This window comes from Alkalimonas amylolytica (genome assembly GCF_900107845.1).
Lineage (GTDB): Bacteria > Pseudomonadota > Gammaproteobacteria > Enterobacterales > Alteromonadaceae > Alkalimonas > Alkalimonas amylolytica.
On record NZ_FNRM01000001.1, the window covers coordinates 676133 to 732120 of the forward strand.

Genomic DNA, 55988 nt, shown 5'->3' on the forward strand with positions numbered 1-55988 from the left:
TACAGGCATTCTGCCAACTAGCCAGCCCACAGCCTGTACGATAAAAAAATGCAGCCCAAGCTGCATTTTCCATTCTGACTTACTTGATCACCTTGAGATGGCTGGCCTTCGCCTTTTTCTGCGTGACGGGAGGTGAAGTCTCAGGCTCCGGTGCCATGTCTGTGTCCTGTTCATCCGGAAAGTCTTCGTCTTCGTCCAACGTAAAGACCGTGCCAGCACCATTTTCTTTGGCATAAATGGCCAACACAGCTTTTACCGGGATATAAAGTGCAAATGGTTGACCACCAAAGCGGGCATTGCAGCTGATCACCTCATTCCCCATATGCATTTGAGCTACCGCCGACGGGGCCAGATTTAGTACGATTTGGCCGTTCTGCACAAACTGCTGGGGTACCTTGGCCTGAGGATAACTTGCATCCACCACCAAATAAGGCGTGCAGTCGTTATCCACAATCCACTCATAAAATGCCCGCAGCAGGTAAGGACGATTCGGCGTCATCTCAGACTCCTTTTACGCGCCGGTATTCTCGCTCTGCATCCGTCAGCGAGGCCAGGAATGAATCCCGATCAAACAAGCGTCCCATATAATTCATCAAGGTCTTACTACCAGGGCCGGACAGCTCGATACCCAGTTTCGGTAAACGCCACAGCAAAGCTGCCATGTAGCAGTCGACCAGGCCAAACTCCTCACTCATAAAGAAGGGGGCTTCATCAAACAAAGGGGCCACCGCCAACAATCCTTCCGTCAGATCCTGTCGTGCCTGCTCCGCATCGTCATCGTGACGCAAAATACGCTCGGCCAGCGCATACCAGTCTTTTTCGATGCGATACATCATCAGGCGTGCCTGACCACGTGCTACCGGATAAACCGGCATCAGAGGTGGATGCGGAAAGCGCTCATCCAGATATTCAATGATGATCTGTGCCTGATACAACGACAACTCGCGATCCAACAGGGTCGGCAAACTGCCGTAAGGGTTTACTTCATACAGCTCCTCAGGCAAGTTATCCTGAGTGACCTGGAGAATATCAACACTGACGCCTTTTTCTGCCAGTACAATACGCACCTGATGACTGTACATATCATCGGCAGCAGAAAACAATGTCATCACAGGGCGTTTATTGGCTGAAATCGCCATGCATTCCTCCGGTTTACAATAAACAGCAAAGGGGCCATCAGGCCCCTGTAATCAAATACTTATTGGAATCAGATGCTTAGTCAACATCTTTCCAGTATTCTTTCTTCAGCAGGTAAGCTAACACGAAGAAGATAGCAAGGAAGATCAACACTTTGATCCCCAGGCGCTCCGACTCCAGCCGATAGGGCTCCCCAGTATACACCAGATAGTTCACCAGATCCGCAACAGCACGATCGTATTCTGCTTCGCTCATTTCACCCGAGCCATCGGTACGAATACCAACATAGACCTGAGTTTCCTGACCATCGACCAGACGGGTTTCATAGGCTTTGTACGGCACACCCTGCAGCTCTTGCAGCACATGTGGCATACCCACCATTGGAAACACATCGTTGTCGACCCCAAATGGGCGACTCTCGTCTTTGTAAAACGACTTCAGATAGGTATAAATCCAGTTCGGACCACGTACCCGCGCCACATTGGTCAAATCCGGGATCGCATCGCCAAACCACTCAGCTGCATCGGCCGGATCCATGGTATTGGTGATGTGATCGCCAACCCGTGTCCCGGTAAACATCAGATTTTCCATGCCCAGCTCTTCCGGGATATTCAGATCACGGAAGCTGCGGGCATAACGCTGATACTGCATTTGATGGCAGGCCAGGCAATAGTTCTGATACAGCATAAAGCCACGCTGTAACGACTCGGTATCACGGATATCCACTGGAGCTTTTTCCAATGGAATATTCGGACCGGCAGCCAGTGCGACGGAAGATACCAACAAGGCCGCTGCAGAAATAATATGCTTCAACATCAGGTCAACCTCTCTGGCAATGGCTTGGTGTTTTCATTCTTGCTGTAGAACCACAGCAAAATAAAGAAACCGAAATAGGTGAATGAGAACAGCTGCGACAAGAGGGTGTACAGTGGCGTTGCAGGCAACACACCCAGAATGCCCAGTGCCACAAAGCTGATGCAGAAGTTCACCAGGTTCAGTTTGTGCAAACCACAACGGTAGCGCACTGAACGCACTTTACCGCGATCAATCCATGGCAGCAGTGCCAAGGCCAAAATGGCAGCAAACATCGCCACAGCACCAAATAACGGGTTAGGAACAGCCCGTAAAATGGCGTAGAAAGGCGTGAAGTACCAGACCGGCGCAATGTGCTCAGGCGTCTTCATCGGGTTCGCCAGCTCAAAGTTTGGTGCTTCCAGGAAGTAACCACCACCTTCAGGCATAAAGAAAATCACGTAGGCAAACAGGAATAGGAAGCCAGCCAAACCAACCAGATCTTTCACCGTGTAGTAAGGATGGAATGGGATCGAGTCGATAATGACTTTCTTGCCACCCTTGGTGAAGTTGTCATGGAACTCAAACTTGCTAACGGCGTCTGCTGGTACGGTGCCATCGTTATCGCGTTTGGTCTCGATACCATCCGGGTTGTTGGAACCGACTTCATGCAGTGCCATGATGTGCAGGAATACCAAAATCACCAGCACCAACGGCAGCGCAATCACATGCAGTGCAAAGAAACGGTTTAGGGTGGCGCCTGAAATGACGTAGTCACCACGGATCCACAGCGTTAAATCATCACCAATAAAGGGAATAACGCCAAAAATCGAGATAATGACCTGAGCACCCCAGAAAGACATCTGGCCCCATGGCAGCATGTAGCCCATAAAGGCTTCAGCCATCAGCACCAGATAAATCAGCATACCGAAGATCCACAGCAATTCACGTGGTTTTTGATACGAGCCATACATCATGCCGCGTAGCATATGCAGGTAGACCACCACAAAGAAGGCCGAAGCGCCGGTGGAGTGCATGTAACGCAGCAACCAGCCGTATTCAACATCCCGCATGATGTATTCAATGGAGCGAAAAGCACCTTCAGCGGAAGGCTCGTAATTCATGGTCAGCCAAATACCGGTCAGGATTTGGTTCACCAGCACCACAATGGCCAATGAGCCAAAGAAGTACCAAAAGTTGAAGTTTTTGGGTGCCGGGTACTGCGTCATGTGGATTTTCATCTTTTCCATGACAGGCAAACGGTACTCAATCCAGTTCATCAGGTTTTTCATCAGGCCGTCTCCTCGTCTTCACCGACCATGATCACGAATTCATCGGTATACATGTACGGAGGAACTTCCAGGTTGGTTGGCGCAGGGACATTCTGAAATACCCGACCCGCGATATCGAAACGCGAACCATGGCAAGGACAGAAGAAACCAGAACGAACACCCTCGGCCTGAGCGGCAAACTCATTCGGCATGTAAGTCGGTGAACAACCAAAGTGAGTACAGATACCAACGGCAACAAAAAACTCAGGACGCACTGAGCGGTGACGGTTCTGAGCATAATGCGGCTGCTGTGGCTCCTTCGATTCTGGATCACGTAAGCGGTTTTCATGATCCGGCAGTGAATCAATCATTTCCTGGGTACGTTTGACGATCCAAACCGGTTTTCCACGCCACTCTACCCGAATTAGCTGTCCTTCTTCCATTTTGCTGACATCTACAGTTACTGCAGCACCAGCCTGGCGAGCCCGCTCACTTGGGCTCCAGGACGCAATAAAGGGAACAGCGGCTCCAATGGCCCCTACTCCGCCCACGACCGATGTTGCAATGGTCAGGAAGCGGCGTCGGCCATGATCTACAGGCGCGTTGCTCATCCACTCATCTCCACATTAACGCTTAATCACAACTTGGTTTAAGCGGCTGTTTACCAGCAAATTATTATAAATGAATAAATATCGACGATCATAATGAAAAGCCACGCTTTACACAAGGATTAACCGCCGCTGAATCGCAATAAAAAACCCGACACAAGGCCGGGTTCTTTGGTGTAAATACAGCTTAACGCTTGGAGTACTGTGGACGTTTACGTGCTTTACGCAGACCCACTTTCTTCCGTTCAACCTGACGAGCGTCACGGGTCACGAAGCCAGCTTTACGCAGCTCTGGACGCAGTGTTTCGTCAAATTCCATCAGGGCACGGGTAATGCCGTGACGGATAGCGCCGGCCTGACCGCTGATACCACCGCCTTTGACGGTGATGTGCATGTCAAACTTGCCAACCATATCAACCAGCTCCAGTGGTTGCATCACCACCATGCGGGCAGTTTCACGACCGAAGTACTCAGTGATAGAGCGCTTGTTGATCACGATGTTGCCTGAGCCAGCTTTTAAAAATACACGGGCCGTTGAGCTTTTACGACGACCAGTTCCATAGTATTGATTCTGTGCCATGTGATGCTCCGATTAGATGTCTAAAACTTGCGGTTGCTGAGCAGCATGCTGATGCTCGGCGCCGGCATACACTTTTAACTTACGGAACATAGCACGACCCAATGGGCCTTTTGGCAACATACCTTTGATGGCTTTCTCCAGCACCATTTCAGGTTTTTTCGCCAGCAGCTTTTCAAAGTTAATTTCTTTGATGCCACCTGGGAAACCACTGTGCGAGTAGTACATTTTGTCTTTGGCTTTGTTGCCAGTAACAACCACTTTGTCCGCATTGACCACGATGATGTAATCACCGGTATCTACGTGTGGAGTAAACTCAGGCTTGTGTTTACCACGCAAGCGCGCAGCGATTTCAGTTGAGATACGTCCCAGAGTCTTACCAGTCGCATCAACAACGTACCAGTCACGTTGAACGCTTTCTGGTTTAGCAGTAAAAGTTTTCATTTAAATAGTCCAAAACTTACATAGTTACACCTGATACCCGCAGGGCTATTGCGTGTATCGTGACCGTACCCCTTCGAGTACAATTACTGCCTGGCTAAAGGGCAGTAGAGGCTGTAACGTAGGCCGGGCGCGGATTATAATGTATCTGCAGCAAAAGATCAGCCCTTCTGGTTAAAAAATATCAATTTTTTTCTTCGCTACGGCAAATGAGGCCGCGCCAGGTATTCATGTGACTGCATTTCCTGCAATCGGCTGATGCAGCGTTTGAATTCAAAACTTAGTAAGCCGCCCTGATACAATGCCTCCAGTTCAGCTTCAGCCGATAAAATCAAGGTGACATTGCGTTCGTAAAACTCATCGACCAGCGCAATAAACCGGCGTGCCACATCATCGTTGTGCTGGCCCATCACCTTCACCTCGGATACCAGTACCGTATGGTAGCAACGGCTAAGCTCCATGTAGTCGTATTGACTGCGTGCACTCTCGCACAGCTCACGAAAACCAAACCATACGACACCATCAGCTTCATGCCTGGCCTGGATCTGTCGGTTCGCTACTTCAATCGCCACATCCCGCTGCCTTGGCTCATCCGATAACGCCTGGAAGTACTGCGCCAGATTCAATTCAGCCTGCTGATCCAGTGGGGCATGGTAAATTTCAGCTTGCTCTAAAGTGCGCAGCCGGTAGTCAATGCCGCTATCAACATTGACCACCACGGTATGCTGTTTGATTAATTCGATGGCCGGTAAGAAACGGGCTCGCTGCAAACCGTTACGATACAAACCATCGGGTTCAATGTTCGAGGTAGCAACAAGGGTAATGCCACGGCTAAACAAGGCCTGCATTAGGGTACCAAGCAACATGGCATCAGTAATATCCGACACGAAGAACTCATCAAAACAAATAATATCCGCTTGTTGTTTGAAGCGATCGGCCACGATTTCCAGTGGGTTGGCCTGATTGTTCAGACTTTTTAGCTCTTCATGCACCCGATGCATAAAACGGTGGAAGTGCACCCGCATTTTACGTTGCACTGGCAGGCATTCGTAAAAGGTATCCACCAGATAGGTCTTTCCACGACCAACACCGCCCCAGAAATACAAACCAATAACAGGTTGCTCCGGTTTTTTACCCAGCAAGCGCTGCCATAACCCCAGCGGACGGCGTTGTTGCTGCAGCAAATCATCGTACAAACGTTGTAAATGACGGACGGCCTCAGCCTGGGCGGCATCCGGCTGGAAATCAGCACGCTGTAAATCCTGCTGATACTTTTCCTGTGGTGAAGGCATAATGGCTCTACTTGAAAGAAGGCTGTTCAGCCACAATTAAACCAAGAGTGATATCTTAACATGCCTTACCACTCTAACTGAAAAAATCGGTTACACTTATAGAGGAATCGTTTGATGTTAATGCAGGAGCAAATATGACCCTAACAATGACTTTAGTATGGCTGGTAGTAGGCTTTGTTTGTGGAGGTCTGGTGGCATGGTTTCTTGCCCTGCGGCAACACAACCAGAGTCAGTTACAACAAGAGCTCACCGACACCCGGGAGCAACTGAAAAAATACCGGGTGGATGTCTCCAACCACCTGGAAACCACCAATCAGCTGATAACTCAGTTGCAGCAAAACTATGGTAAAATTGCCAGTCACCTGCAGCAAAGTAAGATGGAACTGGTGGAAAAACCGCTGCTGGAAAAGAAGTCGGAACCAATATCCTATTTGTCGTCCGATACCGCCAATCAGATCCGTGAGTCTATCCACCAGCTGGACGAGCGCAAACCCACCTTTTCTGAGTCTTTTGAGCAACCGAAAGATTATGCTGGCAGCGCCAGTGGCCTGTTAAAAGAGAGCGCGAAAAAGCCTGCGTCAGCTTAAAACCAGGCGGACAGCATCCAGAAACAAGGTTTCTGGATGCTGTCTCACCCATTACCGATGAACTTTTTTGAACGCTGAGCGTCTTTAGCAACATTCTGAATCATAAATTGTATGCTCAGCGTGTTCGATGGAGATCTGCGTGTATGAAAAAAAACATCCTTACTGTTTGTGGCCTGCTTGCCAGCCTGTTTTTAACTGTTGGGTTGGCACAGGCAAACCTTCCGTTAAGTCAGCTCAGTCAGAGCGACACCCCTACCTTGGCTCCGATGCTGGAGCAAGCCACCCCTGCCGTGGTCAATATTTCGGTGCAGGGTAGCCGTGAAGTACGCCAACGCATGCCGGACGCTTTTCGCCACTTTTTTGGTCCAAGAGCGCCCGGAGAATTCCGTGAAGAACGCCCTTTTCGTGGTTTAGGCTCGGGCGTGATTATTGATGCCAAGCAAGGTTATATCGTCACCAATGCCCATGTGATAAGGGATGCCTCAGATATCATCATTAACCTGCAGGATGGTCGCACCTTCGCTGCCAAGAAAATTGGTGAAGATCCTGAGAGCGATATCGCGTTGCTGCAAATCGAGGCCGACAATCTGGTCGCCTTGCCCATTGCCGATTCTGATCGCCTCAGAGTCGGTGATTTTGCCATTGCAATCGGCAACCCATTTGGGCTTGGCCAAACGGTTACCTCTGGCATTGTCAGTGCCCTTGGCCGCGGCAACCTGGGTATGGAAGGCTACGAAGACTTTATCCAGACCGATGCGGCCATCAACAGCGGCAACTCGGGTGGGGCTTTGGTCAATTTACGCGGCGAGCTGATAGGTATTAATACCGCCATTTTGGGGCCGCATGGCGGTAATGTCGGCATTGGATTTGCCATCCCATCCAATATGATGAAAAATTTGGTGGATCAAATGATTGAGTTTGGTGAAATCCGCCGGGGCAGTCTCGGGATCCGTGGTATTGATGTGACATCTGAGCTAACCGAAGCCATGAACTTGTCTGTTACCCAAGGCGCTTTTGTTAATGAAGTGCTACCCGACTCAGCAGCAGCCGAAGCCGGCCTGCGCTCCGGTGATGTCATTGTTGGCATGAATGGCAACCGCATCATTAACTTCCGTGAGCTCAGAGCCAAGATCGCTACTTTAGGTGCTGGCCGTGAGGTACGCTTATCCATCCTGCGTGATGGTCGCACCATGGATGTCGACGTCACACTTCGCCGGGCGGAGCAAGCCCAGGTCGCGGCCAATGTCATTCACCCTATGCTGGAAGGTGCCACCTTATTAAACGATCAAACCCAGGATGGTAAAGCCGGCGTATTGATCAGTGAGTTGGAACGAAGCGCCCCAGCAGCGCGGCTTGGTCTTGAAAAGGGCGATGTGATCATCGGAGTCAACCGCCAGCGCATCCATAACCTGGCCGAGCTACGTAAAGCTTTGCAAGAGCAGCGCGGCGTTGTTGCCTTGAATATCCAGCGTGGCAATCAGACCCTGTATGTGTTGATCCGCTAACCCCGCTTCCATTATCGGTAATATGCCAAGCAGTAGCGTTAGCCCGCTACTGCTTTTCTGTAAATAATGGTATCCTTAACACATTCTATCGTTGGCTAAACCGATGTCAGTGCTTAAGATTCTGTTATTTTTACTACGAAGTGTAGCTTACGGCCTTGCGCTGGCGCTGATTCTATTACTGCTGTTTCCAGAGCAGTTGCGCTTCCCCTGGCCCAGCCATACCTCAAATGATGCGGTGCAAAAAGCTGCGCCCGTCTCTTATGCCCGTGCCGTTCGGTTGGCAGCACCTTCGGTGGTGAATGTCTATACCCGCACCACCATCAGCCACCCACGTTCGCTACGAGCGCGCACCATAGAACGACAGGAGCTCGGCTCTGGCGTCATTATGAGCTCGCAAGGTTACATCTTAACCAATCACCATGTGGTTTATGGCGCTGATCATATCGAAGTGGCGCTACAGGATGGTCGATGGCTTGAAGCACTGCTGATAGGTCATGATGAAATAACTGACCTGGCACTCTTGTACGTCGAGGCTGATAACCTGCCAGCCATCCCGCAGGATCCTGAGTTACAGCCTCAGGTGGGGGATGTCGTGCTGGCCATAGGCAACCCGCTGAACCTTGGCCAAACCATTACCCAGGGCATTATCAGTGCTAATGGCAACGATGGACTGAGCTCACGCGGTTATATCGATTTTATGCGGATGGATGCGGCCATTAATGCCGGCAATTCCGGTGGCGCTTTGGTCAACAGCAACGGCACTTTGGTCGGGATCAATGCCGGTACCTTCCAACGTCAGAGTCAGGATGTACAAGGGATATTCTTCGCAGTGCCATACCAATTGGCTTACCGGGTAATGGAAAAGCTGATCCAGCATGGCCGGGTGATCCGCGGACATCTCGGCGTCAATGGCGAGCCTGTCATCAATGCGGCTGGCGATCGACTCATCTCCACCGGTCAAACCTTGTATGGCGTGCAGCTAACATCCATCAGCCCGCACAGCCCAGCGGCTGAAGCCGGGCTTCAGGTCAACGATATTTTACTGGAAATAGATGGTAAGCCGTTGCGCAGTACCCAGCATGCACTGAATGTGATTGCCGAGACCCCACCTGATACTGTGGTTCAGCTGACCATCAAGCGCAACAATGAGCGACTGGTGGTGCCTACCCTGATCCGCGAATTTCGTTAACTCCCTGCCAAAGCATCACGACAAACTGCGCGCCATTGGCGGGTTTAACCAACCCGCTCAATATGGGCGCCAAGACCAGCTAACTTATGTTCAATCTGCTCGTAGCCACGATCTATGTGGTAAATTCGATCCACCACGGTAGTGCCTTTCGCAACAAGGCCGGCAATCACCAAACTGGCAGAGGCGCGCAGATCGGTCGCCATCACCTGCGCCGCGGTTAAATGCTCGGTATGCTGGCAAACCGCAGTATTACCCTCTAACTGAATCCGAGCCCCCATCCGCTGCAACTCGGGCACATGCATAAAGCGGTTTTCAAAAATGGTTTCCGTGACCGTACCGACCCCTTGCGCCACCACATTCAACACCGTGAACTGAGCCTGCATGTCGGTTGGAAAGCCAGGGTGTGGCACTGTCTTCACCTGCACGGCTTTTAAAGTACGGCCAGCCATATTGAGCCGGATCCAGTCCGGGCCTGTGCTGATATCCGCGCCAGCTTCACGCAGCTTATCCAGCACCACTTCCAACTCGCCAGGCTGGGTATTGCGGCAGGTCACATCACCGCCAGTAACTGCTGCAGCCACCAGAAAGGTACCGGTTTCAATGCGATCCGGCAATACGCGGTACTGACCGCCACCTAAGCGCTCGATCCCCTCAATGCGGATGGTATCGGTGCCTGCCCCTTCAATACGAGCACCCAACGCGATTAGGAAATTGGCTAAGTCGGTGACCTCAGGCTCACGAGCGGCATTTTCAATGATGGTGGTACCACTGGCCAGAACGGCCGCAGCCATCAGGTTTTCAGTACCAGTCACACTGACCATATCCATCACAATATGAGCACCTTTCAACCGGCTGGAGCGGGCTTTGATGTAGCCATTCTCTACCGTGATCTCAGCCCCCATTTTACGTAAGCCGTCAATGTGCAGGTTGACCGGCCGTGCGCCAATGGCACAACCACCGGGTAAGGATACTTCGGCTTCGCCAAACCGACTGAGCAAAGGACCAAGCGCCAGAATAGAGGCCCGCATGGTTTTGACCAAATCGTAGGAGGCTTTATAGCTGTTTATGGCACCGGCGTGGATCTGCACCTGGTGTCCAGCACGCTCGACGGTTGCGCCAAACTGACGCAATAATTGAAAGGTAGTATCAATGTCTTTCAGTTCAGGTACGTTATCAATAATGACCTGATCCTGAGACAAAATACTGGCAAAAAGTATAGGAAGTGCTGCGTTCTTGGCACCGGAAATGGTTACCTCGCCACGCAGTTCAGCACCACCGGTCACAAGAAATTGCTGCATAAGTGATTACATCGATGAGTTAAGTAATTTTTCTCTACGCCATTGCGCTGGGGTAAAGGTTCGAATAGACACCGCATGAATACTGCCATCCTGGATGGCTGCCATCAAAGGGCCATAAATCATTTGCTGCTGCCGCACCCGGCTGACATCGGCAAAGCAGTCACCAATTGCCAGCACTGAGTAGTGTGAACCATCAGCGCTGACTTTGACTTCTGTGAGCTGCAATTGTTCCTGCAGCATTTGTTCTATTTGTTGAATATCCATGAATTCCCGACATTAATCACTGATAGGCAAGAGCTCAAGCACATCGCTGACTTTCGCCAGTGAGCGCATTTGCTCAGGAACATGCTGCAATTGAACCACCAAGCCGGCCTGCCTGGCAAGTGCTAATTGCTTTAACAGCCAGGCAAGTCCTGCAGTATCGATCGATTGCAACTGACTTAAATCGAATACCACATCACCCGACAAACTGTTCAGCAGGCGAAAAGGCCAAAAGGCCAGCAGCGTATTTCTGTCCAGCACGCCGCTGAATAACAGCCGCTGTTGCTGCTGCTCAATGTTCAGCACAGCTTACTCCTCAGGTTCGGCCAGTTCAATGGGTTGCTTGGCACGCTCTTGCAATAACTCGGTAACCCGCGCCAGACCTTGCTGACGAATCATACCGCCCAGTTCTGCCCGTTTGCTGTCCAGCAATGAGATACCCTCAGCCACCATGTCAAATACCTGCCAGTACTCGCTATCCCGATGGCGAATCAATTTGAACTCGATGGTTATATCGGGTTTACCGGGATCAATCACCCGGGTCCGTACCGTCGCCACCCGACGATTGCCCACATCCTGTCCAGGCTCTACAATCACCCGCTGATCCCGGTACAGCGTAAAAGTACCGGCATAGGTGGAAATCATGTATTCCTGGAAAGCGGCAACAAAGGCATCACGCTCTTCTTCCGTGGTACTGCGAATATGATTACCGATGACCCGAAAAGCGGCATAACGCACATCGATGTAAGGCAACAATTCTTCATGCACCATAGTACGCAGAATTTCCGGGTTTTGTTTGATGTTGTCTTTTTCTTGCGCCAGTCGGCTAAAGGCATGATCTGCCACCACTGAAATCATCTGATACGGATCGGTGAAGCGCTCTACTTCAGCCTGAGCGCTGGCACTGATTACCAGGCTTGCAGCCAACAGCAGTTGGCTCATTGTTTTCACTATATTCATGATTAATTCCGGTTAAAAAGAAATTGACCAATTAACTCTTCCAGCACCATGGCTGAACGGGTATCTTCAATCACATCCCCATCTTGCAGGATATGCACGGTTTCATCGATAAAACCAGGCTGAATGCCTAGATACTGCTCGCCTAGCAGCCCTGAGGTCAGAATCACCACAGAACTGGTTTCCGGAAAGTTATCGTATTGCTTAGAAATTTCCAGCCGCACCCGCGGGGTATAAAAGGTTTTATCCAGCTCAATGGAAGCTACCCGGCCGACCACAACGCCACCTACTTTGATCGGCGAGCGGGTTTTTAAACCACCAATGTTTTCAAAGTCGGCGTACAAGGTATAGGTTTCGCCTGAACCGGCAAAACCCGTGTTGGCCACTTTCAATGCCAGGATCAAAAATGCCCCTATCGCGATAGCGACAAAACAGCCAACAGCAATTTCAATTTTCCGTGTGTTCATCTTATCCACCAAACATTAATGCGGTTAATACAAAATCGAACGCCAGCACTGCCAGCGATGCAGTCACTACGGTTTCCGTAGTCGCCTTAGCTATGCCTTCGGATGTCGGCACCGCATCGAAACCCTTGTGCAAAGCGATTGCCATCACCACAAAAGCAAACACAATACTTTTGATGATGCCATTGAAAACATCCTGATACAGATCGACATTGGCCTGCATAGCGGACCAATAGCTGCCTGCATCCACCCCCAGCCAGTCCACACCGACCAAATGGCCTCCCAAAATACCGACGGCAGTAAAGACGACAGCCAGTAAGGGCATACTGATCACACCAGCCCAGAAGCGGGGTGCAATAATACGTCGCAATGGATCGACCGCCATCATTTCCATGCTGGAAATTTGCTCGGTCGCTTTCATCAAGCCAATCTCCGCCGTTAAGGCGCTGCCTGCCCGGCCTGCGAACAGCAAAGCCGTTACTACAGGGCCAAGTTCACGCAACAAGCTCAGAGCCACCAAGGGACCCAGCATGCCTTCGGCTCCAAACTTCACCAACACCGTATAGCCCTGCAATCCAAGGACCATGCCAATAAAAAGGCCTGACACCACGATGATCAGCAGCGACAAAACCCCAACCACATACAGCTGTTTGATTAACAGCGGAAAACCTTTGCGGACATCCGGTTTGCCAAATACGGCACCCATCAGCATCAAGGTGGCTCGGCCTAAGCCTGCGACGGTTTGTATAGTATTGGCACCCAGGCGTTGTAATCGGTCTACAAACATTACAACAGCTCCATTAATTCATCGGCATAAGGCGCCGCTTTAAAGTGGAATGGCACTGCCCCATCGGCTTCGCCTTTTAAGAACTGCTGCACCAAAGGGGATGCATGCTGCCTGAGTTGTTCCGGAGTGCCCTCACCAATCACATGCTTCTCTGCCACCACGTAAACATAATCGGCAATACTCATCACTTCGGGTACATCGTGAGACACCACGATAGAAGTGAGTCCCAGCGCATTGTTGAGTTCACGAATCAATTTGACCACGATACCCATCGAAATGGGATCCTGACCGGCAAAAGGCTCATCGTACATGATCAGTTCAGGATCAAGCGCGATGGCTCTGGCCAGAGCAGCCCGGCGGGCCATGCCTCCAGACAGCTCGGATGGCATCAAATCCCGGGCTCCGCGCAAACCGACGGCCTCGAGCTTCATCAACACCATAGTACGAATCAGGGTTTCCGGTAATTTGGTGTGTTCCCGAATAGGGAAAGCAACATTATCAAACACCGTCATTTCACTGAACAAGGCACCACTTTGAAACAACATGCTCATTGATTTACGCGTTTGGTACAGTTCTGCCCGGCTCATTTTAGGAATGGAGCGCCCCTGGTACAGGATGTCCCCCCGCTCCGGCTTCAGCTGGCCACCAATCAGTTTCAGCAAGGTGGTTTTACCAATGCCGCTGGGCCCCATGATAGCCGTAACCTGGCCACGCTTGACCTGCATGCTCATGCCATCATATATCAGCCGCTCTCCACGGCTGAATGTCAGATTTTGAATATCCACCATCAAATCGGACAAAATTCTCTCCATCCATTGCTCGCGAGCCTGCATCAGTGCAGCCGCGCACTATACCGGTGCTGATACATCATTTCAATTGACAGGACCATTACGCTTATCCTGCCAACCTTGAGTAAAGGATCAATTGTAACAAAATTACCACCACAACACCTTGCTATTATTCGTAACAAGTCATTGCAGAAAGTAGAACGTTCTCCCGACGCACTAAGTTTTGCTTTTCCTGTCAATAAACGGGAAAATGCGCCAACAGGATCCATTGTTTACAAGGAATCACAGGTGTCTCCACTGCTTGTTGCCACTATTTTTGTCCTGGTTGGCCTGGTACTACTGATCTGGAGTGCCGATCGTTTTGTCTACGGCGCCTCTTCCATAGCTCGTAATCTAAACATTTCACCGATGATCATTGGCCTGACTATCGTTGCAATGGGCTCTTCAGCCCCTGAAATCATGGTCTCGGCCACAGCAGCCTGGCAAGGCCGACTCGATACGGCCGTCGGCAATGCCCTTGGTTCCAACATTACCAATATTTTGCTGGTGATTGGTGCCACCGCCTTGTTGAAACCGATCGCTGTAGCCTCCATGACCATTAAACGCGAATTTCCATTGCTGATCCTAGTCACCCTGTTAGGCTACCTGTTTCTAGCCGACCAAAGCTTAACCCGAGCTGAAGGAGCTTTGTTTTTAGGTGGCTTTGTGTTGTTTTTAGTCCTGATGGTGTATTGGGGGAAACATGCACCACCGGACGATCCCTTATTGACGGAGTACCAGGCAGAGTTACCGCCTCCCACCCCGACCTGGCAAGCGACTGTCTGGCTGGTACTTGGGCTGGCCCTGCTGCTTGCCAGTTCACAGCTGCTGGTGCACGGGGCTGTGACCATTGCCAGCCACTTTGGCATGAGCGATTTACTGATTGGCTTGACCATCATCGCCATAGGCACCAGCCTGCCTGAGCTGGCTGCCAGCCTTATTGGTATTTTAAAAGGCGAGGATGACTTAGCCCTTGGCAACATCATTGGTTCGAATATTTTTAATATTCTGGCGGTGCTCGGCGTTGGCACCATCATTGCCCCAGGGGTAATCGACGCTGCTGCTGCAGGCCGTGACAGCTACGTGATGATGGCGGCAACCCTGGCTTTATTACTGATGAGTTTACGTTTAGGCAAACTTCGGCGCATTAATCGGGTCGAAGGCTGCATACTGTTGATGGCTTTTATTGGCTATCAGTACTTATTGTTTTCCAGCTAGAGTTAATGGATACAGCATGACCATAGATTTTACCCAACAAGCGCTGCAGGTGTTGCAGATTGAAGCAACCGCCATTTCGCAACTAGCACGCTTTGTGAATGATGATTTCAATAAAGCCTGCCAGTTAATTATGGACAGCCCGGGTCGGGTGATTGTTTCTGGCATGGGCAAGTCCGGTCATATTGCCAACAAAATAGCGGCTACCTTTGCATCAACCGGTACGCCAGCTTTTTTCGTCCATCCGGGTGAGGCCAGTCATGGTGACTTGGGCATGATTACCAAGGACGACGTGGTCATTGCCATTTCCAACTCCGGTGAAACCGGCGAAGTGTTAACCATTATTCCTGTGCTCAAGCGTATTGGTGCGCATTTAATTGGCATGAGTGGCAATCCGGCCTCAACCCTGGCGAGGCTATCAGACGTGCATGTTTGTGTGCAGGTAGAGCAAGAAGCTTGTCCGCTCGGCCTGGCACCAACCGCCAGTACCACCGCCACTCTGGCGATGGGAGATGCCATGGCTGTCGCACTGCTCAACGCCAGGGGCTTTTCTGCCGATGATTTTGCCCTGTCGCATCCTGGAGGCAGTCTCGGCCGACGACTGCTGCTTCGTCTTGAGGACGTCATGCATACCGGCAATACCATCCCGATGGTACCTACCACAGCCACCATTAAAACAGCGCTGCTGGAAATGTCGGCTAAGGGGCTGGGCATGACCACAGTGGTGGACAAACACGGTGTCTTGCAGGGCATTTTTACCGATGGTGATTTACGCCGTATTCTTGACCAGCGCTACGATATACACGATACGCTGATTACGGCGGTGATGGTACGCAACTGCATCACCGCCCAGCCACAGATGTTGGCAGCTGAGGCCCTGAAACTGATGGAGCAGCGGAAAATAAATGGCTTGGTCATTGTGGATCAACACCAGCACCCGGTAGGAGCAATGAATATGCACGATTTACTAAAAGCTGGAGTGCTCTGATATGCAGCAACTATTTAAGCAATGCTATCAGGAGGTTTCTCTCGCCCTTTGGCAACAAGCGCAGCAAGTCCGGTTACTGATTTGCGATGTCGATGGCGTTTTCTCAGATGGCCGTATCTATCTGGGCAATAATGGCGAAGAACTGAAAGCGTTTCATACCCGGGATGGTTATGGTATCAAAGCCTTGCGAAAAGCTGGTGTGGAGGTCGCCATCATTACCGGCCGTCATTCCGAGATCGTCAAACACCGCATGCAATCACTGACGGTACCTCATATCTATCAGGGACAAGAGCGTAAACAGCCTGCATTTACCGAGATACTGCAAAAAGAACGGCTCACACCAGCGCAGGTCGCCTACATTGGCGATGATCTGAGTGACTGGGAAGTCATGCAACACGTTGGACTCAGCATCGCTGTGCGGGATGCACATCCTTATTTGCGTCTGCACAGTCATTATGTTACCACCTGCCAAGGCGGCTTTGGTGCTGTTCGTGAAGCAGCGGACTTACTGCTAATGAGTCGAAATGCCTTTCACCAGTTCCAGGGCAGTAGCACATGAAGCCCTGGAGCACCCTGTTACTGCTTCTTGCTTTGCTGGCAGTGGCCTGGTATTGGTATGACCGCAGTGATGAAGCCAGTGCACCATTGACCGAGCGTGAGTTGATCCCAGACTTCGTGGCTGAGCAGCTGACACGTATCGTATACGATGAGCAGGGTCTTCTGAGTGAGCTGATGAAAGCAAGTCGCATGGAGCATTACGATTTGCTGGGCTTTACCCAGCTGGAGCAGCCAGTGTTTACCTTACTGGATAGGACGCACAACCTGAGCTGGCAAGCATCCAGCAACACAGCAGTGCTTTATCCGGATGACAAACTGATTTTGGATGGCGCTGTGCTGCTGCAAAATCTGGCCAGTGGTGATTTGATTGATCGGGTGCAAACCAGTTATCTTGAAATGCTGTTACCCTCAGAGCAATTTGTTACCGACGAGGATGTGCAGATCTTTGGCGATGGCTTTACCATTTTTGGCCGAGGTTTGCGTGCTAGTATTGTGCAGCAGACGATTGAAATTGAACATCACTTACGAACGGATTACCATCATGAACCTTAAAATTGCCTCGGCGGCCCTATTGCTCACAGCATCCGCTCTGGCTTCAACCCTGCCGGATTTTCAACAACCACTGAGCATCGACTCCGAGGCCTTTTTCACCGATTTGCAAAGCTCGAATGTAGTGTATGAACGCAATGTGTTGGTCCAGCAAGGTAGTCTCACCATCCGAGCCGAGCGGCTGGAGGTCGATGGTTCAGCTGGCAAAGGGCTGGAAATCTTTATTGCCAGCGGCTCACCAGCAACCTACAGTCAGCGGATGGAAGATAACTCCCTGGTCGAAGCGGAAGCCTATGAGATCCGTTACGACCGGGCCAGTCGGATCTTGGTCATGGTCGGTGCGGCAGAGTTAAAGCAAAGTGGTAGCTTGGTGCAAGCCGCCAGAATTGAGTACAACATCGAAACGCAGCAACTGCAGGCAGAGCGTGGAGAAAATGGCCGTGTCCGCACCATTTTTGCGCCTGAGGCCTTGCCACAGCCAGAGAAGAAGCAAGAGAAACAACAACCATGAAATTAACTGCAGCACATCTGGCCAAAAGCTACAAAGGACGCCAGGTGGTGAAAGATGTCAGCCTTGAAGTCAACGCCGGCCAAATTGTCGGTTTGCTAGGCCCCAATGGTGCAGGCAAAACCACCACCTTTTACATGATTGTTGGGCTGGTTCCAAGTGACAAAGGTCGGATCCAGTTGGGTGAGCAGGATTTAACCGATCAACCGATCCATCAGCGCGCCCGGCTCGGTATTGGTTATCTGCCCCAGGAAAGTTCGATTTTCCGTAAATTAACCGTACGGGACAACCTGATGGCCATCCTGCAAACCCGTAAAGATCTGACGGCAGCCCAACAGGAAGAAACCGCCGATGATCTTCTGGAAGAGTTTCATATTGGCCATATCAGTCAGAGCCTTGGCATGAGTCTGTCAGGAGGCGAACGTCGCAGGGTCGAAATTGCCCGGGCACTGGCAGCAGATCCGCGTTTTATTCTTCTGGATGAGCCCTTTGCCGGTGTCGATCCGATCTCGGTACTTGATATTAAGAAAATAATTCAACATTTAAGTCAGCGGGGCATCGGCGTGCTGATCACCGATCACAATGTGCGTGAAACCCTTGATGTCTGTGAAACCGCCTACATAGTGAGTCATGGTGAGCTGATTGCCAAAGGAACACCTGCCGATGTTCTTGCCAATCAGCAAGTCAGGGATGTATACCTAGGTGAGCAATTCAGGCTATAGTTATAGCGTCAGGCTTTCAATTTTTATGCAGGAGCACAGTACACACCGATGAAGCCATCTTTGCAACTTCGTCTTGGCCAGCAACTCACCATGACTCCTCAGCTGCAGCAGGCCATCCGGCTACTCCAGCTGTCGACCATTGAGTTGCAACAGGAAATCCAGGAAGCGCTGGATGCCAACCCCTTGCTTGAGGCCGAAGAGGATTACGAGCAACTGAACGGCAGCGATGAACATGGCTTAGGCGAGCTAAGTGCCGAACGAGCCAATGCGGCATCAGATGATGGTGCTGATGACAGCGGTACTGATGAGCCCTATGAGCCTGATACCGGCGAAGCGATGACCAGCCAGGACATCAGCGACGACTTACCACTGGATAACCACTGGGATGATCTGGTTAGCGCCGCCCCGGTGACCTCCGGCAGCTACAATGGCGATGAAGACACGACTTACCAGGGCGAAACCAGTGAAACCCTGCAAAGCTATCTGCGTTGGCAGATGGAATTGACTCCTTTTTCCGATACAGACCGCGCTATTGCCGAAATCATCATTGAAGCCATCGATGAGAGTGGCTTTTTAACCATCGGTTGTGAAGATATCCTCGAGTCGCTTGGTATGGATGAGATCGAGGAAGATGAAGTTGAGGCGGTGCTAAAGCGTATTCAGTTGTTTGACCCAATCGGCGTTGGATCTCGCAGCGTGCAGGAATCCTTGCTGGTGCAGCTGCGCCAGTTCGATCCCGCCACCCCCATGCTGGCAGAAGCCAGACAACTGATTAGCCTGCATGCCGACTTACTGGCCAATCGCGATTTTCGTACCCTGATGAAGCTAACCCGGCTCAAAGAAGACGAGCTGCGTGATACGATGAAGCTGATCCATAGCCTGAATCCACGACCTGGTACCACCGTGATCCGCGAAGAACAAAGCTACATTATTCCGGATGTGACGGTTAAAAAAGTAAAAGGTCGCTGGCTGGTGGAACTTAATCCGGATTCGATGCCCAAAATACGTATCAATCAACACTACGCAGCCATGAGCCGTACCGCCAAGAATAGCGCGGACAGTCAGTTTATTCGCTCACATTTGCAAGAAGCCAAGTGGTTTCTAAAAAGCATCGAGAGCAGAAATGATACCTTGCTGAAAGTGGCCAATTGCATTGTGCAACAGCAGCAAGGCTTTTTTGAACACGGGGAAGAAGCGATGAAACCTATGGTGCTGAATGATGTTGCCGAAATGGTCGGCATGCATGAGTCCACCATTTCCAGGGTGACCACGCAAAAGTTCATGCACACACCACGGGGTATTTTTGAGCTGAAATTCTTTTTCTCCAGTCATGTCAGCACCGAGAATGGTGGCGAGTGCTCGTCCACCGCGATTCGGGCTCTAATTAAGAAGTTAGTGGCGGCGGAAAACCCGGCAAAACCACTGAGTGACAGTAAGATGGTGGAAATTTTGTCGGACCAGGGCATCAATGTTGCCCGCAGAACCATTGCCAAGTACCGTGAGGCCTTGCTGATCCCGCCGTCAAATCAACGCAAGACCTTGCTTTGAGTACTTAACCAGAAGGAAACAGGCTATGCAAATCAATCTTACCGGTCGTCATGTTGAAATCACCGAAGCCTTAAAAGACTACGTGGATAACAAGTTTGCCAAACTCGAGCGCCACTTCGAGCACATTAACAATGTACATGTGGTGCTAAACGTGGAAAAATTACAGCAGATTGCAGAAGCCAAGCTCAACCTGAACGGTGGTGAAGTTTTTGCCGTTTCGGAAAGTGAAAATATGTATGCCGCCATTGACCAACTGATCGACAAATTGGATCGGCAAGTCATTAAGCACAAAGAGAAATTAGCCCGACACTGACCAGCATGACTACATTGAGCACTATGTTATCTCAGGACTGTACCAAAAGTGCAGTCCTTTTTAACAGCAAAAAACGCATTCTTGAGTACATCGCCGAACTGGGACACCAACAGCTGCCTGAGACGTCGGAGTACGTGATCCTGGAGTCCCTGATGGCACGGGAACGGCTTGGTTCAACCGGCATCGGTGGAGGCATTGCCATCCCCCATGGCAAACTAAAAGATGTCGAGCAGCCCGTCTTGATCTTCGTGGTCAGTAAAGATCCGATCCAATTTGATGCCATCGACAACCAGGCCGTGGATATTTTCTGCGCTATCCTGATCCCGGAAAACCAGTGCCAGATGCATCTTAATACCTTGGCATCCATAGCCCGACTGCTGTCGAAAAAAGAGCTGACCCGAAAAATTCGCCATGCTACATCCGACAGTGATTTATACCAAATTTTACTGGCAGCTCAACAAGAGGCGGAAAGTTAGATGAAATTGTTGGTCGTCAGTGGCCGTTCAGGCTCCGGCAAATCGGTCGCCCTGCGGGTACTGGAAGACCTGGGGTATTATTGTGTTGACAATATTCCCGTTAATCTACTACCAACACTCGCCAATGCCGTGATGGGTAAGTACGAGCGGGTAGCCATCAGCATTGATGTCCGCAACTTACCGGAAGAGCCGGACGAACTGGCAGAAATCCTCACTTACTTACCGCGTAAGCTGGAGTTGACCATCCTTTATCTGGATGCCGATCACAACAGCCTGATCAAACGCTTTAGCGAAACCCGTCGCATGCATCCATTATCGCATCAGGCCATGTCGCTGGACGATGCTATTTTGCGTGAACAACAACTGCTCGACCCAATAGCCAGTCGCGCCGATCTCTACATCGACACCACAGAGCTTAATGTCTACCAGCTGGCGGATCAAATTCGCGAACGTCTGCTAGGCCAGCAATCTGGCCGACTGGTGATTCTGTTTGAATCCTTTGGTTTTAAATACGGTATCCCCAAAGACGCCGATTTTGTGTTTGATGCCCGCTTTTTACCCAACCCGCACTGGGAGCCGGAGCTCAAACCTCAAACCGGGCTGGATCTGCCAGTCCAACAGTACCTGGCAACGAAGCCTGTGGTGCACGATTACATTCACCAAATCCATCAATTTGTTGTCCATTGGTTACCACAACTGGAAAAAAACAACCGCAGCTATCTGACCATAGCTATCGGCTGTACCGGTGGCCAACACCGCTCGGTCTTTATTGCCGAACAGTTAGCCGACTTGTTGCGCGAACAGCGCAGTGACATTCAAATCCGCCATCGCGAACTGGTACGTCACCATGGCCACAAAGTGTAGCGCCGAAGTCACCATCGTCAATCCGCTGGGCCTGCATGCCCGGCCGGCAGCTAAGCTAGCGCAGCTGTGTCAGCAGTTTCAAAGCAAGATAGCGCTGATTCAGGATGGTAAATCTGCCGATGCCAGCAGTGTTTTGGCCTTGTTAATGCTGGCAAGCAGTAAAGGCAAATTACTGGAGATTGTCGCTGAAGGTGAGGATGCCGAGCTAGCTTTACAAGCTGTGGTGCAACTGATTAGCAGCGGCTTTGAGGAAGCCTAACCAAGGCCCGTATCAAAGCGCTGGCCTGGCGTATGGCAGTTGTCTTAGCGTAGTAACAAACGATTGGAAATGTGTCGGGGCCTGTTTCAGGCCCCGACACGTCATGTGCCAAGTTAATCGCGGGCCGACTGTGCCTGCTGCACTAAGTCCAGCAGAAACCCATACTCTTCAGCAACCTGCCCCAAGCGGGCAAAACGGCCTGAGCGACCACCATGCCCTGCTTCCATTGTGGTACGAAACAGGATCGGCTTATCCGAGGTATTGACGGTACGTAGCCTTGCAACCCACTTCGCCGGCTCAAAGTACTGCACCTGTGAGTCATGAAAGCCTGTTGTGATAAACAAAGCTGGGTAAGCCTGCTCGCTGACCTGATCATAAGGCGAATAGGACAGCATGTAGTCATAATAGACTTTGTCATTCGGATTGCCCCACTCATCGTACTCATTGGTGGTCAGTGGCAGGCTCTCATCCAGCATGGTGGTGACCACGTCGACAAAAGGCACATGCGCTACCAACCCCAGATACTTCTGTGGGGCCATATTGGCAACTGCTCCCATCAATAAGCCACCAGCACTGCCCCCCATCCCGATCACTGTATCCGGTGCAGCATACTTGTGCTCTACCAGATAATCGGTTACTGCAATGAAGTCAGTAAAGGTATTGATTTTATTCAATAGCTTACCATCTTCGTACCAGTGGCGGCCCATCTCCTGACCACCACGTATATGCGCTATGGCGTAGACAAAGCCGCGATCGACCAGCGACAAAATGCCAGAACGAAAGAATGGGTCCATCGAAATACCATAGGAGCCATAAGCATATTGATACAAAGGTGCTGAACCATCACGCTCAAAACCCTTGCGGTACAGCAAACTAACCGGGACTTTGACTCCATCGTCTACCGGTACCCAAACCCGTTCAGTGACGTAATTGGCCTGGTCGAAACCGCCAAGCACTACATCTTGCTTTAGCAAACGCCGCTCGCCAGTCTTCATATGGACTTCATAGACACTGGCAGGTGTGGTCAGTGAGGTATAGGTATAACGCAGCCACTGCTGGCTCTGCTCAGGGTTAACGGAAAAACCCATCACGTAACTGGGCTCATCCGACGCCAGAAACTGTTGCTGATTCATGTCTTCCCAATTGATCAGACGGATACGACGTAAGCCTTCACTGCGTTCGTTAATGACAAGGTAGTTTTCAAAAGCAATAAAGCTTTCAAGGAAGACCTGCTCATCATGGCCAATTAATTCTTGCCAGTGATTGCGATCGCCAATTTTATCGTGCGCGACAGTCATCAGGCGGTAATTGGGCGCATCCCAGTCGGTATTGATAATCCAGCGGCCATTCAGGTGGTCGACCGAGTATTTAAAATCACGCTGGCGTGGGGCTATCAGCTGAAAGTCTCCATCCGGCTTACTGGCATCCAGCACCCGCATCTCATTGGAAACCGTGCTGCTCACACCAATTACTACGAAATTACGATCGCGGGTGTTACCAACTCCCATAAAAAAGCTGTTGTCGTGTTCCTGATACACCAAAGCACGCTCATTGACCGGGCTGCCCAGTTTATGGCGGTAAACTTTGGTACTAAGCAAGGTTACAGGATCATTTTCCACCACAAACAGGTGCTGGCTATCGGCACTCCAGGCCAGAGATGATGAGAGCCCTGTCATGGTGTCGGCCAGCAAGGTGCCTGTCGTTAAATCTTTCACCCGCAGCTGATACTGACGCCGCCCGGTGGTATCTTCCATATAAGCCAGCTTTTGCTGATCGGGGCTTACCGACCAATTGGCGACCTGAAAATAATCCTGGCCTTCGGCCAAAACATTCACATCCAACAGGATCTGCTCATCACCACCTGCGACCGGCGTACGCACGTAAATTGGGTACTCTTTGCCTGTTTCAAAGCGGGTGCTGTACTGATAGTCACCCATGACAAACGGAACAGAACTGTCATCCTGCTGCAAACGTCCGATCAATTCATCGGTCAATTGCTCCACCAGGTCAGCATAAGAGGCCTGATGCGCCAGAGCATAGGCATTTTCAGCTTCCAGATAGGCAATCACTTCCGGACTGCTTCGCGAATCGTCCCGCAGCCAATAGTAGGGATCAACCCGGTCACCATGAGGTGAACTAACCGTAAAAGGCCGCGACTCGGCGACAGGAGCTCCCTTGCTATCTGCAAAAACGGCAGTAGTCAGGCTGAGCGGAATACAAAGTAAAGTGGTTAAAAGTTTCATCATGCTGTCCTTATGCTTTAGCAGCAAAAAATTATCATGCCTGCTGGCGATGCGCCACTTTTCTATCAACCTTAGGTGTAACCAGTTGTTACAGGCTGAACGCAAAAAATTTGATTCACAAATCATCAGTTTTAGGCTTTACTTAGCACAAACGACAATAAAAGAGAGTAAGGATAACAGCATGAGCCTGATGAGTGTGGATGAAGTGGCCGAGTTTCTTGGTGTGCAGAGCATACGGGTTGAACGCCTGGCACGGGAAAACCTACTGGTCACCACAGATAAAGATGAGCAAGGTAAGCCCTTGTTTAAGAAAGAAGACGTGGAGCGCTACAAAGTCCTGGCTGAGCGGCTAGGAGGTCTCTAACCCAACGTGGTGATAAGGCGGCTTACCCTTGCTGCAGCAAAAACTGCAAGCGTTGTTGGTGCTGTACCGCCTGAGCCTTTCCTTCTGGTAAGGCAAGGTACCAAAGCCAGCAAAATCCCTGATACAGCACCCTGGCAGCGGCCACTTTATCCTGCCAACACTCGGCAGATAAGCCAGCGTTGCGTTGTTGCCAATACAACTGCAGCAACCGCTCGCTTTGCACGCTATCCAAGACAAAGTTTTCCAGCACCGAAGCCAAATCCAGACTACTGTCCGCCAGTTGGGCATATTCAAAATCCAGCAACCAGATCCGCTGTTGCTGCCAGAGCAAATTGCCGGCATGCAAATCCAGATGACACAACACCAAATCCTGTGGCATCGCTTCAAATGCTTCGACGGCCTGTATGCATGCACTAAATAATGCTTCATCTGCAGCCATCCAGCTTGCTTTAGCATGGGATTTTAACTCCTGCAGATAGCGACCTGGTTGTAACACCGGGGTTTGTACTTGCAACCGGTGCAAGCGCACCAACTGGTTCGCCATGGCCGCCAACAGCGAGGTCGATAACGCCAGAGGCTTACCCTCTGGTAAGTATTGCGAAATCAGCACCTGTTGATGATTGTTCAGGCATAAAGGCGGGGGCGCCAGATCTGCAACCGCAGCGGCATGCTGACAACGCAGCTCTTGCTGACGGCATACCCCGGTGACATCCGGCGCATAGTGGCGCACCACATATTCACCGCGCTTGGTTTTCACCCAGTAACTTAAGTTGGTGCTGCCTTGCGACAGTGGCTTCATGGCTATCGGCGGGTGACTGGCAAAAAACTCCAGATGCAAGCAGAGCTGACGAATGCGTTGCTCTGCCTCATCATCGCTCAGGCCGGCTGCAGCACCTGCCCGCTGGTATGTTGTTGTTGCCGGTAATGGCTGCGCCATGCCAGGTATCCTATCACTGCCAAGAAGGTGTAGAGTACAAAGAGGCCGGTGGTGAAGTACAGGCCTTTCTGAAAATAAACATAGATACAAACCGCATCGATCACCACCCAATACAGCCAGTTTGACAACACTTTGCGCACCACCAGCAGGGTGGTCATGATGCTAAAGGTGGTGGTTTGTGCATCCAGCCAGGCAAAGTCGGCCTGGGTATAGTTGGCCATGTAATAACCCAGAACCAGACCGCTACCCGCGGCGATGCCAATCCACCCCAGATGCTGGCGCAACCCCCACTCAATCACTGGCTTTATCGCTTTAGGCTGCTGCAATTGTTGCTGCAGCTGCTGCCAGTGCACCAGCCCGTACACCGCCATAGCCGCATAATAGAGCTGCAACAGCGTTTCTGAATACAGCTGATGCTGCCACATCACGTAGGTGTAAATCAGAGTACTGACCAGCGCAGCCGGCCAGCACCACAAACTATGGCGCATGGCGAGCAGCAAGTAAGCCAGAGCAAGCAGCATGGCCACCAGCTCCAGGCTGGTCAGCAGCTGCCACTCTTGCCAAAACTGCTGCAAAGCCGCCATCATGGCCGCAGATCACCTGGGATGAACTTGCAGACAAACACCAGTTTACCGTAACGCTCAAACGACCATTTCATGCAGCGCTGCAATGCAGCCATCACCGCATCGTAATCACCAAATAGCTGGGTGCTCATGGTGTTGGTAATGATATACAGCTCCGGCTCTTGCTGCAGTTGTTCAATAAAGGCCTTAATAGGACCAATGTACTCATCGGCCAGTGGGTACTTGCTGATTTCTACGGAAAGTTTCATCATTGCCTCCTGAGTATCCTGTTTAGAATTGATAGCTTGCGGTCACACCAAAGCGGCGTGGCTCACCCCATTGCTCATAAGTATGAGGCGCGTATTCATCGCGAGGATCATTGCCAAAGTAAAAGCCACGTACGCCCCGGTCTTGATTCAATGCATTGCGCGACCAGAATGCAAATTGCCACTGCTCCAGCTGATAGTTCAAGCGCAGATTGACCAGCTCGGAGCTGGCCGAGCGGGCGTTGTGGCCATCGGAGTAATAGAAACCGCTTTTACCCTGCACACTGGCCTGCAGCGTGAGTTGCTCACTCAGGAACCAGTCACCCGCCAGCTGATAGGTAAAGCGTGGCGCATGCGCCTGATCCCGTCCGGTCATATCCAGGCCGGCCTGGGTGACATAAGGGCCTAATTTGGATTTGAGCAGCCCGGCACTCACATGCAGGGTAAAGCTCGGATGCAGCACCAGGCGGTTTTCCATCTCAATACCGTAATTGCGGCCCCGACCGGCATTATCAATAAAGCCAGCAAACTCAGGACCAAGCTCTGGATTCAGCCAGCCTTTGACCTGCATGTCATCGCGCCACATATGGAACACCGCCACCCGGGTCACCAAGCTGCCATCGATGGCCGCGCCTTTGACACCAAACTCAGCATTTACCAGGGTTTCCGGTTCAAAAGTCGCTTGTTGCAGTAAAGCTTCCAGGCCATCATCACCCGCTCTGGATAACGCTTCACCATTGACGCCGCCGACTTTATAGCCGCGTGACAACAAAGTATAAATCATGGCCTGCTCACTGGCCTGGAAGTTCAGGCTAAGCTTGCCGCCCCACATACTATGCCGCTGTTGAATCGTCAGGTTGCCATTGTCTCGGTAATCGTCTTTGTAGCGCTCCAGCCGGCCACCGATCACCAAGGTGGTCTGTTCAGAAAGCGCTGTGCTGGTTTCGCCATACACGGCCGCATTATCACGTTGCAGGTTATTATCAAAAGCACGCAGCCTGGTGCCTGAGCGACGCGTCCGCTGCAAATCCAGCTCCCGGCCACTGACATAAAACCCGAGCACCCAATCGGTGTTGTCGGCGATACGGCCCTGGTCATCCGATACCAGGCGGTAGTCCAGCGTCCATTGTTCACGGGAGCGCTGATAACGGTCAAAAGCTGAGTATTCCCAGCCTGGACGGATACCAACAAAAGCCCAGTCTTCATCAAAGCGGTAGTCCGAATCAGCCGACAGCCAGCTCAGTTGCCACATCAGATCAGCGCCGACGATGCCATGGTAATCCGAACGCAGCGCCAGCGCTTGGCTGCTTAGTTTATCTTTGCCCGGCTCATCCGATAAGGTAGTCCGGTTTCTGTCGAGCGAGAAGGCATCGTAGCCATTATTCTGTTCAATGGCATGCGCAATCAGTTGCCACTGCAGCTGGTCGCTGTGGCGATACAGCAGCCGGCCACGGATGGTCAGCTCATCGATGTCGTTGGTGTCTTTACGGTGTAAGTAGGTATTTTCGATAAAGCCATCGGAAACTTGTTTGTCTGCCGTTAGGCTAAAAGCGACTTGATCACTGATGGCATCGCTGAGCATACCGCTTAACTGCCAGCTGTTGTAATTGGCCACCGTGGCACTAAAAGCGCCATCGCGGCGAAAATCCGGCTGTTTCGAGCTTAGGTTCAGCATGCCTGCCATCGCATTGGTACCAAAGCGGGTCGCCTCCGGGCCACGAAACACTTCCAGCTGCTCGGCATGAGCGATGCTGCTAATGCCAAGGCCGGAGTAATCAATGCCATCAATCAGCACACCAACCGACGGGTTGATTACATCAATAAATTCGCTGCGCTCACCAATTCCGCGCACCTGGACAAAGCGGCCGCGCGACGCACCAGCGGCAAAGTTGATATTGGCCAGCTGGCTTAGCACATCGTCCAGATGCTGCGCTGAGCTACGTTGCATATCCTGCTCGGAAACCACTGCAATACTGCCGGCAATGGTTTGCACCGACAAACGCCGGAAGTCGCCTTGTACCTCAAGACGTTCGATGGACTCTTGCTCCGCAGTAGCAGCAAAGGAGGCGATAAGACAAGCGGCAACAACAGAATAACGACAGCGCATGATGGTCTCCGGTAAAGGGATCACCCGCGCAAAAGGAGTCAGTAACACCATCCCTCCGCCGGCATGATCCGGATCAGGTTCATGGGGTTCGCCGCTAGGCATCTCAGCACGCTTTTATCAAAAGCAATGCACCCCCTGGTAGGCGCGCAGTGTAACGATTTTCGTGCACACTGGCAATGCTGCCAGTCGATAAGCAGCACACGCAATGAGTTAGCTGACCTTGCATGAATAACAAAAACGAAAATGCACATCTATTGACTGTGAATGCAGGCACTGCCGAGAAAGTAAAAGGCGTTATTAACTGCCACGCACCGGATACACCTGCGCAACAAATAAAGGCAATAAAAGTTAAATTAAAAAAACCATTGACACCCCCCCCTAAAAATAATTTACATTGCAGCGCGATTTTAACCACTGCATCACTTAAGGATGATTTTTATGAAACAACTCAGCAGGATTGCTTTGTGCCTTCCGTTATTAATGCTTACTATTGAACACGCACCTGAAGGCAACACCTACAATCACGTGAATGAAGCAACCAGCCAACAGCTGTGGGCCTGGCGCCTTGCTATCAACACCAGTAGTGCTAGTGAGCAGGATGATTTTACTGGAGAACGTATAGGTGTTGTTGGCACTCGCCCTCCTGAGATGGCACCACCTGGCCTTTGGCCAGGTGATGGCGGTGGTGATGGCGGTGGTGTAGGTGGCGGAAGTGGTGGTGGCTCATCGCCTACCCCAACTCAGCCGCCAGCAGAAACTAAAGAAGTCTGCCTTGCTAGAGCACAAACTCAATATCATACTTGCATGCACCCTGTGCATATGCAATATATCAATGCAGTTGAAGCACAATGTCCACAGCTTGTAGATGTTCAGCTAGGTGTGAATGCTGTCGTAATTTTTGGTAGTATTACGGCTCGCGAGTTTGATACTTGCATTCACACGGCTAATGCTAGGAAGGATATGTATTTAAATGGCTGTGCTATCAACCATTCATTACAAAGAGAGAATTGTTTAAAATGAGGAAAATGCCATGAAGAAACACTATCTGTTAGTGGCAGCCATCATTGGAACAGTAATAGTTGTCCTCACTTTATTATATGGCCGGTTTGCTGCAAATGGACATGGGCATATACAACCTGAGCAAGTCTTAAGCAATCAGGCAAAATCGGAGCTGGGCGTCAATTCGTCAAGCTCAAATGCCCTGCCAGACTATGTGAATGATAATGCAGCTTCAAAATCTACACTGCAAATGCATGATACAGTTAGCAATGGTCCTGATAAAATGGCTTATGATGATAACTGGTGCATTGCTGTTACAGATTTAAACCAGCAAGACATTGCATACTTTCAGCAAGAGCTTGAAGACTGGAATATAGCCAGAGGTCGAATCATTCCCGCTATTCATGACGGCATGGGGGGGATGCATTTGCCTGATAGTAGCCAATACATTGCTCCCTATATGGAAGCTTCTTACGATGCAGTTTGGCAACAAATTAAAGACGATAATGAATTTGCTATGGTAGCAGCTTTATATCGCCAGGACTTTGATGTCGAAAGCCAACGTCAGATAGCACTCAGGTTGGTAGTAAAAGGACATACGTCAACTGCTTTATCGCACTTGGTTAGAATTGAGCTCGTCAATGCAAAAACGATGTATGAGCGTGCCAGCCAAGTTAATAAAGATGCTGAACAGCACCTATACCAAGCTATGGCGTATACAGTATATGGTATCAAGCATTCTGATCTAGACGCCGCTTTATCTTATCTAATCATAGTAAGTTCAGCTGACTTTCCTCTCGAGCTGAAACCACGTTATGCATTAGGTAAAAACAACCGACTTAATGAATTTAGCGATGAACTGGAAGCTTATATCACTAAAATACGGGCTCAAGAAAATTTGATGCTTACAACATCAGGGCAACAACCAAAAGCCGTTCAACATGATTTTGAACGCAGACTTGCTCGTCTACATCTTGAGTTTGGTAGTGAACTGAATGACCTGAAAGGTGTGTTACCCGATACAGCCAGCACCCTGTTGGAAGGTTCCGAGTGTGTGCAGCGCCAAGTGACCTTTTTTGGTGATTTGGAGCGTAGAGCGCGCTCCAGCATAAAGTAACTGCTTCTGTTGAGCTGCTGGCCACGGAAAATAGGCCAGCAGTACATACTTCTTTAATTGTGGGCAATCTTTCACTTCAGACAACTCACCGCTTTTGTCTTACAACTTTCATCCAAGCCGACTAAAATCAATCCAACTGGCTTTTTTTGCCAGGGTAAAACCTGGTGTATTAATTGGGCATTGTTTTGAAAAACTACTTGTTATCACTGATCGTACTGCTCTTTGTAAGTGCCTGTAGCAGCATTCCTTCCGCCAGCCCGGCTGGTGCACTCCCGCCTACCATTATTTTGATCTCCATCGATGGCGCCCATCCCAGCTATTTAGAGCGTTATCCCAGCCCACACCTGAATGCGCTGGCTAAGGCAGGCCTTGTGGCGGATGCGCTGCAGCCGGTGTTTCCCACGAAGACCTTTCCGAATCACTACTCGCTGGTCACCGGCCTGCATCCGGAAAATCATGGTGTGATTGATAATGGCATGTTCGATCCAGAGTTTGATGCCCAATTTACCATGCGCAACAAAGAAGAAGTGGGCAATGCCCGCTGGTGGGGTGGCGAGCCGATTTGGGTTACGGCAGAAACCCAGGGCCAGGTAGCCGCCACCTATTTCTTCCCTGGATCTGAGGCCGCCATCAAAGGCGTGCGCCCCAGCTACTGGTTTCCTTACGATGGCGATACGCCAAACCGGCAACGGGTAGAGACAGTGTTAGAATGGCTGCAACTGCCGGCAGCAGAGCGCCCGCGCATCATTACGCTGTACTTTAGCGATGTCGATTCCATGGGCCATATGCATGGCCCAAACTCGGCGCAGGTACGCCAGGCCATGCAGGGCATTGATGCTGAGATAGGCTATCTGGTGGCAGGGCTTACCGACTTGGGTTTGCTTAATCAGGTGGATCTCGTGATCACCTCGGATCATGGCATGGCCGAAGTGAACCAAGAGCAGCATATTGTCATTGATCAGGCCTTTGATCCCGATCTGGCGGTGTATGTGCGCTACTCCCGTGAACTGGTGAGTATTTTCCCCAAAGACGGGCAAAAAGAAGTGATTTACCAGCAACTCAAAGCAAACCTGCCGCCACAGGCCCGGTTGCTGCGTAAATCGGAGATGCCAGAGCGTTTTCACTTTCAAAACCACCGTCGTATCGCCCCCTTGCATGTACTGGCCGAGATTGACTGGATTTTGGTACGCCGCAGCTGGCTCCCTGGCATGATCAATGCGCCGACCTATCGTGAGCCACGCGGCAGCCATGGCTACGACAACGAAGAGCCAGCCATGCAGGGATTATTGATTGCCCATGGCCCTAGTTTCAAAAGCCAGACCCGGGTAGAGCGGGTTCGCATGGTCGATTTGTACCAGGTGATGACAGAGATTTTGGGGCTTAAGCCAGCGCCGCACGATGGCGACCCTAGCGTTGTTCCTATGCTGCTGCGCAGCGACTAGTTTCCATCCTGAAACGGCGTCCATGCCGTTTCGCAGAGTCGCCTCTAAGGACAGGCACTTACTGAAGCCCCAGATACCAGGTGGCGATGGAGAAATAAATCATCACGCCGGATACATCCGCAATCGAGGTAATAAGCGGACCGCTGGCCGTGGCCGGGTCCATGTTGAAACGGCTGAGCAGAAATGGCAGCGACATCCCGACCAGACTGCCTGCGATTACCACCAGTGTCATGGTGGCCGCCACCACCAGCGCAATATCGTAGCCGCCACGCCACCAGCCGATGGATGCCACGGCCAGTGCCATGGTTACCCCCAACAAGCTAGCAATAATGACTTCACGCCCCAGCATCCAGCCCCAGTCCTTCAGGGCCACATCGCCGGTTGCCAGAGCCCGCACCATCAGGGTTCCGGATTGAGCCCCCGCATTACCACTGCTGGCGATCAACAGCGGTAAGAAAAACAGCAACACCAAATAGCTGGAAATGGTTTCCTCGTAATAGGCGATGCCAGCCCCTGAAAACAGATTGCCAAAAACCAGCAGCACCAGCCAACCGACGCGCTTACGGTACAGCAAATTGATGGCAGCATCTTTCACGCTGCTGTCCAACTTACCGATGGTAGCGGTTTTATGGAAGTCTTCGGTGGCCTCTTCGGCCGCTACGTCCATCGCATCATCGTAGGTGACAATGCCCACCAGCTGCATGTCCTGGTTGACGATGGGCAGCGCCAATAAGTCGTATTTTGAAATCAGTACCGAGACTTCTTCCTGCGGCATATCGACCTGGCCAAAGATGGGCTCATAGGTCATCAGTTCGTGAATTTGCATGCCAACCGGCGCCAGGATCAGTTCTTTTAACGAAATGACACCAATCAAGCGCCGCTCTTTGTCTACCACATAGGATTGATAAATCGTCTCTTTATCCGGCGCTTCTTTACGCAGTACCTCAATGGCTTCCCGCACCGTCAGATCAGGGGCAAGCGAGGCATAATCGGAGGTCATCACCGCCCCGGCCGTGCCTTCTTCGTACGACGACAGCAAGCGCAGATCCTCGCGCTCGGCCTGCGCTAGAGCAGGCAGTAAGGTTTCCTGCTGCTCTTCGGTTAAGCGATTGAATAAATCAGCCCGTTCATCCGATGACATCTGCCGGATAATAGGCGAGAGTTTGCGCCGGCTGATCGAGATTGCCAGCGTGACCTGCGTTTCCGGAGGCAAGTAACCAAAGACTTCCGCCTGCTCAGCCCGTGGCAAGGTCGATAACAGCTCCCAGACCGACTGAGGTTCAAATTCACTGAAGGCAGCGGCCAGGTCAGCCGGGTGAATGTCTTCAAACTGCTCGCGCAGCTCGTACAAGGCGTCTGACTCCAGCGCCAGACGAATGGTATTTATAAGAACCGGCAGTTCCATGATGCCCCCTTACAGCGTCATTGGTATGATCTGGTAAGGGGTTGCCAGTGGGCAGAATCAGCTTACCAGACAGGTGCGATGAAAATTTGGATATGTCATCAGGCCAGGCCTGCAACTGGGTACGTCCATAGCTGGAATGTGCTCCGCACAAGGTTAATCCACACCTCTGTATTTTAGTGCCTATCCCGCGCCAGCACAACCACCAAAGGGCTGAAGTTGTTGAGCAACCTATTCTTTTTCTACCGGCACCTTGCTAAGATAGGAAAACGTTCACAAGGAGATGGCGATGGCACAGACAGAGTTGCAGGCATCCGACGCCCAACCGCTGGCGGACTGGTGGCAATCACGCCGCCTGACCGAACAAGGTTGCTGGCATATCGCCATAGGCCCCTTTTCATTGTATTTGGAGCGCACAGCCGGTGAGTGGCTGGTGAGCCACCAACGCCACAGCGATGATGAACCCCTGCACCGTGTGTTGCAGGAGCCGATCGAAGCATGCCCTGAAAGCCTGACCGTGCAACGCTACGTGTTTCAAAAAGCACCGCTGGATTTTCGGCTACAGCCTTGCCTGATGGACAGGCCCGTGGTGGTGAAAACCCGACAGCCGGTCTTAATCCCGCCAGGGGAGAGCATCGACTTTTACATCAGCACGCCTCTTTGCCTGCGTTTATTGCTCGGCAACGATACCCTACTGCAAGAATGGCCCATACTGCGTTTGTCCGATACCTGGTTTGGCCCGTCCACCCGGGTAGGGGAGCTCTGCTATGCCGCCAAAACCCATGCCCGCCATAGTCTGGACGAAGTACCACTTCGCCCGCACCGGGCCGTCACCCCCCTGACCATCAGCAATCAGAGCAAGGCCATTTTAAGTATTGATAAAGTGAGTTTACCCGTGCCTTTGCTGTCGGTATTTGCCCGCAGCGATCATACGCTCTGGACAGAAGCCGTGACGCTGGTACACCAGGCCGATCAACTACTGGCTAAACTCAAAATCGAGCGTAAACTACCTGTAGGTATTACCGCTGCGCAACGTGTGACCGAACCAAGGCAGCAGGCAGAAAAAAATGCCCTGGTGCGTGCCTTTGCCGGTATATTCAGCGACTAAGCGGAGCTTGTTATGGAAACTTTTTTGCAATTGCTGGAACACCATCATGTCGCGACTTTTCTGCGCGCCTCCTTGCTGTTTTTCAGTGGCTTATTGGTAGCGCATCTGCTGGCCAGGATCACCGTACGGCTTAGTAAAGGCATGTCCCCTCATCATCAGGTGTTGTTAAAGCGCCTGGTGTACTGGCTGGTGCTGTCGCTGTTTCTGGCCTCGGTGCTAAAAGAGCTCGGCTTTAGCTTAGGGGTCTTGCTGGGAGCAGCTGGCGTGCTGACAGTGGCCATTGGCTTTGCCTCGCAAACCTCGGCATCAAACCTGATTAGCGGTTTATTTTTGATCGGCGAAAAACCATTTCAGCTGGGAGATGTGATCAAAGTAGGCGAAACCACCGGTGAAGTACTGTCCATCGATTTACTCTCGGTCAAACTGCGCACCTTTGATAATCTGTTTGTCCGGATCCCGAATGAGAGCTTGATAAAGACCCAGATGACCAATCTGACCCGCTTTCCCATCCGGCGCTTTGATTTACAGCTGGGTGTCGCCTATAAAGAAAGTATCAAACAGGTTCGAGAGCTGTTGATGACAGTGGCAGATGCCAATCCACTGTGTCTGGACGAACCATCGCCCTTATTTGTCTTCAATGGCTTTGGCGATTCCAGTCTGGATATTCAATTCTCAGTCTGGACCAAGCGGGAAAACTTTCGCGATTTGCGCAACAGCCTGCAGGAAGAGGTAAAAAATGCATTTGATGCCGCCGGTATTGAAATTCCATTCCCACACCGCTCCTTGTATGCCGGCAGTGAAAGCGCGCCTTTTCCTATCACTATTGTTTCGGCCAAAACAGAGAAAGCAGGCGACGATGCCGATATCAGCCCCTAAGTCTGAAAAGGCGACAGCATGCGTGGCATGATGCTGCTTGGCGGTGCTTGCCTGCTTAGCACTGCGGTGCAGGCCAGTGACTGCCAATTGCTGGAAAATAAACATGCCCTGCCTGACCGGGGCGATATTCGTATTCGCTCCATTCAGTTTGAAGCAGAGAATGTGTTTGACCTGGATGAACCAGGCACCTTCTGGCTGCATCGATTTGCCAATAAAACCCACATCATTAGCCGTGAGGAAACGCTGCAACAGGACTTATTATTCGCCGAAGGTGACCGGCTCAGCCTGGCGGTGCTGGAAGAAACCGAGCGTTTATTGCGTAGCCGGCGTTATTTACGCGAAGCCAAAATCAGTATTACGCATTATTGCAGCGAGTCGCATCAGGTAGATGTGTTGGTGCAAAGCTGGGACAACTGGTCCTTGTTGCCAAAAATTGATTTTAAACACGAGGGTGGCGCTTCCGAGTACTCCATCGGTATCGCTGAAGACAACCTGCTGGGCACCGGCAATCAGCTGCAGCTCGATTATGCCAAAGACAGTGAGCGGACCGGTTATTTGCTTAGTTTTGCTTCGCCCAATATGTTTGGCAGTCACTGGAGCAGCGCGCTGCAGTACGCCGATAACTCCGATGGCGAAAGCTACCTGTTCGCAGTGGAACGCCCCTTTTATCGGATCAGCTCGCCCTGGGCCATGGGTTTCGAGCTGGAAAAAAGCAAAGAAGAGCTTAGGGAATATCAGCGCGGAGAAGAAAGCAACCGCTACGACAGCAAACGGCACTGGCTGCAGAGCTATTTGGGCTTCAGTTTGTATGCCAGCAGCTACAGTGCACAACGGCTGCTGCTTGGCTTTCGGTTGCATGACCAGCAATTTGCCAGTAACCCGGATACCCAAAATGGCTTGCCTTTGGATCGTGATTTATCAGCGCTCTGGCTGGAGTACCAATGGCTGCAATCTGACTTTCAAAAGCTTTATCGAATCAATCAGTTCAACCGTACCGAAGACATCAACTTTGGCTGGCAGTTTACTCTGCAGCTGGCACGCCTTGCCGACTGGCTGGGTGCGGATGCCAATGGCTGGCAGCTAAGCAGCAGGCTGGAGAAAAACTGGGCCTTAAAGCCCGGCAGTTGGCTACTGACAGAGCATCACTTCAAACAGCAATGGCAAAGCAATGAGCCATCCCGCAGTGAACTTAGCAGCCACTGGTTATTGGTGCACCACCTGACCGACCAAAGCAGCCTTGCGGCCCGCTTTCAGCTGGAGCTTGGCCGGGAGCTTTATCGGGATGAGCTGCGCCAATTAGGCGGTGATAATGGCATGCGGGCCTACCCGCTGTATTTTCAGCGCGGCCAGAAACTGTGGGTAGCCAGCGGCGAATACCGTTATTACACGCCATGGTCTATTTTACGATTGTTTGATGTTGGTTTTGCCGGCTTTGTCGATGCCGGCCGGGCCTGGGATGATCCCTGGCAAAGCAGTGAGGCCAGCGATCAGGTGCTGTTTGGCGTAGGGGGTGGTGTACGGCTGCTGTCGAAATACTCCAGCCGCGGCACCATGGTGCATCTTGATTTGGCCAAACCACTGCGCAGCGAGCCAGGGCTGGATAGCTGGCAATTCCGCGCTATGGCCAAACGGCGTTTTTAAGTTAGCGCTGGCAACTCTGGCAAAACACCGTGCTGCGCTGTCCTAAGCGGATTTCCTCTAACTGCGCGCCACAACGCATACACGGCAGGCCACCCCGGCCATACACCAACAGCTCCTGTTTAAAGTAGCCAGGCTTGCCATCGGACTGGCTAAAGTCCCGCAAGGTCGTCCCCCCCTGAGCAATGGCTTGAGCCAGGGTGTGCTTTACTTCCTGCACCAGACGCTCGCAGTCGTCTACAGACAAGGACTTCGCCGGACGGCTTGGTAAAATACCCGCCTTGAACAAGGCTTCATTGGCGTAGATATTACCTACCCCAACCACCACTTTGTTGTCCATCAGCACCAGCTTGATGGCACTGCTGCGTTTTTGGCATTGCTGCCACAAAAGCTCAGTGTTAAAAGCCTCGGTTAACGGTTCAGGCCCAAGCTGACTCAGCAGTACGTGCGCTTCGCCAGCACCTTGCCAAAGCACCGCGCCAAAACGGCGGGTATCGTTCAGGCGCAGCAGCTGACCGCTACCGAGCACAAAATCGACATGATCGTGTTTGCCAGCTGGCGTGTCCCGCGGCAGCACCTTTACGTGGCCAGACATGCCCAAATGCAGCAAGACGCAGCCGTCAGCCAGTTCAATCAGCAGGTACTTGGCCCGGCGCGATACCGCCTGAATGGGCTCATCTTTTAACGCCATCACTTCGTCCGGCACCGGCCAGCGCAGCTGACGCTGACGCACCACCACACGCTGCAACAGTTGACCCTGCAGATGGGGACGAATACCCAGGCAGGATACTTCGACTTCAGGTAATTCAGGCATCAACGAAACTCCGCCGGAAACAACAGCTCTGCTTCGGCTGCCGATACCGGGTAATACAAACGACGATGGGAAGGGCTGAGGTAAAACTGTTGCTCCGACAACGACAGCACCCAGATAATCGGCTCGCCCTGGCCTGCCAACACCAGCTGGGCCTGGGTTAATGGTTCCGGCAGCGGCGACACACTGCGCTCACCATCAGCCAGCAATTGCTGCTGCCAGATGGCCAGGGTGCGGTCCACCAAAGGCTGCCGATCCGGCCGGGCCGGTGCCAGTTGCCAACCTTGCGGTGAACGGCTAATGCGCGCATTGACAAACTCAATGCTCAGCAACTGCTGATCGCCCAGCAAGCTGGTATTGCGGTGCTTTAAATCGGCCAGCCGCTGCGGTGTGCCATACAGCAAAAACATCAGCAACAGCACCGCAAAGATCAGTACATTGTTCCAGGCCCGACGGGAAAGTTTTGGCAGCATAAGAAAAACCCTGCATCACGGTGAATGACGAAAAGTCTACCACAGCAGCACAGACTTCAGGTAACAGCGACAAATTGCAGGCAGAAAAAAACCCGGCCAGGCCGGGTTCTTTCAGAACGTTTGATTACTTGATTTTCGCTTCTTTGAAAATCACGTGCTTACGCACTTTAGGATCAAACTTTTTAATTTCCATCTTTTCAGGCATGGTGCGCTTGTTCTTCGTGGTGGTGTAGAAGAAACCAGTGCCTGCAGATGATACTAAACGAATTTTATCACGCATCGTCGTAATCCTTAAACTTTCAGACCTTTGGCACGCAGATCAGCCAAAACTGAATCGATGCCATTCTTATCAATAATACGCATGCCTTTGGTAGACAGGCGCAGTTTGACGAAACGATTTTCACTTTCAACCCAGAAACGATGCGTTTGCAGGTTCGGCAGGAAACGGCGCTTGGTTGCGTTGTTGGCATGAGACCTGTTATTACCAGTAATAGGTCGTTTGCCGGTCACTTGGCATACTTTTGACATGTCGTATCTCTCCAAAAAATAACTGCTTGCTCGAGCGTTTTATCTGCCTTCTGGCCAAGGAAGGCGGCTCTGAAAACGTAAGAGGGCGCAATTTATACACGAAAGGTGGTCCGAATTCAAGCAAATTCATCCGTGATCCACTCGTTTGCAGCAATTTAGTACGATCGCAGATCCGATTCAGGATCCGGCTAGATCCAGCCACGCTCCGCGAAGGAAACCACCTCGCCATCGCCAACCACCAGATGATCGAGCACCCGGATATCCACCAGCTGCAAAGCCTGCTGGATCCGGCTGGTAATGCTGCGATCCGCCCGGCTTGGTTCAGCCACCCCGGAAGGGTGGTTGTGAGCCAGGATCAGCGCAGCGGCATTGTACTTAAGTGCCTGCTGTACCACCACCCGCGGATACACCGGTGAGGCATCAATGGTGCCATAAAACAGTGGCTCGGATTTAAGCAGCCGGTGCTGATTATCCAGATAGAGCACCTGAAATACCTCACGGCTTTCGCTTCCCAGTTGCAGGCTTAAGTACCGCTTCACCAGGGCAGGCTCGGTAAAAACCGCTTCGTGCTGCAGACTTTGCTGCAAACAGCGCTGGCTTAATTCCATCACCGCCTGCAGCTGAACATACTTGGCCATGCCGAGGCCCTTACCTTCACAAAAGCGCGGCAGCGGCGCTTGCAGCAGGGTTTTTAACGAACCAAAGTCGGCCAGTAAACTGCGCGCCAGCTCCACGGCCGACATGCCCGGCAAGCCGGTGCGCAAAAAGATCGCCAGTAATTCAGCATCCGACAAAGCAGCAGCCCCGCGTTGCAACAACTTTTCTCTGGGCCGCTCCTCAGCAGGCCAATCCCTGATTGCCATCCTTACTCCTTGTCTGTGAAAAGCATCTTTAGCAGCTGAAGTATGCTGGCATTTCATGCTATCTTTAGCGCGAAAGAACACGAATTTCAGCCAACGGACATCACAGCATGCAAACTACTCTTAGTGCTCAAACAACGCTAAGCGGCCAGCGGATCTTACTGGGCATCAGCGGCGGCATCGCCGCCTATAAAAGTGCTGATCTGATCCGGCGCTTCAAAGAGCGCGGTGCCGAAGTACGGGTGATCCTGACCGAAGGCGGCAGCCACTTTATTACCCCACTGACCTTGCAAGCGCTGTCTGGTAACCCGGTCAGCTCCAGCCTGCTGGACCCAGCCGCAGAAGCAGCGATGGGCCATATCGAGCTGGCGAAATGGGCCAGTTGTATCGTGATTGCCCCTGCCAGCGCTGATCTGATTGCCCGGCTGGCCCACGGCCTGGCCAACGATTTACTCACCACCTGTGTGCTGGCAAGCGCGGCCCCGGTAATGATAGCGCCCGCGATGAACCAGCAGATGTATAAAAATAGCGCAACCAAGCACAACATAGCAACACTCAAAGAACGAAAATTTCACATTGCAGGCCCGGCTGCCGGCGAACAAGCCTGTGGTGATGTCGGCCCGGGCCGGATGTTGGAGCCATTAGAGCTGGTGGCAGCACTGGAGCAACTGCAGGCCTCCAGGCTGCCAGCACTTAGCGGCAAAACCGTACTAATAACCGCTGGACCTACCCGCGAGGCCATCGATCCGGTACGCTTTCTAAGCAACCACAGCTCCGGCAAAATGGGCTTTGCGCTGGCCGAAGCCGCCGCCAAAGCCGGTGCCAGGGTGCAGCTGGTCACCGGCCCGGTTAATCTGGCAACCCCGGCCGGCGTCGAGCGTATTGATGTGCAATCAGCGCAGCAGATGCACACGGCGGTGATGCAGCGCGCCAGTGCAGCCGACATTTTTATTGGCTGCGCCGCCGTTGCCGATTACCGGGTGGCCGAGGTCGCCGAGCAGAAAATGAAAAAAACCAGCAGCAACGACGAACTGACACTGACGCTGGTGAAAAACCCGGATATCATTGCCGATGTTGCGGCCCTGACTTATCAGCGCCCTTTCACCGTTGGCTTTGCTGCAGAAACCGAAAACCTGGCCAATTATGCCAAGGACAAACTGCAGCGCAAAAAGCTGGATCTGATTTGTGCCAACGATGTGTCTTCAAAAGAGCAAGGGTTTCACAGCGAACACAATGCCATCACCGCTTACTGGCAGGGGGGCGAACTCGCGCTGGAGCGCCAGCCTAAGATTTCTATAGCTCACGCCATAATAGAGCTTATAGCAAATAAATTGACACAAAAGCGACAGTAACTCTATATTAATAATCTGTAATCAAAATGGCATTTGCATCATATGGATGAAGCTCAATTCAATAAACCCGCTTCTGCTTACTCTAAGGACGCAAGCAGGAGGGGTAGTCGTGACAAAATTTTCTATCCTTCGCTTTTAAAGCTGATTCCAAGTTTTACAGGTAAATCCGTGCTTGATTTAGCATGTGGGGATGGTTCTTTTAGTAGAGTTATTTCAAAGCTTAATCCAAGCAAGGTTGTCGCTGTTGACATTTCAAAAGATCAAATAGATAAGGCAATTGAATTATCTGGTCATCAAACCGTAATCAAATATATTAATGCTAATGCCTGTGATATAAAGCACATTGATCCGTTTGACATAATCATAGGAAATTTTTTTTTGCATTATGCTCCATCAATTGATGACCTTAAGAAATACTGTAAACATATATCACTAAACCTAAAGCCCGGTGGGCTATTCATAGGTCTGAATGAAAATCCTGTTAAGCCGATTAAAGATTCAAAAAGCTTCGGAGTTGCTGTTGAATGCGTAGATGGTGTTGTCCATGATTCCTGTACAATTAGAAGAACTCACTATGATTCAGAAGGGAATGAGTTATTTAACTTCACACACCGGCATTTTCATCTTAACACGTATGAACTATCTCTGAGAGAATCTGGAATGTACAATGTCACTTGGCACAAACTCCGGAACATGCAACATGGCGATGCAGATGATGCCATGGCTAAACACTGGGCTTCATACATTTCTCAAAGCACAGTTAGTATATTATCAGCCAACAAGTCGTTAGATGATAAGTAAATAACAACTTGATTTTAAATAGTAAAAACTGAAACATGATTGAGCAGAGCATTTTTCAGATTAAATGGGTCCAGGGTCGCCGGTCAATATAGCTTGTGTTTAGATTATAAGCAAACCGGATTGAACTAAGAGTAGTCCGGATGCCCCCTAAAATACAGTATATTTTGGTAAGAGTATGAAAAATATAAACGAAAATGATCGCTATTTTTACACAAGTGCTAAAAGCTGCCCTTTCGAATGCTCTTATTGTTTCGCCACACTCCCTAATTTCAGCGATGATTTGGGCTCCTTGCAGGAACTACATACTGAAGAATCCATAATATCTGGGCCGAGGGTTATTTACCCCTCTTGCGATTCAGAAATTTTTCTTTCTAATGATCTCGTTAGAACACTAGACAGGATAACAAAAGTGGAAAAGCAAGTAGTAGTGAGCTATTCGACTAAGAAGAGACTGTCAAATAAAGACTTAAATATGATAACCGAAATAAATGAGATTCTTAATGAATCTAGTGGCTTCATTAAAGTCGGTATCTCAATAACAAATATTAATAGCATAGCACTATACGAGAAGGGCTGCGCGGGATTCGAAGATAGAATTGAAAACCTACTTAGGCTTGCAGAAAGTAGCATTCCAACAGGTGTAAATATAAAGCCAATCTTGCCTTTCATCAGCCTGGATGAGTATCTTAGGATTGTAGAACATACAATAAAATATTGTGATAGATTTATGCTCGGTGACCTTTACATAGATGAGTCAACTTCCTTCGGCAAATCTGTATTGAGCGAATATCCCGGTTTTATAACTACTAAAAGCATAGACTGGCTTAATAAAGATCTGAAAGTGAAAGTATATAGCGAAGGCGAGAAAAAACACAAGATACAAAAAAGTATCCTTTCTAAGGGTGGTAAGTTCTTTGAGAGTGATCTAAGTTTGATCAATGACATTATTAAATATGGGAATTGAGATGAGCAGTTCACAACAAAGTAACAGCTATACCGTATTAATTAATGACGTAGTTAGTGACTTAATGCTTGTTTTCATAGTCATCGTTCTGGCGATTCAAAGTGCAAAATCACTGATCATTGCAAATGGCTGGTTCAGAAACTGGAAATATTCTAAGATCATATATGGAAACATTCATAGTGATATAGCGAAAATCGCAACTGAGCATACCATTAAGTACATTGGGGCTGACAACACGTTTTACAAAAATAACTCCGTCTACACACCTCTCACTCGAAATGGCACATTAAAGATTGACATCACTCAAGCACGAATTATGGCTTTTCGCCTCTTGTCTGAACACACTCATAAGTTTCCTCATCCGGTCGTATATGGTAAAAATACCCCATCTAGCTCAAACTATTACATAAAGACCATGGAAGCATCACATCAGTACACGAGTTTACAACTAATGTCGATGTTACTCTATCTCAAATATGCATCGATTATAAATGAGGTAGACATTATAAACTTTATAATAACACCGAAAATGGGAAACACCTTGCTAGGAAAGAACTTTTCTGAGCTATGCAATGCAACCTTCATTGCTTCCAAGCCAGAAAATGATAGCTCTAGAGTTAAAGATAATAATAACAGCTTTATTATTGGCAGTAATTTTGAAGGCTATAGTTCGCTTAAAGCCAGGTTACAAGACGGGAATCAGTTGCATGGAGCTATTATTGATTGCAATTGTTCCGGTGGTTCGACACTTATAGAAACTGCCAACATGTTCAATAATTTCATTTCAAAGAATGGACTAGAAGATAAGATAAAAAGAATAACTGATGTTTATGTTATATTCAGGGCTGATATTAACATTAGTCCTGATGAGATCGAAGCTAAATTTAGTTCAAATAATCTTAGAATCCACAGGCTATTTGATCTTGATGAAAGCTTAAAAGGGAATTTGCATGAACTTACCATAACCAGCGACGAAAGAGAGAAAGACAAAAAGATAGAATTTATGCTAGAGTATGCAAAAAATAATAAATTACTTCGATAACCAAACAAATGATAGGACTCTAAGATGATTTTGGACGATAGCTGGCTGAAGGTACATGAATTCCACCAGGCTTTCTCACACCCTATATCTGATTCCCCAACTTTGATGCCTGCTGAGAGGAAGCATAAACGTTATAAATGGATGCTTGAAGAGATAAATGAGTTTTTAGAGGCAGAATCCATAGAGTCACAATCGGATGCAATGATAGATTTGATCTATTTTGCTCTTGGTACACTAGTTGAAACTGGTGTGAGACCTGGAAAACTATTTGATATAGTACACAACGCTAACATGACGAAGTTATGGCCTGATGGCAAACCAAGAATGAATGGTGATGGTAAAATTATTAAGCCTAGTGGTTGGTTAGATCCCGAACCATTGATTTCAGAGGAAATCAGAAAGCAAATCAATCAAAATCTAGGCTAGACTCAGAAAATAGACATACTAATCTGGTTCAGTTTGTGCCCATCCTGAAAGGTGGTGGGTACTAGCCCGTAACAAGTATGCGACGCCAAAATCTTTGGTGTAAGCCATCGACTTTGCGCGCCAAAATAAAGCGCGGTTTTTCCTGGCATGAGGGGCCCAATCACAGGTCTATATGCGCGTCTAAGCGCCCCTCGGAGGGTAACGACAACTGTTCAAACAACAACCCTAAACTAGGATTGAGGCCCGTAATCAGGCCCTAGTTCACCCCCCAAAACCGGCTGTAGAGCGCACTGCCCCACACCAAAGTAACCAAGACCAGGCTTAAAAACACCGCCGCCGAGCCCATATCCTTGGCCCGGCCCGATAGCTCGTGCCGCTCCAGGCTGACCCGATCGGTCAGGGTTTCAATCGCCGAGTTCAAAAGCTCAACAATCAGTACCAGACACCAGACGCCAATCAAGAGCACAAACTGCAGAAAGCTCTGCGCCAGCCAGGCTGCTAGGGGTACCGACAGGATCGCCAGCACGGCTTCCTGGCGAAACGCCGCCTCATGGCGCCAGGTGGCGGCAAAGCCCTGCATCGAGCATTTGGCCGCTTTGATCACCCGGCCCAGTCCCTGACCATTTGGTTTTTGCATGGCTTTCCCTTGAAAAAGTCTGCTCTGACGCAGTGCTGTAAGCCTTAATCGGACTCAGCTTACAGCGCCCAGATGAACACCGAATGACAGTGCAAACAACCGCTTACACCACGCCGTATTCAGCGCGATAGGCCTGCACCGCTGCCAGATGCTCTGCCATTTGCGGTTGATCGGCCAGGTAACTGATCAAATCCGTCAGGTTAATGATGGAAATCACCTGGGTGCTAAAGTCGCGCTCGACTTCCTGGATCGCCGACAGCTCAGCCTTGCCACGCTCTTGCCGGTCGAGCGCAATCAGCACGCCCGTTAAGGTCGCGCCAGCGGTGGCGATGATCTGCATCGACTCACGAATGGCGGTGCCGGCGGTGATCACATCGTCCACCAACATCACCCGGCCTTGCAAGGGTGCGCCAACCAAACTGCCACCTTCGCCATGGGTTTTGGCTTCTTTGCGGTTAAAGCAGTACGGCAGGTCGCGCTGGTAGTGATCGGCCAGCGCCACCGCTGTGGTGGTGGCAATCGGAATGCCTTTGTAGGCCGGGCCAAACAGCAGATCAAACTCAATGCCACTGTCCTGCAGTGCCGCGGCATAAAAACGGCCCAGCTTGGCCAAATCGCCACCGGTATTAAACAAACCAGCATTGAAAAAGTACGGGCTGATGCGGCCGGACTTCAAGGTAAACTGGCCAAACTTCAGCACCTGACGCGACAGAGCAAATTCAATAAACTCACGCTGAAAGTCTTTCATCCCAAACTCCTTACGCCAACACCCGCTTTTGCTCATCGACGATATCGCGAATGGCATGGCGCGCCAGCTCCATCATCTCCTGCATTTCGTCAAAGCTAAAAGGCTCGGCTTCGGCGGTGCCCTGCACTTCAATCAGCTTGCCGGTTTCGGTCATCACCACATTCATGTCGGTTTCGGCGTTGGAGTCTTCGTCGTAATCCAAGTCGGCCACCGCGGTGCCTTTAAAGACGCCGACTGAGACTGCGGCGACCATGTACTTCAGTGGATTGGTTTTGATGATGCCTTTGCCGCGCATAAAGTTCAGCGCATCCACCAGTGCCACGCAAGCACCGGAAATTGAAGCGGTGCGGGTGCCACCATCGGCCTGGATCACATCGCAGTCGATGGTGATGGTGTTCTCACCCAGCAGCTTTAAATCCACCGCCGTGCGCAGAGCCCGGCCAATCAGTCGCTGAATTTCCATGGTGCGGCCGCTTTGCTTGCCACGGGCCGCTTCCCGATCGTTGCGGGTATGGGTAGCACGTGGCAGCATGCCGTACTCAGCGGTGACCCAGCCTTTGCCCTGGCCTTTCATAAAGCGTGGCACCCCTTCCACCACACTGGCGGTGCAAATTACTTTGGTATTGCCAAACTCCACCAGCACCGAGCCTTCGGCATGGGCGGTAAACTGACGGGTAAAGGTTAAAGGGCGGATCTGACTGGCGGTTCGGCCGCTGGGACGCATGGCATCTCTCCTGCTGGATGAGTAGGCATTAAAAAGTGGCCCTATTATACCCAATAGCGCTCAAGTTGCACCTAAGGCCGCAGCTTTGGCAGCAAATGCCCGGCAATTGTTCAGCTGCGCTGCATTCGGGTATACTTAGTTTTTCTAAGTATTTGGGAAGCCGCCCGATGATCCACAGCATGACCGCTTTTGCCCGTCACGACATTCAGGCCGACTGGGGCAATGCCCAGTGGGAAATTCGCTCCGTTAATCAGCGCTATCTGGAAACCTTTTTCCGTTTGCCAGAGCAGTTCCGTAGCCTGGAAACCAAGTTGCGCGAAACCCTGCGCCAGCAGCTACAGCGCGGCAAAATCGAAGTCAGCCTGCGCTACAGCATCAACGAAGCTGTCACCGAGCTGCAGATCAACCAGCAGCTGGCCAGCCAGTTGATTAACCATGCCAATGCGCTGCAAAGCCAGGCCAACGGTGCTCAGCTCAATATTATGGACGTAATGCGCTGGCCAGGCGTGATGGATACCCCTCAGGCCGATTTGGATGCAGTGCAAAGCGACTTGCTCGAAGGCTTCCAACTGGCACTGACTGACTTTATCGCCAGTCGGGCGCGCGAAGGCAAAGCCATGGCCGAGCTGATTGAAAGCCGCTTAAGCCAAATCAGCGAACACGTTACCACTGTGCGCGCCCACCTGCCCGTTGCCATGCAGTGGCAGCGCGATCGCATCACCAACCGGTTAAAAGACATTCAAAGCGAGCTGGATCAAAGCCGGCTGGAGCAGGAAATGGCCTTTTTGGCACAAAAATCCGATGTAGCCGAAGAGCTGGATAGGCTGGAAGCCCATATCAAAGAAAGCCGCCATACCTTAAAAAAAGGCGGCGCCTGCGGCCGGCGCTTGGATTTTATGATGCAGGAATTCAACCGCGAGGCCAACACTCTGTCGTCCAAATCCATCAGCACCGAGATCACCAATGCTGCGGTGGAGCTTAAGGTGCTGATTGAACAGATGCGGGAGCAGATCCAGAATATTGAGTAACGTCTACCGGCATCCATAAAAGTACATTACAAAATAAATATCAATAACTTAAGTTAAATCGTAGTCCACACAAATCCACCTTCACCCACCGAAAGCCAAGCATGACTGGTGGGTAAAGTGGTGAGTATGCTAGACTATCTCAGATGCTTAGTGGTGGGTAAGATTACCTGCGTGTAACTGACTGATTTGAGAGGGACTATGGGTAGCCTGACTGCAAAGAAAGTTGAATCCTTAATCAAGGGTAAGCCTGGCCGGTACGCAGATGGAGAGGGCCTTTACCTATGCGTACCTAAATCAGGTAAATCGTTTTGGTTTCTGCGCTATACGGCCAGCAGCAAGCGTCGGGAAATGACATTAGGCCAATGTGCTCATATGTCACTGTCGGAAGCACGGGCCGAGGCCGTCACGCAAAAAAAACACCTGGTGGTAGAAAAGGTGGATCCGCTGTTTCTGAAACAACGCGCCAAGCAGCATAAACTGCAAACTGTCGACGACTTATTTGCAGACTGGCATAAAGGCAATATCAAACGCCTGAAACACCCAAATATTCCTGAGCGGGTGTACCTCAAAGACATAGCACCGCATATTGGCACTGCCGCTCCCAGCAAAGTGGTAGCGCGGGACATCCAGTACATCATTGAAACCATCACCAATTCAGGCCGGCCCACCATCGCCAATGATGCCCTGCTCTATTTAAAGCAACTGTTTAACCACGCCATAAAACTGGATGTGGTGGGTGCCAACCCAGCCAGCGCCTTTACGGTCAGCGATGCCGGCGGCGTAGAGCAAAGCAAGGATCGAGCGCTCAGCATGGCAGAACTAACACGGGTGTTTGAAGTTTTTCGGGAAAACAAGGATAGTTTTGCCAGAGAGAATTACCTGGCCTGTGCACTGCTGCTCACGCTGGGCGTGCGCAAAAGCGAACTAACAGAAGCCAGTTGGCAAGAGATCGATTTAGAGGCGGGAGTGTGGGAGTTACCAAAGGAGCGCAGCAAATCCGGTGTGGGCATCAGTATCCCACTGCCAGAGTTGTGCATCCATTGGTTTAAAGAATTGCAGATCAGGGCTGCAGGGGCGCCCTATGTGTTTCCCAACCGGCGCAGCAGCAAACGCCCGTTTATGGGACCAGATACCCTGAACCGGGCCATCACCAAGCTGTTTGGCCATGAAGCTGGCAAAAAGAAACAGCCACCCAACAAAATGGGTGATATCGCACACTTCACTGTGCACGATCTACGCCGCACCTGCCGCACCCTGCTGGCGCAATTGGGCGTGCCGGGTCATGTGGCTGAGCGCTGTTTAAACCATAAGCTTAGAGGCGTTGAAGGCATTTACAATCAGCATGATTATTTTGAGGAGCGGAAGGAGGCTTTGGAGAGATTGTCAGGGCATTTGGAAAGTTTAATTCAAAGCAATAGCGATTAATCTTGGATGAGTCGATTAGTTGTCTGCTGTATCGGTACCGAAGCTCTGAGCATTAGCTGGTTGTGTGCCAAAGATTGCAGCACAAAAAGCATTGTGACTCCTTGTGCTGCAGATGCGTACTTACCTTAGTTTAATCCTCATCATAATCATAACCTTGGTATTCATCGTTGTTGGGGTTTAGTTGATTCGCATGGTTGTCCAGACTATCCCAGTAGGCGTCATTATTTGGATTCATGCTGTCACTTCGATCATCATTTGGTGTTCTGCTCATAATGTCTTTTCCTCAAAGTTTAAATTTAACTGTTTTCACAAGTGCCATTAAAGTGCCTATTGTTCGGGTGCAATAGCTCGGCCCATCAACAGACCGCCGCTACATTTTCCAATGCCTGTACTACTTGCTGTAATTCTTCAGGCGTTGCACATCGAGTACCAAATTTTGCTCTCTCCTTTGACAGTCGCTCAAACTCGTCTGAGTTTTCGAGCAAATGCTCAGCTAACTCTAAAGGCGTGTTATTTCCGGCGTCACGCTGCCAAGCCATTTTAGGCGCGATCGAAATCAGCTGCCGCACAGCATCCTGGTTACCCATCCAGGTAGCGGTATGAAGCGGAGTTCGTCCATCAACAGCAACTAAATCCAAACGACATGGCAGCTCTAATAGGTAGTTCACACAATCAACACTGTTTGATTTAGTAGCTGAATGCAGAGCTGTCATACCTTTTATATCTTGCAAATCAGGGTTTGCACCGGCTTCAAGCATAATTTTGACTAATTCATCATCACCGGCCTGAGCCGCCAGCATTAAAGGTGTTTGGCCCTTAATATCAACGATATTCAGTTGTTTAGGGTGCTCTTTTGCAAGTTGGCCAATAAAGTTTCGCCACTTTTTGAGCAACAAGTTAAACCTGTTAACGTCGTCCTGTAACTCAAAAGGTGCCATTTGCTTAATAATTGGTAACCGATCAACAAAGCTACTTCTCATTTTAAACAGCAGCATTAAGACAGAGTTACCATCCACATCTGGTAAGTTTGAATTAAGCAGTTGCCGGTTAGATTTAATCCATTGTGCAAGCTCGTTTTCTGTACCTGCATCAAGCAATTTCAGTAGTTCTTTAAAAGCACGATCAAACTGCTTGCTGCTACCTCTCACAATAGCCGGTACGCCCGGATAAGGTTCATAGAGCGTGTCCCAAAAATACTCTGATACCCAACGAGCCGTTTCTTCAATAGAGGGCATTTCCTCACACTCATTCATCATTCCACCCGCAAGCATCTCACGATAGAACTTTTCATGATTGTTATGAATTAGCTTTTGATTGGCGACAGATAATGCAAAAGCATCTCTGGCAATCTCGCCACGCACAGGACCATAGTTGCGCTCATTTATCGCATCCAATGCTTCTCTGAAACATTTCCCTGCGTCTTCGAATTGGTTACAAGCCAGCAGATGCTTCGCCTTGTATTGTAAAATGGGCGATTTCCAGAGTTCATAACCTTGGCTTTCTTCTGCCTCAGCAAGAAGAATAGCCACTTTCGCTGGAGTATCTTTTGTTCTTTGCTTACGCTCGCCATTCAAATAGCCATTTAGCTCCAAAAGAATAGCTTGGACAGTGTCAGCAGGCGAAGCCGCCAACTCACGCAAACGATTTACAACAAGGCTTCTTGCATTGGTTGAAAGCTGAGGATGCGCAGCAACCTGACTCACCACCCAGTAACTCTGTTCATGCTGCAGCGCTCTCCAGGGGGAGGCAACTTGCATCTTAGATAGCAGCTGCTCAGCTCTTACTATTTCGGAACAAAACGACTCGGCTCTGTCAGCATTACGCCGAATAATTTTCGCTACTGACTCTGGATTCATGCCAATATGGTCTTCCAACGGCTCGCCAGGTGTCATGTTATAAAATCGACGCGTCAGCAGTTGTGCTAGCTCTTGGTTAGCCGTTGAATAGCGTGACGGGAGTATTGAAAGGAAAATACCAAACTTATCCCACTCCGGCAGCTGTTCTTCAAACCAATGGTTTTCTGCAACTTCACCTTGATCACCATAATTGCGCCAGGCAGCAATGGTGGTGTTATAGACAAACTTATAAATAGAGAATAGTTGCAACACTTTGTTTTGCTGCTCATCAACACACTGGCGATCAACATCAGGGCAAAGAAGTTTTAATAAACGGCAGTAGCCATCCTGCACGGTACGGGCAAGAAGAAAGCGCTGGCGAATGGTTTTCATTGAAGGTGCAGCATATCGTTGCGCTATGCACGCAACAAAAGTAGCTTGCTCATCCTCACCGACACTGCCGGCTAAAATGTCTTCTAGCCGCCCGGCTTGAGCCATCGGAATTTCCACACGCAGCTCGTCAACCGTAAGCATTTTACCTTTAACAAACTGTAATGCAGCTTCAAACTGCTCGGCAGGTGTTTGAGTATCGTTAAGTTGAAATGCACCCTTGAAACTGAGCTGTGCATCATCTGCAAAATACTTTTCGATAGAGTCAGGGCTGATGGGTGTGGCAACTCGCCAATTATACAAAGATCGCTTCAGCCCATCATGCTGGCCGGCTGTGGAATCGCTGCGCTGGTCCGAGAAGACCTCTAGCGGCATTCCGAGCAAGTCAAGCAACCAGTCAACCACTTGCGCAACTGGCATATATAACGTGGTATTACCGCTTTGCTCAATTATCTCAGGAAGATACCAGAATCGACCGCCCGGCATTCCTGCATCTAACGGTTGAGGTAGGTTCCAGAATGCGACACGACGTGCCAAGCCAGGCACGAGAAAATAGCCCAACATATCCCAGACAATTTGCCGCAGGTCCGCAGCAAACGTCCATGTACTGTTTTCAATATGCTTGTAGGCATTTGCGAACTCTTTAAGGTTGTGCATTGCATCGCGTTGCATCTGTGGATCCATGTCAAAGGCTCCAAAGATAGCCTCCAACGTTTCTTCGCCCATCAACCTATGCATATCCAGGCTTAGCTGGCCTTTGGCAAACTTATCTTTCTTATTTGTTGGGTAACCTTGAATCCCTGCGCTTTGGCGGATCTCAAGCAGAATAGATTCAATTAGCGGTAAACTACTCATGATAACTTCCTATCACTATCTGACTGCCGCCGATTCTGGCAGATCAGCTCCTTGTCCTCACTGAAACCTGATGTATCCCCCTCTTAATCATTCAGCTAACATCGCCTGCTCGAGTCACAATCTCAAATTCTTCTTTTTTACTAGACCGATTCAAAGCTATATAGACAGAATGTTCCACTACCTCAGGCTCCAATAGTGGATTTCTTAAAATAGTTAAGTTAAAAGTATCCGTTGATGTTTTGCAGATACGGTACAAGTAATATTTATCACCGTATTTCAAAGCAGCTTTTTTCTCGTTTCCACGTAGCTCAATCTCTGCTTGCTTATCTTTTCGACCTTTAACTTCAATAAATCGCTCGACTAGATTCCAATCCCTATTTTCATTCAACCTAAATTGCTCCCGCGCTTCTTCAGTGGCAAAGCTTAGGATATCGCAACCAAAAGCTTGGTCTCCTGTATATTGCCCGACCAAAAGCGGGAAACGCGGTGGCTCAAAACTTTCTTCAATTTCCAAAACTTTTCTTTCGCAAAGATCACCATCTACGGTGCTGTAACTGTGAGAGCCCCCACTACCAGAGCGGCTGACTTTTTTTATACTGAGTTTGCGACGGTTTGATACAGGCATTGGTTTGGTCGGCATTGGAATGATATCCAAATTACCGTCTTTCTCGGGTTCATCTTCCGGCTTAAAGCTGGACGTGCCTCCAGCCTCTAAACCAACAGGATTCAACGGTTCAGGAACTAACGGCGGCTTCAAGGTTAGCCCTCCGTCCAGTACAGTTGGCGCTTTTATAACTGGAACTGTATCTAAAATACCACCATGGATTAAATCAACACTTTCTTTAGTGGCAAGAGCTGCTAGCTGCTCAGCAGAAATATTCTCACCCAGCATTTTACCCAGTAGCTGCAGGCGTTCTTTTGCGCTGCAGCGAAATAAACGGGCAAAATCACTACCATTTGCTAAGCGATAAATAGATGCTAAAGCCACACCAATAACATCAGCTAATAAATCTGATTGATAGTGAATAACCTCATTAGGTGTTTTTATATAAAGTACATCAGCATCAATAGACCACTCCCACTCTTTAGGTTCGAATGAAAACTCAACATCTTGATATTTAATTTTTAATTCTAACTTAGAACAAAGATTGAGCTTAAGCTTATCGATTTCCTTCCTATATTGGATTTGACTAGATTGGTTCTCACGTAAGGCTTTGAAAAATGGCTTAGCCTGCTGAAAGTACAGATCGATGTCTATATCGGTTGCTGCTGGAACAAAACTAAGAATGGTCTGTTGAATCTCATTCCTATCAATAGATTTGATGCCTAATAAACGTTCGACCTTTGGGCTACCGGAGCGGTGAGATATTTCAGCAATAGCTAAGCGGTTCAATAACTCCTCAGGCAATCCCCCATCATCGATATAGCTCAGCTCGCGAATATTAAAATATTCATACTGCCCTTGTTTTTTCCCCCATATCTTTCCTGTTTCAAAAAACTGAGCTTTGTTACTTCCACCATCGCCGTATGCCGCATCCAAAGCGCCCAATAACCATCGATACAAGGTTTTGGCTGCGGGTAACTGTTGTTTGAGATTTGGAAGTTCAAGGAGCTTTGCATAAATCCCATCAAGGCTTAGCTCCGCAACGTTTGTTATGACACCGGCATGACGCCATGCACTAATAACTGCGGTGCGATCGATACCAAACTCTGCCATTACGGCATCTTGAGGTATTGCAGGTCTAGGAAAAATTGAATCGCTTAAGGCATCAGCTAAGATTGCTTGATTGGGACTGATAGCTTTATTGTCGCTACCAATCATCCAGTTCGTATTTTTAATCAGCCAGTGTATGTAACTGGGCACAGCTCCCCCATACTGGCGTAATTTGTGGGCTCCGCTCCGATAACACGTTAAGCTTGCGTTTGACGTTTTATCGTTTTGCCATAAACTGCTTCGCGGATCTTTTGATAGCCAGGCGATAACCGCTTGGTACTTATCAGCGACAAGAATATTATCTAATCCATCGAGAGAAACACATTCATTTAGCTTCAAATTGGCGGAATAAAGATCTTGTTTCGATGTGAAAATGTAATCGTCAAACTGCAGAGGGTATTTCAGCATATCAGCTAAAAATTGAAGAAAACGGTTATCCGCGTTAGTACGCTTAACCTCTCTTGGCCACTTGGCAACACCGAGCCAATTCATAAAACGACACCATTGCATTAGATCTTCAGGTTGAATTCCGAACGTCTCAGGGCTCGCGACAAACCTATCTTTTTTTGGCTCATATAACTGCTGAACGATTCTACCTTCGACTCCATATCCTTCGCCCATGTAGAGAATGTCAGCTTCGACCAATTGCCCGTTTTGACTTAGTAGTTTTAGACTGGTTTTCTGTGGGAAAGCCGGCTTATTTTCTTCATCCCCCTCTGTGAGATATAGCCGATAAATGGCATCCAACAGTTGTTGTTCAATCTTAGCTGCTTGCTCTGGTTCAAGTTCTTTACGATGATTTGCTTGCCGCCTTAAATCCTGAATAAGGCTCCCAAATGCATATTCCTGTAATCCAAATTGCTTTAATTCATTCCGAAAGCTCCTGACATCATTCAAGTGCAACGCAACCATCAGCTCATGTTGCAGTTCAACATCTAGAAACCACAGCTTGGTCCAACCTGGTAATAAGTTAGGCACGCCACCTTTTGGCGCAATATAAACATCAGCATTTCCGGAAATTCTTTCTCCGGCACTACTCAGTAAAAGTGATGACGGGTAACTTTTGCTGTTACCAGGAAGCTTCTTTAATCCGAGAATTAACTTCACCCTTTGCTCTAAATCTATTTCTGCAAGGCTATCGAGCGCTTCACATAGCGCTTCATGCGAAAGTTCTGATATGCCTAATTCTCTAAACCACTTAAACTCAGCATCATCGTTTGGCACGATATTTTTAAAACCCGAGACGGGTAACCAATCTGGGTTAGCGCCTTTCAGAGAAAAAACATCTGCAACTTTGGACACATTGCCTGCTATTGTTGGCACTATAGTTCGAGCTTTACATGCTTCGTTTAGCAACTTGGGGAAGTTGATTCTTTTGAGGCTTTCTGGGAATTCACCCAAAGGCATTGCTACACGAAAGCCAGCATTGGCGCCGAGCGGATATTTGGCAGCCCTTTTTTCAGCTACTTCCGCAAGAAAACTGGCTAGCTGAGTAAACACATATTCGTTGCTTTTCAGTTTGCTGATTTGGTTACGGCTTTGATCCAGTTCGAAAGTTGCATGACAAACAACGGGTAAAGGTAAATTGATTTCTGTAGGGAAATAAGTAAACAGTGGTGACGTTTTAAACTCGTTTTTATGCTCAACCTCCGGCACAGCGATGACTATCTCATACAGCAGGTCAGTCTTTGAATCGTCAAGATATGATTTGTCCACACTCCCCTGAGTTCGAAAAAGCTGCCAAATGCCGATTGGTTCACCATCTTGCATCACCAGTGAGGCATCATCGTCGCCCTCTTTCGACCAGACTGACGGACTTTTTTCCGGTAATGCAAACTGTACCTCATCAAGATAAGGAACAAACAACAGCATCTCTGGGCGTAGAGATTCTATTTGTTGCATGGCTTTACTAAATGACTCGGCATTTTCGAAGGGAATACCAATCACAGTGGTATAACCTTGGCTCTTCCAATACAGGCAACGGTCGAAAAGAAAACTAGTTATCTGGCTACCAGAGCCTGACATGGAAGGCGGAATAGGAAAACCCGGAAACGGAAGCTTTGGCAGGATAATATTGTTTTTGTTGTTGCCCCGCTCTCTTTGGACTAAATCAGCAAGCTCGGAAGACTCATCCATGAGATCCTGCAGTTTATTCGCGCTTACCTCATCACTGTAATAGATTGCTAACTCACCACTTAAAATAATCGGGTTCTTTGTCCAATTCAAAATAGAGCGAAAACCAAGTCCTTTGCAGCCGATGAATTGCTGCTGGTTTAACCGTTTCGGGCTCAAATGCGCATTTTGTAATGACTTAACACCA

The 55988-nt window shown here is 50.0% G+C and carries 62 protein-coding genes and 1 riboswitch (2 of these 63 running past the window's edge); of the genes, 30 read left to right on the forward strand and 32 right to left on the reverse strand.

The genetic code is table 11. From position 1 onward, the window contains the following. Positions 1-44: the 3' end of an HTH-type transcriptional activator IlvY gene (gene ilvY, locus BLW37_RS03030; RefSeq protein ID WP_091339213.1), read on the forward strand. Its footprint begins 847 nt before the window's first position; the window shows 44 of its 891 coding nt (coding positions 848-891); the start codon falls outside the window, past its left edge; its stop codon occupies positions 42-44. Between the two features lie 35 nt (positions 45-79). On the opposite strand, the gene BLW37_RS03035 is transcribed toward ilvY, so the two are convergent. The 8 genes from BLW37_RS03035 to zapE form a co-directional block, all read right to left on the reverse strand. After that, on the reverse strand, positions 80-499 hold the full coding sequence (locus BLW37_RS03035; RefSeq protein ID WP_091339215.1) for a ClpXP protease specificity-enhancing factor: 420 nt from the start codon (positions 497-499) through the stop codon (positions 80-82). Between the two features lies 1 nt (position 500). Then, the gene (sspA, locus tag BLW37_RS03040) at positions 501-1139 is read right to left on the reverse strand and encodes a stringent starvation protein SspA (protein ID WP_091339217.1); all 639 of its coding nucleotides are present in this window, start codon (positions 1137-1139) and stop codon (positions 501-503) included. A 76-nt stretch (positions 1140-1215) separates the two neighbouring features. Further along, positions 1216-1953, reverse strand: a complete 738-nt coding sequence (locus BLW37_RS03045) for a cytochrome c1 (protein WP_091339220.1) — start codon at positions 1951-1953, stop codon at positions 1216-1218. Next, positions 1953-3221, reverse strand: coding sequence for a cytochrome b (locus tag BLW37_RS03050; RefSeq protein ID WP_091339222.1), 1269 nt, complete (start codon positions 3219-3221; stop codon positions 1953-1955). The genes BLW37_RS03045 and BLW37_RS03050 overlap by 1 nt, the downstream gene beginning before the upstream one ends. Continuing rightward, positions 3221-3811, reverse strand: coding sequence for a ubiquinol-cytochrome c reductase iron-sulfur subunit (gene petA, locus BLW37_RS03055; protein ID WP_091339224.1), 591 nt, complete (start codon positions 3809-3811; stop codon positions 3221-3223). The genes BLW37_RS03050 and petA overlap by 1 nt, the downstream gene beginning before the upstream one ends. A 184-nt stretch (positions 3812-3995) precedes the next feature. After that, the gene (gene rpsI, locus BLW37_RS03060; RefSeq protein WP_091339226.1) at positions 3996-4388 is read right to left on the reverse strand and encodes a 30S ribosomal protein S9; all 393 of its coding nucleotides are present in this window, start codon (positions 4386-4388) and stop codon (positions 3996-3998) included. A gap of 12 nt (positions 4389-4400) precedes the next feature. Beyond that, complete coding sequence (gene rplM / locus BLW37_RS03065; protein WP_091339229.1) at positions 4401-4829, reverse strand: 50S ribosomal protein L13; 429 nt, start codon at positions 4827-4829, stop codon at positions 4401-4403. Between the two features lie 197 nt (positions 4830-5026). After that, positions 5027-6118: a cell division protein ZapE gene (zapE, locus tag BLW37_RS03070; protein WP_091339230.1), complete on the reverse strand. Its 1092-nt coding sequence runs from the start codon at positions 6116-6118 to the stop codon at positions 5027-5029. A gap of 134 nt (positions 6119-6252) precedes the next feature. On the opposite strand from zapE, the gene BLW37_RS03075 reads away from it, so the two are divergent. The 3 genes from BLW37_RS03075 (at position 6253) to BLW37_RS03085 (ending at position 9399) form a co-directional block, all read left to right on the forward strand. Further along, on the forward strand, positions 6253-6705 hold the full coding sequence (locus tag BLW37_RS03075) for a Z-ring associated ZapG family protein (RefSeq protein WP_091339233.1): 453 nt from the start codon (positions 6253-6255) through the stop codon (positions 6703-6705). Between the two features lie 143 nt (positions 6706-6848). Continuing rightward, complete coding sequence (locus tag BLW37_RS03080; RefSeq protein ID WP_091339236.1) at positions 6849-8210, forward strand: Do family serine endopeptidase; 1362 nt, start codon at positions 6849-6851, stop codon at positions 8208-8210. Between the two features lie 103 nt (positions 8211-8313). Then, the gene (locus tag BLW37_RS03085) at positions 8314-9399 is read left to right on the forward strand and encodes a trypsin-like peptidase domain-containing protein (RefSeq protein WP_425426593.1); all 1086 of its coding nucleotides are present in this window, start codon (positions 8314-8316) and stop codon (positions 9397-9399) included. A 44-nt stretch (positions 9400-9443) separates the two neighbouring features. Here BLW37_RS03085 and murA read toward each other — a convergent pair whose 3' ends face one another. The 7 genes from murA to BLW37_RS03120 are packed head-to-tail and all read right to left on the reverse strand — an operon-like array spanning position 9444 to position 13954. Continuing rightward, positions 9444-10697 (reverse strand): UDP-N-acetylglucosamine 1-carboxyvinyltransferase, encoded by a 1254-nt coding sequence (murA, locus tag BLW37_RS03090; protein ID WP_091339238.1) that lies wholly within the window; start codon positions 10695-10697, stop codon positions 9444-9446. Between the two features lie 6 nt (positions 10698-10703). Further along, positions 10704-10961, reverse strand: a complete 258-nt coding sequence (locus tag BLW37_RS03095; RefSeq protein WP_091339241.1) for a BolA family protein — start codon at positions 10959-10961, stop codon at positions 10704-10706. Positions 10962-10973: 12 nt separating this feature from the next. Continuing rightward, positions 10974-11264 (reverse strand): STAS domain-containing protein, encoded by a 291-nt coding sequence (locus BLW37_RS03100; RefSeq protein ID WP_091339244.1) that lies wholly within the window; start codon positions 11262-11264, stop codon positions 10974-10976. Positions 11265-11267: 3 nt separating this feature from the next. Beyond that, complete coding sequence (locus BLW37_RS03105) at positions 11268-11918, reverse strand: MlaC/ttg2D family ABC transporter substrate-binding protein (protein WP_245785587.1); 651 nt, start codon at positions 11916-11918, stop codon at positions 11268-11270. A 2-nt stretch (positions 11919-11920) separates the two neighbouring features. Then, on the reverse strand, positions 11921-12382 hold the full coding sequence (gene mlaD / locus BLW37_RS03110) for an outer membrane lipid asymmetry maintenance protein MlaD (RefSeq protein WP_091339245.1): 462 nt from the start codon (positions 12380-12382) through the stop codon (positions 11921-11923). 1 nt (position 12383) lies between these two features. Further along, on the reverse strand, positions 12384-13166 hold the full coding sequence (gene mlaE / locus BLW37_RS03115; RefSeq protein WP_091339248.1) for a lipid asymmetry maintenance ABC transporter permease subunit MlaE: 783 nt from the start codon (positions 13164-13166) through the stop codon (positions 12384-12386). Beyond that, positions 13166-13954: an ATP-binding cassette domain-containing protein gene (locus tag BLW37_RS03120; protein ID WP_091339597.1), complete on the reverse strand. Its 789-nt coding sequence runs from the start codon at positions 13952-13954 to the stop codon at positions 13166-13168. Before BLW37_RS03120 ends, mlaE begins: the two co-directional genes overlap by 1 nt. Before the next feature lie 297 nt (positions 13955-14251). On the opposite strand from BLW37_RS03120, the gene BLW37_RS03125 reads away from it, so the two are divergent. The 11 genes from BLW37_RS03125 to BLW37_RS03175 are packed head-to-tail and all read left to right on the forward strand — an operon-like array spanning position 14252 to position 21993. Next, a complete protein-coding gene (locus tag BLW37_RS03125) occupies positions 14252-15211 on the forward strand; it encodes a calcium/sodium antiporter (protein ID WP_091339599.1) in 960 nt (319 codons plus the stop codon). A 16-nt stretch (positions 15212-15227) separates the two neighbouring features. Further along, positions 15228-16196 (forward strand): KpsF/GutQ family sugar-phosphate isomerase, encoded by a 969-nt coding sequence (locus tag BLW37_RS03130; RefSeq protein ID WP_091339254.1) that lies wholly within the window; start codon positions 15228-15230, stop codon positions 16194-16196. A gap of 1 nt (position 16197) precedes the next feature. Next, positions 16198-16755 carry a 3-deoxy-manno-octulosonate-8-phosphatase KdsC gene (kdsC, locus tag BLW37_RS03135; protein ID WP_091339257.1) on the forward strand — a complete coding sequence of 186 codons (558 nt, stop codon included), beginning with the start codon at positions 16198-16200 and terminating at the stop codon, positions 16753-16755. Continuing rightward, positions 16752-17306, forward strand: a complete 555-nt coding sequence (gene lptC, locus BLW37_RS03140; protein ID WP_091339261.1) for an LPS export ABC transporter periplasmic protein LptC — start codon at positions 16752-16754, stop codon at positions 17304-17306. The genes kdsC and lptC overlap by 4 nt, the downstream gene beginning before the upstream one ends. After that, positions 17296-17814: a lipopolysaccharide transport periplasmic protein LptA gene (gene lptA / locus BLW37_RS03145; protein ID WP_091339264.1), complete on the forward strand. Its 519-nt coding sequence runs from the start codon at positions 17296-17298 to the stop codon at positions 17812-17814. Before lptC ends, lptA begins: the two co-directional genes overlap by 11 nt. Continuing rightward, the gene (lptB, locus tag BLW37_RS03150) at positions 17811-18533 is read left to right on the forward strand and encodes an LPS export ABC transporter ATP-binding protein (RefSeq protein WP_091339267.1); all 723 of its coding nucleotides are present in this window, start codon (positions 17811-17813) and stop codon (positions 18531-18533) included. Before lptA ends, lptB begins: the two co-directional genes overlap by 4 nt. Before the next feature lie 48 nt (positions 18534-18581). Further along, positions 18582-20081, forward strand: a complete 1500-nt coding sequence (locus BLW37_RS03155) for an RNA polymerase factor sigma-54 (protein WP_091339271.1) — start codon at positions 18582-18584, stop codon at positions 20079-20081. A gap of 25 nt (positions 20082-20106) precedes the next feature. Beyond that, positions 20107-20394, forward strand: a complete 288-nt coding sequence (gene hpf / locus BLW37_RS03160) for a ribosome hibernation promoting factor (RefSeq protein ID WP_091339274.1) — start codon at positions 20107-20109, stop codon at positions 20392-20394. Positions 20395-20399: 5 nt separating this feature from the next. Next, the gene (gene ptsN, locus BLW37_RS03165; RefSeq protein ID WP_091339279.1) at positions 20400-20870 is read left to right on the forward strand and encodes a PTS IIA-like nitrogen regulatory protein PtsN; all 471 of its coding nucleotides are present in this window, start codon (positions 20400-20402) and stop codon (positions 20868-20870) included. Further along, positions 20871-21734 carry an RNase adapter RapZ gene (gene rapZ / locus BLW37_RS03170; protein WP_091339282.1) on the forward strand — a complete coding sequence of 288 codons (864 nt, stop codon included), beginning with the start codon at positions 20871-20873 and terminating at the stop codon, positions 21732-21734. Then, entirely contained in the window at positions 21718-21993 is a 276-nt protein-coding gene (locus BLW37_RS03175) for an HPr family phosphocarrier protein (RefSeq protein ID WP_091339286.1), read from the forward strand. The genes rapZ and BLW37_RS03175 overlap by 17 nt, the downstream gene beginning before the upstream one ends. A gap of 113 nt (positions 21994-22106) precedes the next feature. On the opposite strand, the gene BLW37_RS03180 is transcribed toward BLW37_RS03175, so the two are convergent. After that, positions 22107-24236 carry a S9 family peptidase gene (locus tag BLW37_RS03180; RefSeq protein ID WP_091339289.1) on the reverse strand — a complete coding sequence of 710 codons (2130 nt, stop codon included), beginning with the start codon at positions 24234-24236 and terminating at the stop codon, positions 22107-22109. Between the two features lie 181 nt (positions 24237-24417). Here BLW37_RS03180 and BLW37_RS03185 point away from each other — a divergent pair, with 181 nt between their 5' ends. Beyond that, a complete protein-coding gene (locus BLW37_RS03185; protein WP_091339602.1) occupies positions 24418-24600 on the forward strand; it encodes a helix-turn-helix domain-containing protein in 183 nt (60 codons plus the stop codon). Positions 24601-24622: 22 nt separating this feature from the next. Here BLW37_RS03185 and BLW37_RS03190 read toward each other — a convergent pair whose 3' ends face one another. The 4 genes from BLW37_RS03190 to BLW37_RS03205 all read right to left on the reverse strand — a co-directional run bounded on the left by BLW37_RS03190 (position 24623) and on the right by BLW37_RS03205 (position 28524). Continuing rightward, positions 24623-25537, reverse strand: a complete 915-nt coding sequence (locus BLW37_RS03190; protein WP_091339293.1) for a phosphotransferase — start codon at positions 25535-25537, stop codon at positions 24623-24625. Beyond that, positions 25477-26124: a nicotinamide riboside transporter PnuC gene (gene pnuC / locus BLW37_RS03195; protein WP_091339297.1), complete on the reverse strand. Its 648-nt coding sequence runs from the start codon at positions 26122-26124 to the stop codon at positions 25477-25479. The genes BLW37_RS03190 and pnuC overlap by 61 nt, the downstream gene beginning before the upstream one ends. Beyond that, a complete protein-coding gene (locus BLW37_RS03200) occupies positions 26121-26369 on the reverse strand; it encodes a hypothetical protein (RefSeq protein ID WP_091339301.1) in 249 nt (82 codons plus the stop codon). The genes pnuC and BLW37_RS03200 overlap by 4 nt, the downstream gene beginning before the upstream one ends. Before the next feature lie 22 nt (positions 26370-26391). Then, on the reverse strand, positions 26392-28524 hold the full coding sequence (locus BLW37_RS03205; RefSeq protein ID WP_245785589.1) for a TonB-dependent receptor: 2133 nt from the start codon (positions 28522-28524) through the stop codon (positions 26392-26394). Further along, a riboswitch (TPP riboswitch) is annotated at positions 28507-28619 on the reverse strand. It overlaps the preceding gene by 18 nt. A gap of 78 nt (positions 28620-28697) precedes the next feature. Here BLW37_RS03205 and BLW37_RS03210 point away from each other — a divergent pair. The 4 genes from BLW37_RS03210 (at position 28698) to BLW37_RS03225 (ending at position 32031) form a co-directional block, all read left to right on the forward strand. Beyond that, positions 28698-28967, forward strand: coding sequence for a hypothetical protein (locus tag BLW37_RS03210; protein WP_091339305.1), 270 nt, complete (start codon positions 28698-28700; stop codon positions 28965-28967). Next, positions 28912-29493 carry a hypothetical protein gene (locus BLW37_RS03215; protein WP_139243648.1) on the forward strand — a complete coding sequence of 194 codons (582 nt, stop codon included), beginning with the start codon at positions 28912-28914 and terminating at the stop codon, positions 29491-29493. Before BLW37_RS03210 ends, BLW37_RS03215 begins: the two co-directional genes overlap by 56 nt. A 10-nt stretch (positions 29494-29503) precedes the next feature. Beyond that, complete coding sequence (locus tag BLW37_RS03220) at positions 29504-30589, forward strand: hypothetical protein (RefSeq protein ID WP_091339311.1); 1086 nt, start codon at positions 29504-29506, stop codon at positions 30587-30589. Between the two features lie 185 nt (positions 30590-30774). Then, positions 30775-32031, forward strand: a complete 1257-nt coding sequence (locus BLW37_RS03225) for an alkaline phosphatase family protein (protein ID WP_245785590.1) — start codon at positions 30775-30777, stop codon at positions 32029-32031. 58 nt (positions 32032-32089) lie between these two features. On the opposite strand, the gene mgtE is transcribed toward BLW37_RS03225, so the two are convergent. After that, entirely contained in the window at positions 32090-33436 is a 1347-nt protein-coding gene (mgtE, locus tag BLW37_RS03230) for a magnesium transporter (protein WP_091339315.1), read from the reverse strand. Between the two features lie 286 nt (positions 33437-33722). On the opposite strand from mgtE, the gene BLW37_RS03235 reads away from it, so the two are divergent. The 3 genes from BLW37_RS03235 to BLW37_RS03245 are packed head-to-tail and all read left to right on the forward strand — an operon-like array spanning position 33723 to position 37058. Beyond that, positions 33723-34541 (forward strand): hypothetical protein, encoded by an 819-nt coding sequence (locus BLW37_RS03235; protein ID WP_091339317.1) that lies wholly within the window; start codon positions 33723-33725, stop codon positions 34539-34541. Positions 34542-34553: 12 nt separating this feature from the next. Further along, entirely contained in the window at positions 34554-35417 is an 864-nt protein-coding gene (locus BLW37_RS03240) for a mechanosensitive ion channel family protein (RefSeq protein ID WP_091339320.1), read from the forward strand. Positions 35418-35435: 18 nt separating this feature from the next. Then, positions 35436-37058 carry a BamA/TamA family outer membrane protein gene (locus BLW37_RS03245; protein WP_091339323.1) on the forward strand — a complete coding sequence of 541 codons (1623 nt, stop codon included), beginning with the start codon at positions 35436-35438 and terminating at the stop codon, positions 37056-37058. Position 37059: 1 nt separating this feature from the next. On the opposite strand, the gene mutM is transcribed toward BLW37_RS03245, so the two are convergent. The 5 genes from mutM to radC form a co-directional block, all read right to left on the reverse strand. Beyond that, positions 37060-37869, reverse strand: coding sequence for a bifunctional DNA-formamidopyrimidine glycosylase/DNA-(apurinic or apyrimidinic site) lyase (mutM, locus tag BLW37_RS03250; protein ID WP_091339325.1), 810 nt, complete (start codon positions 37867-37869; stop codon positions 37060-37062). Next, positions 37869-38339 (reverse strand): hypothetical protein, encoded by a 471-nt coding sequence (locus BLW37_RS03255; protein WP_091339328.1) that lies wholly within the window; start codon positions 38337-38339, stop codon positions 37869-37871. Before BLW37_RS03255 ends, mutM begins: the two co-directional genes overlap by 1 nt. Before the next feature lie 124 nt (positions 38340-38463). Then, entirely contained in the window at positions 38464-38619 is a 156-nt protein-coding gene (rpmG, locus tag BLW37_RS03260) for a 50S ribosomal protein L33 (RefSeq protein ID WP_008219722.1), read from the reverse strand. 11 nt (positions 38620-38630) lie between these two features. Then, on the reverse strand, positions 38631-38867 hold the full coding sequence (rpmB, locus tag BLW37_RS03265; protein ID WP_091339331.1) for a 50S ribosomal protein L28: 237 nt from the start codon (positions 38865-38867) through the stop codon (positions 38631-38633). Positions 38868-39055: 188 nt separating this feature from the next. Beyond that, a complete protein-coding gene (gene radC, locus BLW37_RS03270; protein WP_091339334.1) occupies positions 39056-39730 on the reverse strand; it encodes a RadC family protein in 675 nt (224 codons plus the stop codon). Between the two features lie 107 nt (positions 39731-39837). On the opposite strand from radC, the gene coaBC reads away from it, so the two are divergent. The 5 genes from coaBC to BLW37_RS03295 all read left to right on the forward strand — a co-directional run bounded on the left by coaBC (position 39838) and on the right by BLW37_RS03295 (position 44312). After that, positions 39838-41079 (forward strand): bifunctional phosphopantothenoylcysteine decarboxylase/phosphopantothenate--cysteine ligase CoaBC, encoded by a 1242-nt coding sequence (gene coaBC, locus BLW37_RS03275; RefSeq protein ID WP_091339336.1) that lies wholly within the window; start codon positions 39838-39840, stop codon positions 41077-41079. A gap of 42 nt (positions 41080-41121) precedes the next feature. Continuing rightward, a complete protein-coding gene (locus BLW37_RS03280; RefSeq protein WP_091339340.1) occupies positions 41122-41880 on the forward strand; it encodes a class I SAM-dependent methyltransferase in 759 nt (252 codons plus the stop codon). A 175-nt stretch (positions 41881-42055) separates the two neighbouring features. After that, the gene (locus tag BLW37_RS03285) at positions 42056-42844 is read left to right on the forward strand and encodes a radical SAM family protein (RefSeq protein ID WP_139243649.1); all 789 of its coding nucleotides are present in this window, start codon (positions 42056-42058) and stop codon (positions 42842-42844) included. Further along, positions 42819-43886 carry a hypothetical protein gene (locus tag BLW37_RS03290; protein WP_139243650.1) on the forward strand — a complete coding sequence of 356 codons (1068 nt, stop codon included), beginning with the start codon at positions 42819-42821 and terminating at the stop codon, positions 43884-43886. The genes BLW37_RS03285 and BLW37_RS03290 overlap by 26 nt, the downstream gene beginning before the upstream one ends. Positions 43887-43910: 24 nt before the next feature. Further along, positions 43911-44312: a pyrophosphohydrolase domain-containing protein gene (locus BLW37_RS03295; protein WP_091339350.1), complete on the forward strand. Its 402-nt coding sequence runs from the start codon at positions 43911-43913 to the stop codon at positions 44310-44312. Between the two features lie 256 nt (positions 44313-44568). On the opposite strand, the gene BLW37_RS03300 is transcribed toward BLW37_RS03295, so the two are convergent. The 3 genes from BLW37_RS03300 to rph form a co-directional block, all read right to left on the reverse strand. Beyond that, the gene (locus tag BLW37_RS03300; RefSeq protein WP_091339353.1) at positions 44569-44949 is read right to left on the reverse strand and encodes a diacylglycerol kinase; all 381 of its coding nucleotides are present in this window, start codon (positions 44947-44949) and stop codon (positions 44569-44571) included. A gap of 103 nt (positions 44950-45052) precedes the next feature. Then, a complete protein-coding gene (pyrE, locus tag BLW37_RS03305) occupies positions 45053-45697 on the reverse strand; it encodes an orotate phosphoribosyltransferase (protein WP_091339356.1) in 645 nt (214 codons plus the stop codon). A 10-nt stretch (positions 45698-45707) separates the two neighbouring features. Next, on the reverse strand, positions 45708-46421 hold the full coding sequence (gene rph / locus BLW37_RS03310; protein ID WP_091339358.1) for a ribonuclease PH: 714 nt from the start codon (positions 46419-46421) through the stop codon (positions 45708-45710). A gap of 167 nt (positions 46422-46588) precedes the next feature. On the opposite strand from rph, the gene BLW37_RS03315 reads away from it, so the two are divergent. Then, positions 46589-47449 carry a YicC/YloC family endoribonuclease gene (locus BLW37_RS03315; protein ID WP_091339361.1) on the forward strand — a complete coding sequence of 287 codons (861 nt, stop codon included), beginning with the start codon at positions 46589-46591 and terminating at the stop codon, positions 47447-47449. A gap of 198 nt (positions 47450-47647) precedes the next feature. Then, positions 47648-48874: a tyrosine-type recombinase/integrase gene (locus BLW37_RS03320; RefSeq protein WP_091339363.1), complete on the forward strand. Its 1227-nt coding sequence runs from the start codon at positions 47648-47650 to the stop codon at positions 48872-48874. A 130-nt stretch (positions 48875-49004) separates the two neighbouring features. On the opposite strand, the gene BLW37_RS18695 is transcribed toward BLW37_RS03320, so the two are convergent. The 3 genes from BLW37_RS18695 to BLW37_RS03330 all read right to left on the reverse strand — a co-directional run. Beyond that, positions 49005-49145: a hypothetical protein gene (locus tag BLW37_RS18695; protein WP_171907526.1), complete on the reverse strand. Its 141-nt coding sequence runs from the start codon at positions 49143-49145 to the stop codon at positions 49005-49007. Between the two features lie 85 nt (positions 49146-49230). Beyond that, the gene (locus tag BLW37_RS03325; protein WP_091339365.1) at positions 49231-51954 is read right to left on the reverse strand and encodes an ankyrin repeat domain-containing protein; all 2724 of its coding nucleotides are present in this window, start codon (positions 51952-51954) and stop codon (positions 49231-49233) included. 91 nt (positions 51955-52045) lie between these two features. Beyond that, positions 52046-55988 carry the 3' portion of a protein NO VEIN domain-containing protein gene (locus BLW37_RS03330; protein ID WP_091339367.1) on the reverse strand. It continues 284 nt past the right edge of the window, so 3943 of the gene's 4227 nt are visible here — the last part of the coding sequence; its start codon lies beyond the right edge, outside the window; its stop codon occupies positions 52046-52048.

Excerpts from the sequence above, each read along its gene's own strand:
- BLW37_RS03035 (WP_091339215.1), bottom strand. The coding sequence starts at position 499 with ATGACGCCGAATCGTCCTTACCTGCTGCGGGCATTTTATGAGTGGATT.
- sspA (WP_091339217.1), bottom strand. The coding sequence starts at position 1,139 with ATGGCGATTTCAGCCAATAAACGCCCTGTGATGACATTGTTTTCTGCT.
- BLW37_RS03045 (WP_091339220.1), bottom strand. The coding sequence starts at position 1,953 with ATGTTGAAGCATATTATTTCTGCAGCGGCCTTGTTGGTATCTTCCGTC.
- BLW37_RS03050 (WP_091339222.1), bottom strand. The coding sequence starts at position 3,221 with ATGAAAAACCTGATGAACTGGATTGAGTACCGTTTGCCTGTCATGGAA.
- petA (WP_091339224.1), bottom strand. The coding sequence starts at position 3,811 with ATGAGCAACGCGCCTGTAGATCATGGCCGACGCCGCTTCCTGACCATT.
- rpsI (WP_091339226.1), bottom strand. The coding sequence starts at position 4,388 with ATGGCACAGAATCAATACTATGGAACTGGTCGTCGTAAAAGCTCAACG.
- rplM (WP_091339229.1), bottom strand. The coding sequence starts at position 4,829 with ATGAAAACTTTTACTGCTAAACCAGAAAGCGTTCAACGTGACTGGTAC.
- zapE (WP_091339230.1), bottom strand. The coding sequence starts at position 6,118 with ATGCCTTCACCACAGGAAAAGTATCAGCAGGATTTACAGCGTGCTGAT.
- BLW37_RS03075 (WP_091339233.1), top strand. The coding sequence starts at position 6,253 with ATGACCCTAACAATGACTTTAGTATGGCTGGTAGTAGGCTTTGTTTGT.
- BLW37_RS03080 (WP_091339236.1), top strand. The coding sequence starts at position 6,849 with ATGAAAAAAAACATCCTTACTGTTTGTGGCCTGCTTGCCAGCCTGTTT.
- BLW37_RS03085 (WP_425426593.1), top strand. The coding sequence starts at position 8,314 with ATGTCAGTGCTTAAGATTCTGTTATTTTTACTACGAAGTGTAGCTTAC.
- murA (WP_091339238.1), bottom strand. The coding sequence starts at position 10,697 with ATGCAGCAATTTCTTGTGACCGGTGGTGCTGAACTGCGTGGCGAGGTA.
- BLW37_RS03095 (WP_091339241.1), bottom strand. The coding sequence starts at position 10,961 with ATGGATATTCAACAAATAGAACAAATGCTGCAGGAACAATTGCAGCTC.
- BLW37_RS03105 (WP_245785587.1), bottom strand. The coding sequence starts at position 11,918 with ATGAATATAGTGAAAACAATGAGCCAACTGCTGTTGGCTGCAAGCCTG.
- mlaD (WP_091339245.1), bottom strand. The coding sequence starts at position 12,382 with ATGAACACACGGAAAATTGAAATTGCTGTTGGCTGTTTTGTCGCTATC.
- mlaE (WP_091339248.1), bottom strand. The coding sequence starts at position 13,166 with ATGTTTGTAGACCGATTACAACGCCTGGGTGCCAATACTATACAAACC.
- BLW37_RS03120 (WP_091339597.1), bottom strand. The coding sequence starts at position 13,954 with ATGGTGGATATTCAAAATCTGACATTCAGCCGTGGAGAGCGGCTGATA.
- BLW37_RS03130 (WP_091339254.1), top strand. The coding sequence starts at position 15,228 with ATGACCATAGATTTTACCCAACAAGCGCTGCAGGTGTTGCAGATTGAA.
- kdsC (WP_091339257.1), top strand. The coding sequence starts at position 16,198 with ATGCAGCAACTATTTAAGCAATGCTATCAGGAGGTTTCTCTCGCCCTT.
- lptC (WP_091339261.1), top strand. The coding sequence starts at position 16,752 with ATGAAGCCCTGGAGCACCCTGTTACTGCTTCTTGCTTTGCTGGCAGTG.
- lptA (WP_091339264.1), top strand. The coding sequence starts at position 17,296 with ATGAACCTTAAAATTGCCTCGGCGGCCCTATTGCTCACAGCATCCGCT.
- lptB (WP_091339267.1), top strand. The coding sequence starts at position 17,811 with ATGAAATTAACTGCAGCACATCTGGCCAAAAGCTACAAAGGACGCCAG.
- BLW37_RS03155 (WP_091339271.1), top strand. The coding sequence starts at position 18,582 with ATGAAGCCATCTTTGCAACTTCGTCTTGGCCAGCAACTCACCATGACT.
- hpf (WP_091339274.1), top strand. The coding sequence starts at position 20,107 with ATGCAAATCAATCTTACCGGTCGTCATGTTGAAATCACCGAAGCCTTA.
- ptsN (WP_091339279.1), top strand. The coding sequence starts at position 20,400 with ATGACTACATTGAGCACTATGTTATCTCAGGACTGTACCAAAAGTGCA.
- rapZ (WP_091339282.1), top strand. The coding sequence starts at position 20,871 with ATGAAATTGTTGGTCGTCAGTGGCCGTTCAGGCTCCGGCAAATCGGTC.
- BLW37_RS03175 (WP_091339286.1), top strand. The coding sequence starts at position 21,718 with ATGGCCACAAAGTGTAGCGCCGAAGTCACCATCGTCAATCCGCTGGGC.
- BLW37_RS03180 (WP_091339289.1), bottom strand. The coding sequence starts at position 24,236 with ATGAAACTTTTAACCACTTTACTTTGTATTCCGCTCAGCCTGACTACT.
- BLW37_RS03185 (WP_091339602.1), top strand. The coding sequence starts at position 24,418 with ATGAGCCTGATGAGTGTGGATGAAGTGGCCGAGTTTCTTGGTGTGCAG.
- BLW37_RS03190 (WP_091339293.1), bottom strand. The coding sequence starts at position 25,537 with ATGGCGCAGCCATTACCGGCAACAACAACATACCAGCGGGCAGGTGCT.
- pnuC (WP_091339297.1), bottom strand. The coding sequence starts at position 26,124 with ATGATGGCGGCTTTGCAGCAGTTTTGGCAAGAGTGGCAGCTGCTGACC.
- BLW37_RS03200 (WP_091339301.1), bottom strand. The coding sequence starts at position 26,369 with ATGAAACTTTCCGTAGAAATCAGCAAGTACCCACTGGCCGATGAGTAC.
- BLW37_RS03205 (WP_245785589.1), bottom strand. The coding sequence starts at position 28,524 with ATGGTGTTACTGACTCCTTTTGCGCGGGTGATCCCTTTACCGGAGACC.
- BLW37_RS03210 (WP_091339305.1), top strand. The coding sequence starts at position 28,698 with ATGAATAACAAAAACGAAAATGCACATCTATTGACTGTGAATGCAGGC.
- BLW37_RS03215 (WP_139243648.1), top strand. The coding sequence starts at position 28,912 with ATGAAACAACTCAGCAGGATTGCTTTGTGCCTTCCGTTATTAATGCTT.
- BLW37_RS03220 (WP_091339311.1), top strand. The coding sequence starts at position 29,504 with ATGAAGAAACACTATCTGTTAGTGGCAGCCATCATTGGAACAGTAATA.
- mgtE (WP_091339315.1), bottom strand. The coding sequence starts at position 33,436 with ATGGAACTGCCGGTTCTTATAAATACCATTCGTCTGGCGCTGGAGTCA.
- BLW37_RS03235 (WP_091339317.1), top strand. The coding sequence starts at position 33,723 with ATGGCACAGACAGAGTTGCAGGCATCCGACGCCCAACCGCTGGCGGAC.
- BLW37_RS03240 (WP_091339320.1), top strand. The coding sequence starts at position 34,554 with ATGGAAACTTTTTTGCAATTGCTGGAACACCATCATGTCGCGACTTTT.
- BLW37_RS03245 (WP_091339323.1), top strand. The coding sequence starts at position 35,436 with ATGCGTGGCATGATGCTGCTTGGCGGTGCTTGCCTGCTTAGCACTGCG.
- mutM (WP_091339325.1), bottom strand. The coding sequence starts at position 37,869 with ATGCCTGAATTACCTGAAGTCGAAGTATCCTGCCTGGGTATTCGTCCC.
- BLW37_RS03255 (WP_091339328.1), bottom strand. The coding sequence starts at position 38,339 with ATGCTGCCAAAACTTTCCCGTCGGGCCTGGAACAATGTACTGATCTTT.
- rpmG (WP_008219722.1), bottom strand. The coding sequence starts at position 38,619 with ATGCGTGATAAAATTCGTTTAGTATCATCTGCAGGCACTGGTTTCTTC.
- rpmB (WP_091339331.1), bottom strand. The coding sequence starts at position 38,867 with ATGTCAAAAGTATGCCAAGTGACCGGCAAACGACCTATTACTGGTAAT.
- radC (WP_091339334.1), bottom strand. The coding sequence starts at position 39,730 with ATGGCAATCAGGGATTGGCCTGCTGAGGAGCGGCCCAGAGAAAAGTTG.
- coaBC (WP_091339336.1), top strand. The coding sequence starts at position 39,838 with ATGCAAACTACTCTTAGTGCTCAAACAACGCTAAGCGGCCAGCGGATC.
- BLW37_RS03280 (WP_091339340.1), top strand. The coding sequence starts at position 41,122 with ATGGATGAAGCTCAATTCAATAAACCCGCTTCTGCTTACTCTAAGGAC.
- BLW37_RS03285 (WP_139243649.1), top strand. The coding sequence starts at position 42,056 with ATGAAAAATATAAACGAAAATGATCGCTATTTTTACACAAGTGCTAAA.
- BLW37_RS03290 (WP_139243650.1), top strand. The coding sequence starts at position 42,819 with ATGACATTATTAAATATGGGAATTGAGATGAGCAGTTCACAACAAAGT.
- BLW37_RS03295 (WP_091339350.1), top strand. The coding sequence starts at position 43,911 with ATGATTTTGGACGATAGCTGGCTGAAGGTACATGAATTCCACCAGGCT.
- BLW37_RS03300 (WP_091339353.1), bottom strand. The coding sequence starts at position 44,949 with ATGCAAAAACCAAATGGTCAGGGACTGGGCCGGGTGATCAAAGCGGCC.
- pyrE (WP_091339356.1), bottom strand. The coding sequence starts at position 45,697 with ATGAAAGACTTTCAGCGTGAGTTTATTGAATTTGCTCTGTCGCGTCAG.
- rph (WP_091339358.1), bottom strand. The coding sequence starts at position 46,421 with ATGCGTCCCAGCGGCCGAACCGCCAGTCAGATCCGCCCTTTAACCTTT.
- BLW37_RS03315 (WP_091339361.1), top strand. The coding sequence starts at position 46,589 with ATGATCCACAGCATGACCGCTTTTGCCCGTCACGACATTCAGGCCGAC.
- BLW37_RS03320 (WP_091339363.1), top strand. The coding sequence starts at position 47,648 with ATGGGTAGCCTGACTGCAAAGAAAGTTGAATCCTTAATCAAGGGTAAG.
- BLW37_RS18695 (WP_171907526.1), bottom strand. The coding sequence starts at position 49,145 with ATGAGCAGAACACCAAATGATGATCGAAGTGACAGCATGAATCCAAAT.
- BLW37_RS03325 (WP_091339365.1), bottom strand. The coding sequence starts at position 51,954 with ATGAGTAGTTTACCGCTAATTGAATCTATTCTGCTTGAGATCCGCCAA.